The sequence below is a fragment of the Pseudomonas sp. PWP3-1b2 genome (assembly GCF_049896045.1).
GTDB classification, from domain to species: Bacteria; Pseudomonadota; Gammaproteobacteria; order Pseudomonadales; family Pseudomonadaceae; genus Aquipseudomonas; species Aquipseudomonas antarctica_B.
The window spans coordinates 1-56,163 of record NZ_JAFCTN010000017.1 but is presented as its reverse complement, the minus strand read 5'-3'; the positions used below and the strand labels follow the sequence as shown (position 1 = coordinate 56,163).

The following is a 56,163-nucleotide window of genomic DNA, read 5'->3' as shown; positions in this document are numbered from 1 at the left end:
GCTCGTTGACGTCCAGTGGCTTCGGTCGGCCGTGGCCAACGTCGCAGAACGGGCAACGACGGGTGCAGATGTCACCCATGATCATGAAGGTGGCCGTGCCGCCGGAGAAACACTCGCCCAGGTTCGGGCAGGACGCTTCTTCGCACACACTGTGCAGCTTGTGTTTGCGCAGCAAGGCCTTGATACGGTCGACTTCCGGCGAGACCGGGATGCGCACGCGAATCCAGTCAGGCTTTTTCGGCAATTCGGTGGTCGGAATGATCTTCACCGGGATGCGTGCAACCTTCTCGGCGCCGCGCAGCTTGACGCCGGCTTCCACCTTGGCACGCGGGGCCGGGGCCGGACGCTCGGTGACATCCAGCGTCGGGATCATGGTTTGCACTGCATCAGTAGTCATAATCAGTCGATTCCGCCCGTGAGGGTCGTCTGCTCAGCATAGTCGAGGTGTTTGACGAGCTGCGCACGCAGCCGGGCACTTACCTCGGCAAATTTAATCGGTGTGGCGTGGTCGCTCAGTTGGGTCATTGCCAACCCGGCATAACCGCACGGGTTGATCCGCCGAAACGGCGCCAGGTCCATGTCGACGTTCAGGGCCAGGCCATGAAAGGAACAGCCGTGGCGAATGCGCAACCCCAGGGAGGCGATTTTCGCGCCGTCCACGTATACACCGGGTGCATCGGGCTTGGCCGCAGCGGTCACGCCGTAACTGGCCAACAGCTCGATCAGGCAAGCCTCCATGCGGCTGACCAAGTCGCGCACGCCAAAACCCAGCTTGCGCACGTCCAGCAGCAAATACGCCACCAGTTGACCTGGGCCATGGTAAGTCACTTGGCCACCTCGGTCGACCTGCACCACCGGAATATCCCCCGGCAGCAACAGATGCTCAGCCTTGCCGGCCTGGCCCTGGGTGAACACCGGCGGGTGTTCCACCAGCCAGATCTCATCGGGGGCCGAAGTGCCGCGCTCGTTGGTGAAGCGCTGCATGGCGTGCCAGACGGGCTCGTAGGCCATCTGGCCGAGCTCGCGAAAGCCCAGAACCTGGGACATCACAGCACCATGTGCACGAAGCCGGTGGCCCGCAGTTCGCTGTTGATGTCGTAGAGCTGGTCTTGACCGGTCGCAACGATGTGCAACTGGATCGTGGTGTATTTGCCGGTGGCGCTGGAGCGCTCATCCACGCGGTTATCGTTGATCGTCGCGTGTTTGCGCACGATCTCGAGGATCGCATCCTTACGACCTACGCCGGTGTCGCTGATCACCTTGATGGGATAATCGGTCACCGGGAATTCGATTTTTGGCGCCTTTACTTCTTTATCGGTCATGGCGTAACGGCCTCGTAAGCGTAAGCCTTGGCGACGACAAAGCCCCGCGTCGGATCAACGCGGGGCTTTGCAGGTGCACAGTGTCAGTTGAACAAGCCGTAGAAGAATAGACGGATGCTATCCCACACGCGGCGGAAGATACCACCTTCATCGACGGCGTCCAGCGCGATCAGGTCGGCGCTGTGCACCACCTTGTCGTCCAGTTTGACTTCGACTTTACCGATCACATCACCCTTGGCGATTGGAGCAACCAATTGCGGGTTCATGGTCATGCTGGCAGCGAGCTTTTTCAGCTGGCCTTTAGGCATGGTCAGGGTCAGGTCATCCGCCAGGCCGGCTTTGACCTGGGAGGTTGCGCCCTTCCAAACCGGTGCAGTCGCCAGCTCCGTGCCCTTCTGGTAGAAGGTCTGGGTTTCGAAGAAGCGGAAACCATAGGTCAGCAGCTTTTGCGTTTCGGCCGCACGGGCCTGCTCGCTGTTGGTACCGAACACGACGGCGATCAAACGCTGACCATCACGTACAGCAGACGACACCATGCAGTAGCCGGCTTCTTCGGTGTGGCCGGTTTTCAGACCGTCGACGGTCTTGTCGCGCCACAGCAGGAGGTTGCGGTTAGGCTGCTTGATGTTGTTCCAGAAGAATTCCTTCTGGGAGTAGATCGCGTAGTGCACCGGGTCAACGCGAATGATCGCGCGGGCCAGGATCGCCATGTCGTGAGCCGACGAATAGTGCTCAGGGTTCGGCAGACCGGTCGGGTTCATGAAGTGGCTGTTGGTCATGCCCAGGTCGGCCACGGTTTTGTTCATCATGTCGGCGAACGCGTCTTCGCTGCCGGCGATGTGCTCGGCCAGGGCTACGCTGGCGTCGTTACCCGACTGGATGATGATGCCGTGCAACAGGTCACTCACCGTCACCTGCGAACCGACCTTGATGAACATCCGCGAACCGCCGGTACGCCAGGCGTTTTCGCTGACGGTTACCGGATCGTTTTCGCCGATCTGGCCGCGACGGATTTCCAGGGTCGCGATGTACGCCGTCATCAGCTTAGTCAAGCTGGCTGGAGGCAGGCGCTGGTCACCGTTGTTCTCGACCAGCACGTTGCCGCTGGCGGCATCCATGAGGACCCAGGCCTTGGCGGCCAGTTGCGGGGAAGCCGGCACCATTTCAACCGCCCAGGCGGCCGGGGTGATGATCAGCGAAAGAAGCAGGCACGTGCGTTTGGCTAAGGTGGTGATGTTCATCCGTCTCTCGAAATTGCTTATGGAAACTTGCCCTCGCGGGCAAAACTTATTCAGACAGGCCGTTGCCAGACTGTCGCGTGTTCGGTTGCCCGCTCACCCCTTGCCCCTGGGTTTTTATTGTTCAACGAGCCAACAACCAAAGCCCAAGCCCGCACGCGAGCCTGAACCATCAATCCCTTTCTTATTCGGCGGTGACCACGCTGGGTTGCCCCAGGTTGGCCGAACGCACGCTGTTCTGTACTTGCGCCACTTCACCGGGCGAACTGATCGGGCCCATGCGCACGCGGTGCAGCGTTTGCTGGTTACGCACGATGGAGCTGATAAAGACCGGCGCCTTGACCATGCCGCTGAGTTTGGACCTTAACAGTTCTGCCGCATCCGGGTTGGCGAAAGCGCCCACTTGCAGGTATTGCCCGCCCACGGTGGAGGCGCCAGGCGCTGCACGCGGCACCACGACGGTGTCGGGAGCATGCTGCGCCGGTGGCGGTGTCCATTGTTCGATTTTGCCGGCCGACGCGTTCACTTGCGGCTGCTGGGTTTGCGGCTCGTTGAGCATCAACGGCGCAGGTTTGCCACGCTGGGCCCAGTACTGCGCCGGGTCGATGCCTTCCACTTTCACGCGGGCGGTACCGATCTCGGCGTAACCGAGTTTCTTCGCGGCGGCGTAGGACAAGTCGATGATGCGGTCCGAATAGAACGGCCCACGGTCGTTGACCCGCAGAATAACGGTGCGGTTGTTGTCCAGGTTGGTCACACGAACATAGCTGGGCAGCGGCAGGGTCTTGTGCGCGGCACTCATGCCGTACAGGTCATACACTTCGCCGTTGGCGGTGTTCTGGCCATGAAACTTGGTGCCGTACCAGGACGCCGTGCCTGATTGCACGTAGGTCTTGGAATCCTGCAGCGGGAAGTAGTTTTTGCCCAGCACGGTGTACGGGTTGGCCTTGTAAGGGCCGGAGTGCAGGGTTGGCGTGGCGTCCGGGATTTTCGAAACGTCGACGTCCCACCACGGCGCGCCGTCTTTGTGCGCGCGGTTGATGTCCAGGCCCGGCTGGGAACGAACCACGGCGCCGCCGGGCTTCTTCGCCGGAGCGCGGCTGGTGGTCGTGGTGGTGGATGAGCAACTGACAACCAGCAAGGACAACGCGGCAAACGCCACCAGCTTGAGCGGTTTTTTGAACAGCGATACCCGCATTACTTGTTGCCCCGTGCTTGGACCAGCATGTCTGACAGCTGATGCACGGCCATGGCGTACATCACACTGCGGTTATAACGCGTGATTGCGTAAAAATTCTTCAGACCCATCCAGTATTCCGGGCCGTTTTCGCCTTCCAGGCGGAACGCCGTTACCGGCATGTCATCGCGTGGCGCATTCTGACTCGACCACCCCAGCGCCCGCAACTCCCCGACCGTCTTGACGGGCTCGATGCCCTGGGTCAGGCCTTCGTCGGCGCGGTCGCCGGTCACCTGGGCGCGGATCACCACAGGCTCGCCCGCCACCCAGCCATGGCGTTTGAAGTAGCTGGCGACGCTGCCGATGGCGTCGTCCGGGTTGCTCCATATATTGATGTGGCCGTCGCCGTCAAAATCCACCGCATAGGCGCGAAAGCTGCTCGGCATGAACTGCGGCAAGCCCATCGCACCGGCGTAGGAACCTTTAAGGGTCAACGGATCAACCTGCTCTTCGCGGGCCAGCAGCAGGAATTCGCGCAGCTCCTTGCGGAAGAATTCGGCGCGCGGCGGGTAATCGAAACCCAGGGTCGACAAGGCGTCGATCACCCGGTAACTGCCAGTATTGCGCCCGTAAAAGGTTTCAATGCCGATGATCGCGACGATCACCTGGGCCGGCACGCCGTATTCCTGCTCGGCGCGGGCCAGCGCGGCTTCGTGCTGGCGCCAGAAGTCCACACCCCGAGCCACGCGGGCGTCGGTGAGGAACATCGGGCGATATTCCTTCCACTGTTTAACCCGCTCTGCCGGGCGCGAAATGGCGTCGAGAATCGCCTGCTTGCGCTGGGCCTCGCGAAACACGCCCATCAGCTGCTCACCGGCGAAACCATAGTCGCGGGTCATTTCACCGACAAATTCGGCGACCTGAGGCGAGCCATCGTAGTCACCGGCCTGCGCCTCTTGCGTCGCGCCCAGCAGCCCAATCAGGCCCATCAGGGACGCATGCCGAGTCACCCAGCCGCGCATTACTTGCATTGACATCTTCACCTTATTCAAACCTGTGCGATCCACTTGCGATGCGTATGAATCGACATCAAAACCCCAAACGCTGACATCAATGTCACCAGCGAAGTTCCGCCGTAGCTAATGAATGGCAACGGCACCCCAACCACCGGCAGCAGGCCACTGACCATACCGATGTTGACGAAAACGTAAACAAAAAACGTCATGGTCAAGCTGCCGGCAAGCAACTTGCCGAACAGCGTTTGCGCCTGCGCGGTGATCACCAGGCCGCGACCGATCAGCAGCACATAGATCAACAACAGGGCGCAAATGCCCACCAGGCCGAACTCTTCGCCCAATACCGCAATGATGAAGTCGGTGTGGCTCTCGGGCAAAAAGTCCAAATGCGACTGGGTGCCCAGTAACCAACCCTTACCAAATACTCCGCCGGAACCGATCGCCGCCTTGGACTGGATGATGTTCCAGCCGGTGCCCAGCGGGTCGCTTTCGGGGTCGAGGAACGTCAGGATCCGCTGCTTCTGATAGTCGTGCATAAAGAAGAACCACATCGCCACGGCCACCGGGATCGCGGCGGCCAGCACGCTGAGGATCCAGCGCCAGCGCAACCCGCCCATAAACAGCACGAACGCGCCGCCGGCCAGAATCAGCAGCGAAGTACCCAGGTCCGGCTGGCGCACGATCAGGATAAACGGCACGCCAATCAGGATCAGGCTGACTCCCACGTGCTTGAGCTGCGGCGGCAAGGTGCGCTTGGACAGGTACCAGGCAATGGTCGCCGGCATCAGGATCTTGAGGAATTCCGATGGCTGGAAGCGAATCACCCCCGGAATGTTGATCCAGCGCGTCGCGCCCATGGCGTTGTGGCCCATCACGTCCACCACCACCAGCAGCAACACCCCGACCACGTACCCCAGAGGCACCCAGCGCGCCATGAAACGCGGCTCCAGTTGGGCGATCACTACCATCGACAACAGGCCAAGGCCGAACGAAGACGCTTGCTTGATCAGCAAGTCCCAGTTCTTGCCGCTGGCCGAATACAGCACGAACAGGCTGCCGGCGGCGAGGGTCAGCAGCAGGATCAGCAATGGGCCATCAATGTGCATGCGTTGCAGCAGCGTCGCGCGGCGACGCATCACATCCTCGCTTGAGAGGATGCGGTCAAAATTACTCTTCACGGGCCGTAACCTCGGTACTTGAAGGGGGGCCGCCATATTCGGGCTTGAGCCTGCCGTCGTCGGCCAGCAACCAGGCGTCCATGATCTGGCGCACCACAGGCGCCGCGACGCCGGAGCCGGATTCACCGTTTTCAACCATCACCGCCACCACGATTTTCGGGGTGTCCGCCGGGGCGAAGCCGACAAACAAGGCGTGGTCGCGGTGGCGCTCCTGAACTTTGGAGCGGTCATATTTCTCGCCCTGCTTGATCGCCACCACTTGGGCGGTACCGCTCTTGCCGGCAATCCGGTATTGCGCGCCAACCGCCGCCTTGCGCGCGGTGCCTCGGGCGCCGTGCATCACTTGCTGCATGCCGTGGTTGACCTTGGTCCAGTCGGACGGGTCGCGCAGCACGATGTCGGGGATCGGGTTTTCATCCACCGGCTTTTCGCCTTCGATGGTCTTGGCCAGGTGCGGACGGTTCCAGACGCCCTTGTTGGCCACCAGCGCCGTGGCCTGGGCCAGCTGCAGCGGCGTGGCCTGCATGTAGCCCTGGCCGATCCCGAGAATCAGGGTTTCACCCGGGAACCACGCCTGACGACGGGTCGCGCGTTTCCATTCCCGCGATGGCATCAGGCCAGGGGATTCTTCGAACATGTCCAGGGAGACTTTCTGACCGAGGCCGAACTTGCCCATATAGGCCGACAGACGATCAATACCCAGCTTGTGGGCCAGGTCGTAAAAATAGGTGTCGTTGGAGCGCATGATCGCGGTGTCCAAATCGACATAGCCGTCACCGGTGCGGTTCCAGTTACGGTATTTGTGATCGTAGTTGGGCAGCATGTAGTAGCCGGGGTCGTAAACCCTGCTTGATGCGGTGACCACGCCCGAATCCAGGCCGGCAATCGCCACCGCCGGCTTGATGGTAGAGCCCGGCGGATACAAACCACGCAGCACGCGGTTGAACAGCGGCCGATCAATGGAATCACGCAGCTCGGCGTACGCCTTGAAGCTGATGCCGGTCACAAACAGGTTGGGGTCGAAGCTCGGCTGGCTGACCATCGCCAGCACTTCGCCGGTGTTCGGGTCCAGCGCCACCACGGCACCGCGGCGACCGCCCAGCGCCATCTCGGCCGCTTCCTGCAACTTGATGTCCAGGCTCAGGACGATGTCCTTGCCCGGCACCGGGTCGGTGCGCTTGAGCACCCGCAGCACGCGGCCACGGGCGTTGGTCTCGACTTCCTCGTAACCCACCTGGCCGTGCAGCTCGGGCTCGTAAAAACGCTCGATGCCGGTTTTGCCGATATGGTGGGTGCCGCTGTAATTCACCGGATCGAGGCTTTTCAGCTCTTTCTCGTTGATGCGCCCCATGTAGCCGACGGAGTGGGCAAAGTGCGGCCCTTGCGGGTAATGCCGCACCAACTGCGCCACCACTTCCACACCGGGCAGGCGGAACTGGTTCACCGCGATGCGGGCGATTTGCTCTTCGTTCAGCTCAAACAGAATGGGCACCGGCTCGAACGGCCTGCGCCCCTGCTTCATGCGCTTCTCGAAGATCACCCGGTCTTCCGGCGTCAGTTGCAGCACTTCCACGATCACATCGAGGACCTGCTGCCAGTCGCCGGAGCGTTCGCGGGTCATGCTCAGGCTGAAACTGGGCCGGTTATCTGCGACCACCACGCCATTGCGGTCGAAAATCAGCCCACGGGTCGGCGGAATCGGCTGCACATGCACCCGATTGTTTTCCGACAATGTGGAGTGATAGTCGTATTGGATCACCTGCAAAAAATACAGGCGCGCAATCAGCACCGCGATCAACCCCACCACCATAAACGCGCCAAACACGACCCGAGCGCGTACCAGACGTGCGTCTTTCTCGTGGTCCTTGATGCGGATCGGCTGAGTCATCGGGAGGGGCGCAGATTATTTGTGGTAAGGGTGCCCGGACAGAACTGTCCAGGCGCGATACAGCTGTTCACCGATCAGAATCCTTACCAACGGGTGCGGCAGCGTCAGCGCCGACAGCGACCAGCGCTGGTCAGCCCGCGCACAGACTTCCGGCGCCAGCCCTTCGGGGCCGCCCACCATGAAGTTGACCGTACGCGAATCCAGGCGCCAGCGATCCAGCTCCACCGCCAACTGCTCGGTGCTCCAGGGTTTGCCGTGCACTTCCAGGGTGACGATGCGCTCGTTGGGGCCGACCTTGGCCAACATGGCTTCGCCTTCCTGACGGATAAAGCGCGCCACGTCGGCATTCTTGCCCCGGGTGTTGAGCGGTATTTCCACCAGCTCCAGCGACAGCTCAGCGGGCAGACGCTTGGCATATTCGTGCCAGCCTTCTTCCACCCACTTGGGCATGCGTGAACCGACAGCGATCAGACGCAGGCGCACAGCCGTTCCTTATTCCTGGTCTTTGTTGAGCTTGTCGAAGTGCGCGTGGCCCACTTCCGGGTTGTGGTGCTTGCCATCAGCGGCACGGCTCTGCTCGGCGCCTTTCCACAAACGCTCCAGGTCGTAGAACTGACGGGCGTTGGAGGTCATCATGTGAACGATCACGTCGTCCATGTCCAGCAGCACCCAGTCGCTGTCGCCCTTGCCTTCTTCACCCAATGGCTTCACGCCCTGGGCCTTGACGGCTTCGCGGACCTTGTCGAGCATCGCGCCGATCTGGCGGTTCGAGGTACCGGTGGCGATGATCATGAAGTCGGTGATGCTCTGCTTGTCGCGTACGTCCAGCACCTGAATATCCTGGGCCTTAACGTCTTCCAGGGCAGCCACGGCAACTTTCACCAGCTCTTCGCCAGCCAGTTCCGGACCAACGTGGGCTTCTACCGGCAATGGAGCGCTCTTGAAGGTGCCTTTGCGCTTAACTTTGCTTACGTCTTTGTTCGTCATATAAAACTCGTTTTGCTCGTATGTTCGGGCGCTCGCTGCACGAGTGTTCGTGCGTTCAAGCGCGCCTTTTCAGTTCGACGCACGGTAAAGTCCGTGCGCATCGATGTAGGCCAGGACCGCGTCAGGCACCAGGAAACGTACCGACTTACCGCTGGCCAGCAGTTGACGGATCTGGGTGGCGGACACCGCAAGCGGGGTCTGCCAGACGAATGCAATATTCCCGTTTGGCCCGGTCAGGGCCAAGGGGTCACTTACCGACCGCGCGGCCAGCAGGTTGCGCAAGGCATCCGGCGGTTCGCTGTCGGCATCCGGGCGTTGCAAAACCAGGATGTGGCAGTGCTGGAGGAGTTCCTCCCAGCGATGCCAAGAGGGCAGGCCGCAAAAAGCGTCCCAGCCCAAAAGCAGAAACAATTGGTCGTCTGCGGCCATTTCAGCGCGCATCACTTCCAGGGTATCGACAGTGTAGGACGGTTTATCACGTTTGAGTTCGTGGTCGTCCACCACCAACGGCGCGATGCCTTCTACCGCCAGGCGCACCATTTCCAGACGTTGCTGCGCTGACACCTGCGGCGTATCGCGATGGGGCGGCCGCGCGTTAGGCATCACGCGCAGTTCATCCAGCGCGAGGGCATCCGCGACTTCCAGGGCACTGCGCAAATGGCCGATGTGCACTGGGTCGAAAGTACCGCCGAGCAGCCCGATGCGTTTAGCCATCAAGTGCGCACATGACCGTCGCCGAACACCACGTACTTCTCGCTGGTCAGGCCTTCCAGGCCAACCGGGCCGCGTGCATGCAGCTTGTCGGTGGAAATGCCGATCTCAGCCCCCAGGCCATACTCGAAGCCGTCGGCAAAGCGTGTCGAGGCGTTGATCATCACCGAAGCGGAATCCACTTCGTTGAGGAAACGCCGGGCATCACTGAAATGCTCGGAAACAATGGCGTCGGTGTGCTTGGAGCCGTATTTATTGATGTGTTCTATGGCGGCGTCGAGGTTGTCGACGATGCGGATCGACAGGATCGGCGCCGTGTACTCGGTGTACCAGTCTTCTTCAGTGGCTTGGATCACGCCTGCGCCCAGCAGCGCACGGGTGCGCTCGCAACCCCGCAGCTCCACGCCTTTGTCCCGGTAAATGGCAGCCAGCGGCGGCAGCACGCGATCGGCAATGCCGACGTGCACCAGCAGGGTTTCCATGGTGTTGCACGGGGCGTAGCGGTGGGTCTTGGCGTTGTCGGCGATGCGGATCGCCTTGTCGATGTCCGCAGCCACGTCGATGAACACATGGCACACGCCGTCCAGGTGTTTGATCACCGGCACTTTGGCGTCACGGCTGACGCGCTCGATGAGGCTCTTGCCACCGCGCGGCACGATCACGTCGACGAATTCCGGCATGGTGATCAGCGCGCCTACGGCGGCGCGGTCGGTGGTTTCCACCACTTGCACCACTTCAGCGGGCAACTCGGCCACGGCCAGGCCCTGCTGAATGCAGGCAGCGATCGCGCGGTTGGAATTAATGGCTTCGGAGCCGCCACGCAGGATGGTGGCGTTGCCGGACTTGAGGCACAGGCTCGCAGCGTCAATGGTCACGTTCGGACGCGACTCATAAATGATGCCGATCACGCCCAACGGCACGCGCATCTTGCCGACTTGAATGCCGGACGGCAGGTAGCGCATGTCGCGGATTTCACCGATGGGGTCAGGCAGCTTGGCCACCTGACGCAGGCCTTCGATCATGTCGTCGATACGTGCCGGGGTCAGCGCCAGCCGGTCCAGCAGTGCTGGCTCCAGGCCATTGGCACGGCCGTTGGCCAGGTCCAGTTCATTGGCCGTGGCCAGCTCGGAGCGCGAGGCATCCAGAGCATCGGCGGCAGCCAACAGGGCACGGTTCTTCTGCGCGGTGCTCGCACGGGCGATCAATCGCGAGGCCTGACGGGCAGCGCGACCCAGGCGGGTCATGTAGTCAAGAACGGACTCAGTCATGGTCAGGGAGTCTTGGCAGGGAGGAAAGCGGCAGATTATAGCTGTGACGCCGCCCGACTGACAGCGGTGAGGGGCGGATGGTCGAAATGAACTGTAAAAATAGGGGGTTCAGCGGTAATTAAGGTTGGAGTTGTTATTATTCCGTCACATTTAGCCGTATTAACCTTTGATCGCCATGTCCAGTTTTGCCCCAAAGCTCCCCGCCAGCGCCCTGCCCGACTGCTTCTTCGACCGCGATGCGCAACTGCTTGCGCGAGAATTGCTCGGCAAAGTCATCCGTCATCGGGTCGGCGAAACCTGGCTCTCAGCCCGAATTATCGAAACCGAAGCCTATTACGTGGCCGAAAAAGGCAGCCACGCCTCACTCGGCTACACAGAAAAGCGTAAGGCTTTGTTTCTGGATGGCGGGCACATCTACATGTATTACGCCCGTGGCGGTGATTCCCTGAACTTCAGCGCCCAGGGGCCGGGCAATGCGGTGCTGATCAAATCGGCCTACCCATGGGTCGACGAAGTGTCCGGCCCGGCCAGCCTGGCGCAGATGCTGCTGAACAACCCCAACCCCGATGGCAGCCCGCGCGCCGCGCAAAAGCTCTGCGCGGGCCAGACATTGCTGTGCAAGGCACTGGGTTTGAAAGTACCGATGTGGGACGCCAAGCGCTTCGATCAGGAGTTGCTCTACGTCGAAGACGTGGGCCAGGCGCCTTCGTCCATCATCCAGACCACTCGCCTGGGCATCCCCAGCGGGCGCGATGAGCACCTGATGTATCGCTTTGTGGATGCTGGCTATGCGCCTTACTGCACACGGAACCCGCTGCGCAGGGGCCAGGTCGAAGGCCGCGATTACTTTTTGATTGATTGAACACACAGGCCGGTAGCACAGCTCCCACAGTTTGATCTGCAGTGTTTGGGGTTATGGATTACATAGATGGAGTGGATTGTATGAGCCAATGGCTCGATAGCATTACCGGTTGGCTGACCTTGAACCCTGAATGGCTGGCCGTGGCGGTGTTTATCGTCGCGTGCGTGGAATGCCTGGCGATTGCCGGGCTGATCGTGCCCGGCACGGTATTGCTGTTTGCAATCGCCGCGCTGGCCGGCAGTGGCGCACTGTCCCTGAGCGAAACGCTGCTGTTGGGGTTTCTCGGCGGGTTGTTGGGCGACGGGGTTTCCTACTTCCTCGGGCGACATTTCCACCAGAACATCCGGCGTCTGCCCGGCTTGCGCCAGCACCCTGAATGGATGAACGGCGCAGAAACCTACTTCCACAAATACGGCATTGCCAGCCTGCTGGTAGGACGTTTCATCGGGCCGCTGCGGCCCATGCTGCCGATGGTGGCCGGGATGTGCGACATGCCCTTCCCGCGCTTCGCGGCGGTGAGCATTGTCGCAGCGGCGGGTTGGTCGGTGGCGTATTTGCTGCCGGGCTGGGCCACGGGTGCTGCGTTCCGTCTACCCTTGCCGGAAGGCTTCTGGCCGGAAGCGGCCATTGTCACGGCCTGTCTGGCGGTGTTGCTGGGGCTGAGTTTGAACAGCAGCCTGCGCGGCCATCGGCGCGCCACCTTGTGGATCGGTTTTGCCAGCCTGACGCTGTTGATCGCGCTGTTTATCGGCTATCACTCACTGAATAACTTTGACACAGGCCTGAGCGCGCTGGTGCAAGAGCACCGCAGCCCGTGGCTGGATGAAGTGATGGTGCGCGTCACGCAACTGGGCGAATTCAAGAAGATGTTCTTCGCCAGCGCCGTATTCACAGGCTTGCTGCTACTGGCGCGGCAATGGCGGCACGCCGTGTTTGTCGGCGCCACGCTGGCAGGCGCTGCGGTTATCAACACGGGGACCAAGCTGTTTTTCGCCCGTGGCCGCCCGGAAATCCTGACCGACCCACTGACCAGTTTCAGCATGCCCAGCGGCCATGCCTCCGGCGCCTTTGCGTTTTTCCTGGCACTTGCGGTGCTGGCAGGTCGCGGCCAACCCACGCGGTTACGCCTGACCTGGATGCTGATGGGCTGCATCCCCGCCGCGTTTATCGCGCTGTCACGGGTGTACCTTGGCGCCCATTGGCCCACCGACATCCTGGCGGGTACTTTGCTGGCGATGACGGTGTGCGCCTTCAGCCTGACGTTCATCCAGTACCGCAGCCCGCTGCCGGCCATGTCGCAAAAAACCTGGTGGCTGTTGCTACCGGCGCTGGTCGCGGTGTTGAGCTTTATCGCGCTCACCGGAACGCCTCACGCCCTGCTGCGCTATGCCTATTGAGTAAAGAGTTCGCCCTGCAACTCGTCGAGTAACATCTGGATAGCGTCCAGCCGTTGCTGCGGGTCATCGAGTTGCAGCAGGTCGATCTTGTCGGCCTCGGTGAACGGCAGCAGGTAGGCCAACTGGTTGCCCAGGGCTTGCTGACCATCGGCGTGGGTGCCCATGTCCAGCGAGGCAACCATCGGGTGTTCGGCCAAGGCGTGGAGCAAGGCCAGCAAATCGGCGTCCTCTTCTTCCAGCGCCTGGTCGGGCAGTTCTTCCAGCCATTGCACGTCTGCCACCAGCAGTTGGTCTTTCTGCACCTCGGCGTCGCGTACGCGAAAGCGCCGCCCGCCTTCGACACGAATCCCCAACAGGCCGTTGTCTTGCTGTTTAAAGTCGCGAATCAACGCTTCACAGCCGACCAGCGCGTAGCCGTCCGGGGCCATGCCCACTTCCCTGCCGTCGAGGATGCACACCACGCCAAAGCTTTCGCCCTTTTTCATGCAGCGGCTGATCATGTCCAGGTAGCGCGCCTCGAACAGTTGCAAATCGAGGGTGCAGCCAGGGAACAGCACGGTATTGAGCGGGAACAGCGCCAGACTCATAAAGCTTTCCTTAAAAACCGGTTTAAACAATCACCGACACAGCCAGCGGCAAAAACACCGCCGTGGCCACACCCATCAAACTCATGGCCAGCGCTGCAAAGGCGCCGCACTCTTCACTTTCCTGCAAGGCCACCGAGGTGCCGACCGCATGGGCGGTCATGCCCAGGGCCATGCCGCGCGCTTCAGGGCTGTGCACACCGAGGCGCGACAGGTACGCCGGGCCGATCATCGCGCCGACCACACCGGTGATCAGCACAAACACCGCCGCCAGCGCCGCCACGCCGCCGATCTGTTCGGCCACCAGCATGGCAATCGGCGAGGTCACCGACTTGGGCGCCATGGTCATCAGCATCATATGTTCGGCGCCGAACCACCAGCCCAGCAACACACACAGGCCAGTGGCCAATACGCCGCCTACCACCAGCGTAGTAAAAATCGGCCAGAACAATTGGCGAATCCGCCGCAGGTTCAAATACAGCGGCACTGCCAGGGCCACGGTTGCCGGGCCGAGCAAGATGCCCATGATCTCGGTGCTCTTGCGGTACTCGGCGTAGGTCAGGCCGCAGGTGAGCAACACGCCGACCACCAACAGCATGGACACCAGCACCGGCTGCAGGAATATCCAACGGGTTTTCTCGAAGGCCGCCAACACGATTTGATAAGCGCCGAGGGTGATGCCGATGCCGAACAAGGGATGATGAATCACGGCCGTCCACGCGCCCTGCCAGTCGCCGATCATTGATCCTTTTCCTTGCGCTTGACCATCTGCTGCATCAGCACGCCGACAACACCCATCGCAATCACCAGCGACAGCACCAACGCACCGACGATGGCCCAAAAATCAGCGGCGATGTCCCTGGCGTACACCATCACCCCAACGGCTGGCGGCACCAGCAGCAACGGCAAGTAACGCAATAAACTGCTGGCGGCCACATTCAGCGGCTCGCCGACTTCGCCGCGCCAGATCAGGAAACCCAGCATCAGCAGCAAGCCGATGATCGGCCCCGGCAGCACCGGCACCAGCAAATGGTTGATCGCGGTGCCAATCAATTGAAACAGCACCAGCCAAGTCAAACCTCGTAACAACATCCGTTTTCTCCCCCCTCAACGCACGCCCGCATTATAAGCACGCCCGCCCTATGCTCCGGCATTCGCCAAAAGCATGGTGGCTTGACCCGCCCTGGCGCCCATGATGATCTACCCTGGATTCCGCACACCTATAAAAACGATGAATTAAGGAGAGTCGCAATGCCCTATGTACCTGTAGCGCAACTCAAAGATTACGTCGGCAAGGAACTGGGACGTTCCGAATGGCTCACCATCGACCAGGCGCGTATCAACCTGTTCGCGGAGGCTACCGGCGATCATCAGTTCATCCACGTCGACCCGGTCAAGGCTGCGCAAACGCCGTTCGGCAGCACGATTGCCCACGGCTTCCTGTCGCTGTCGCTGATGCCCAAGCTGATGGAAGACATCCTGATCATGCCCGAAGGCCTGAAGATGGCCGTCAACTATGGCCTGGACAGCGTGCGGTTTATCCAGCCGGTGAAGGTTAATTCCAGGGTCCGCCTGAACGTCACCCTCACTGACGTCACCGAGAAAAAACCTGGCCAATGGCTATTTAAGGCCACCGCCACCCTGGAAATCGAAGGTCAGGAAAAACCCGCTTACATCGCCGAGTCGTTGTCACTCTGCTTCGTGTAAGGCCGTGCCTGTGGTGAGGCGAGAAACCTTGCCACAGTGTATGTAAATTTATGTATGAAACCTGCGGCTGCGGCATACTCGGCGCTCAATTATCCGGATCCCGCTATGCGCCCACTCGCTCCCCTTGCCCTTGCCCTGTTGCTCACCGCTTGCGGAGACGGCGAATCGCTGTTGCCGCCCGATGCGCGCCTGCCCGATGGCGGCCGTTACCGGGGTGATGTGGTCAATGGTTTGCTGCAAGGCCAGGGCCGTGTGGACTACCCCAACGGCAGTTGGTACGCCGGCCAGTTCGACAAAGGCCAGTGGCACGGCCAGGGCGAATGGCATGGCAGTAACGGCGAAGTCTACAAGGGCCAGTTCCAGCAAGGCCTGTTCGACGGCCACGGCAGCCTGACCACGGCGGGCAGCAGCTACGTCGGCGGCTTCAAGAATGGTCGACGCAACGGCGAAGGCACCCTCAAAGAGGGGCAAATGACCTATCGCGGCGAATTCAAGGACGACCAGTATTCCGGCCTCGGTCGCCTGGAGCTGGCCGACGGCAGCCAATATCAGGGCCAGTTCGCCCACGGCAAGCCGAATGGCGAAGGCCAGCGCAATGACGACAGCGGCAACCAGTTCAGCGGCCACTTTGTGGACGGCCAACTGGAAGGCAACGGCACCTTCAACAGTGCCGACGGCGACATCTACGTCGGCCAGTTCAAGCAGAACCAGCTCAACGGCAAAGGCCGCTACGAAAACGCCGACGGCGACGTGTGGATCGGCCAGTTCAAGGAAGGCGCGCTCAGCGGCAAGGGTGAGTTGATCGGCATCGACGGCAGCCACTATGTCGGCCAGTTCAGCGACTGGCGCTTCACCGGCGACGGCCGCCTGAACCTCACCGATGGCAGCTTCTATATCGGCGGCTTCGACAGCGACAGCTATCAAGGCAAAGGCACGCTGGTGCTGACCGACGGCACTGTGCAGGCCGGCACGTGGGTCAATGGCATGCGCGTGCGTGACGCGGATGGCAAACTGCTGCCCGACCCGCTGGAAACCGGCATTCTGGCCCAGGGCCACTTGCTCGATGCAGCGCTCGCCGCCGTGCCACCGTCCACCCCCGCCGTCGAGCTGTATTCCCTGGTGCTGGCCGGTGATGGCAAACAAAGCGTGTTCCTGCGCGAAGCCGATTACGTCAGCAACCTGCTCGCCACACGTTTCGGTGCGCGCGGGCAGATCCGCCTGGTCAACCATCGCGACCATATTGCCGACCGCCCGCTGGCCACCCGCGAAAGCCTGCGCCGCGCGGTGCAAACCCTGGCTGAACGCACAGGGCCCGAAGACCTGGTGTTTATCTACATGACCAGCCACGGCACCCACGAACACGAACTGGTGCTCGACCAGCCGCGCATGGAGCTTGCCGACCTGCCGGCCGATGAACTTGCGGCCGTGCTTGCCCCGCTGAAAAACCGCGACAAGGTCATCGTGATTTCCGCCTGCTATTCCGGCGGGTTTATCCCAGCCCTCAAAGATGACCGCACCCTGATCATGACCGCCTCGCGTGCCGACCGCGTGTCGTTCGGGTGCTCCGAAGAAGCGGACTTCACCTACTTCGGTGACGCCCTGTTTGCCCAGGCCTTCAACCAGACCGACGACTTGCAGCAAGCCTTCAAGCTGGCACAAGTGCACGTGGCCGAGCGCGAACAGGCGGACAACTTCGAAGCCTCCGAACCACAGATCTGGGCGCCCAAAGGCGTGATTGCCCATTGGCAACTATTACGTAAACAGCAGGCACGAAAGGCGCTCGAAAGCGTCTCTATGAATAGCAAGGAAGCCAAAGGCAACTAAGCTGTAATGTGTAACAAGGGGGAAACACTATGTACCTGACACCTCAACATATTCTGATCGCCGGCGCCTCTGGCCTCACCGGCGAACACCTGCTCGACCGCCTGCTCAACGAACCTACCGTCACCCGCGTGCTTGCACCCAGCCGCAAGCCGCTGGCGGAGCATCCGCGTTTGGAAAACCCGGTGGGCGACCCGGCGGTGGTCCTGCCTCAACTGAGCGGTCAGGTGGATATCGCCTTCTGCTGCCTGGGCACCACGATTAAAAAGGCGGGCTCGGAAGACGCGTTTCGCGCGGTCGACCTGGACCTGGTCGTCGCCTTCGCCAAGCGTGCGCGGGACCTGGGTGCACGGCACCTGATCGTGATCAGCGCCATTGGCGCCGACCCGAAATCCTCGATCTTCTACAACCGCATCAAAGGCGAAATGGAACAGGCGCTGAAGGCCCAGGACTGGCCGCAGCTGACCATCGCGCGACCTTCGGTGTTGCTGGGGGAACGCCTGGAAACGCGCCTGGCCGAGAAAATCGCCGGGCCACTGTCGCGGTTGATTCCGGGCAAATACCACGGCATTGAAGTCTGCGAACTGGCCCGCGCCATGTGGCGTCTGGCGCTGGAAGAACAGAATGGCGTGCGGGTTGTGGAGTCGGATGAGTTGCGTAAGCTGGGCAAATAAATGGGCAGTGATTGGGTGGGCCTCATCACAGGCAAGCCAGCTCCCACCTTTGGAATGCATTCCCCTGTCGGAGCTGGCTTGCCTGCGATGGGGCCAGTGCAGCCACCATCAACCTAAAGCCCGCCCGTCGCGTTAAACCCAACCCCCAAAACCGTCAACAACGACAGCGGCAATAGCAGCGTGTCGAGCACTGCGCTGGCGGGCAAATCCACGTGGGGATAACTCGGCGCTTCGGCACCGAATCGATCCCTGGCGCAACAGCCGCCATTAATCGCATACAAATCCAGACGCGTACCGGCATACACCACCGGCGCACCGGGCTGCGCGGCGTCCAGCGTGCGCGCCGTGGCACAGCCCGCAAGCTGCAGCGCCATCACCACCAGCAGCGCCTTATTCATCATTGCTCAAATGGTGCTCGCCCCAACGCGGCAACATGTCTTGAGGGATATTCAGCAGATTGAGAATGCGCGCCACTACAAAGTCCACCAGGTCATCGATGGTCTGCGGCTGGTGATAAAACCCAGGCGATGCCGGCAAAATGGTCACGCCCATGTTCGACAACTTAAGCATGTGCTCCAGGTGAATACTCGAGTACGGCGCCTCGCGCGGCACCAGAATCAACTGGCGTCGCTCCTTCAAGGTCACATCCGCCGCCCGCTCGATCAGGTTATTGCAGGCGCCTGTGGCAATCGCCGACAAGGTGCCGGTGGAACACGGCACCACCACCATCGCCGCCGGCGCGCCGGAGCCGGAGGCCACGGGCGACATCCAGTCCTCTTTGCCATACACCTTGATCTGCCCCGCCGCCGCACCGGTGTATTCGGTAAGGAAGGCTTGCATCATCTGCACTTTGGGTGGCAGCGCCACATCCGTCTCGGTGGCCATCACCAGTTGCGCGGCCTTGGAGATCAAAAAATGCACTTCACGGTCTTCGCGCACCAGGCAGTCCAGCAGGCGCAAGCCATACGGCGCACCGGAGGCGCCGGTCATCGCCAGGGTGACGCGTTCCGGGCCGCTCATTTCAATGCCTCGGCCAGTTTGCCATGCAAGCCGCCGAAGCCGCCGTTGCTCATGACCACCACGTGAGTGCCCGGCGTGGCCTTTTGTTTGACGAAATGAATGATGCCCTCGATGGAGTCGCACACGGCTGATGGCACGGTGCACAGCGCCGCAATCGCCGGCAGGTCCCAGCCGAGGGTGGCGGGCGCGTACCACACCACTTGATCGGCATCGTTGACGCTTTCCGGCAAGCCATCACGGTGCGCGCCGAGCTTCATGGAGTTGGAGCGCGGCTCGATAATCGCAATGATCGGCGCATCGCCAACGCGCTTGCGCAGGCCATCCAGCGTGGTGGCAATTGCCGTCGGGTGGTGGGCAAAGTCGTCGTAGATGGTAATCCCATTCACGTCGGCGACTTTTTCCATGCGGCGCTTCACGCTCTTGAACGCACTCAACGCAGCGATCCCCATGGACGGCACCACGCCGACATGCCGCGCGGCCGCCAGGGTCACCAAGGCATTAGCAACGTTGTGCTGACCGGTCATGTCCCACTCGACGACGCCCTGGGCTTCACCTTCAAACAACACTTCAAATCGGGAACCGTCTTCGCTCAGCAGCTTGACCTGCCACTGCCCGCCCTCGCCGGTGGTTTGCACCGGAGTCCAGCAACCCATGTCGATCACGCGCTGCAACGCCGGCTCGGTGGTTGGGTGGATGACCAGGCCTTCACTCGGGATGGTGCGCACCAAGTGATGGAACTGGCGTTCGATGGCCGGCAGATCGGGGAAGATATCCGCGTGATCGAACTCAAGGTTGTTCAGGATCGCCGTGCGTGGGCGGTAGTGAACGAACTTGGAGCGCTTGTCGAAGAAAGCGCTGTCATATTCATCCGCCTCGATCACGAAGAACGGTGTTTCACCCAAGCGGGCCGACACCGAGAAGTTCTGCGGCACACCGCCGATGAGGAAGCCCGGGCTCATGCCCGCGTGTTCCAGCACCCAGGCCAGCATGCTGCTGGTGGTGGTTTTGCCATGGGTGCCAGCCACGGCCAGTACCCAGCGACCTTGCAGCACATGGTCGGCCAGCCACTGCGGGCCGGAAACATACGGCAAACCTTTGTTGAGCACGTACTCGACCGCAGGGTTGCCACGGGACATGGCGTTGCCGATCACCACCAGGTCCGGGACCGGGTCGAATTGCGACGGGTCGTAACCTTGGGTCAACTCAATGCCCTGGGCTTGCAGTTGCGTGCTCATGGGCGGGTAAACATTGGCGTCGGAGCCAGTGACGTGATGGCCCAGCTCCTTGGCCAGAACCGCCATCGAGCCCATGAAAGTGCCGCAAATACCGAGAATATGAATGTGCATGGTTGACCTCGTAAAACATCGAGGCAGGTTAGCGCAGGGAGGGGGAAATCGCACCTTTTATGCGGCCAGTGGCGGTGCGAAGTGCGCCCATGCACTTCGCTCGGCTGCGTCCTTACTGTGACCTGAGCGGTCATCGCCACTCATGCCGCTTTGCTTGACTGTGCCTGCATGTCGCGCACCGCGTTTATCACCGCAGCCAACCGTTTTTCTGTGGCCGTCAATCGATCACGCACGGCGTTTTCGTCCTGGGCATCAACAGGCGCCGGGAGGTAGCGTTGGAAAAACACCCTGAATGTTGACGCACTTTCATCAGTGCGTTCTTCAAGGTCATCCAGTTCAGCCTCCATTTGGTCCAGGCGCTGGAGGATGTCGGTCACGCTGATTTCGGGCGCACCGTCGACGTCTTGCACCGCTACCCCTTCCAGCGCCGCAAGCGCCTTATTCGCCTGCCGGAGTTCCAAATGAAGCGCCTGCGCCCGAGCGGGCAATGCTTGATCAGCCACCCTGTGAGCGGCTTCAGCATTGCTTTGCCGCTCCACTTTGGCTTGGGCCAATGCAGATGGGAGCTGGAACTGACGCGGCACCCCACCCTGCCGGATTTTTTGAAATACCAAGCCAGCACCGACACCCACTGCCGTATCAATAGCCACACTCACCGCAACGCTTGCCGCGCGCTGCCCGACAGGCCTGGCGCTGGGCGTAAACCCTTTCAACGGTGCACCGTAAGGCACCTGGGTTTTTGGATCGAAGGCGTACCACTTGCCGTTTCGCTGCACCGCCCGTGCAGGCAGGGCATCGGTATTTTCACCAAGCGGACGATAAACGCCATTGGCCACTGGCGTTTTTTTTACGCCCTGGGGAATATCAAAACTGCCGCTACGCCCGCGACCATGGCGCAACTTACCAACCAGGGGCAACTTCGTGCGGGACAATGATTTGATACCGCGCTTGCCGAGCGTGAAAACACCCCGCCCGATGTCATAAACCCCACCCAGTGGGTTAGCGGCCTTTACGCCTGCTTTGGTAAACCCCTTAAGAAAACTCAAGGCAGCTCCCAGCCCTTTGGAGCCGGCTTTGATCGCCTGACTCCCGCCTTTTACTGCGGGCACGACCAAGCCAATTACATCAAGCACTGCGTAAAGCAAACCGGCCAGCACATCGCCTTTAGTGAAACTTTTGATGGCGTCGTAAAAAGGAATCAAGCCCAGCATGAACTGCTTGTCGGCCTTGTTTCTCCTCTCATCACGCTCCTGGAGGGTTTCGCCTTTTGCAGTTGCTCTTTGGTCTTGAACAGCTCGACTGTAGTAAGCACCGACGACTGAGCCCAGCTCGTTACTTCTGACCGAAGGCAAACCCGTATGTGGCACAGAGTGTGGCCCCGGCAGTTGCGACGCCAATGACTTCGACGGGTAAACAGAGAACGCGGCAAAGTCAATTTTGTCTTTTTTGGGCCACGGCGTGAGCGGCGTCTGCCACAGGATGGTCACGGTGTCTTCCTGCTCACCAGGGCGCCCGGGCCGCGCCATCGAGAAATACAAGCGAGACGATGGAGACTGCAGCCCTAGTCGGGACGGGTCAGCGTCTTTGATTATTTTTCCTTGAGAGGGCGAATATAAGTAATGACAGGTTTTCCCATCCAACTCGGCTCTGATAAGGATCGCGCCACTGTTTACATAGTTGAACATGGGGTGATCAGTGCGAATGGAACCTCGTGCGTGATTACCGGGCACGCCAAGGCTGAACGTGGTGACCTTGCCATACTCGATCATCTTCCGGTCTTCAGCCGGTAGCTGCGACACTTGATAGTTGAAAAACGTTGCCGAAGCGTTTTTCAATTCATCGACGTAAGCATTGAACCGCTCCTCGAATGTGGCCTTTATATCCGGCAACCTGGAGAAGCCTGCTTGAACAACGGCCGTTGGGAAGTCTTTGTTGGAGGAAGTCCAGGCATGCTTGTGCAAGTCCCCGGACATATAAATGTTCAACAGAGAGTAGGTCCCACGCTTGCGCGACCCCGGTGGGTGATCACCGAGCAGTGTTTTGTCCTCAAAAAAGCGCTCCATTTTATCGCCGTATACCCGCCTTAACTCAGCCAGCGCCAACTCCCTGCGCGTCGGCATTGGCGCCGCCAGCGCTTTTGCTGCGTCCACCAAACCATCAACTTGCGTTTGCAAGGCAGTCACTGCACGGTCAATGGTTTCGGCGCTGTAGGCATCATCACCTCGCGCCTCAACCACACCGTTGGCAATGCCCCAGTCGATCACCGATTGCATCGCGGCGAACTGCGACTGGCTCTGCCCTGCCTCGGTAACAGGGTCCAGGGCGTCGTGTTGCATGATCTGCGCATAGGTTTGCCCGGCCGATGAGCCTGGGGTGTCCAACTCGCGACGCAATACGGCTGCGCTGAACGAGGCCCATTGCTGTGAGCCGTACACCATTGAGGGAGGCAGATCCTTGACTAAAAACTCAGGCGCAGACAGGGCGAGCAATTGATAGGCCGCCACCTTCGCCAACTGAGGGCCAAAACGGTTTTCCAGGTGGTTTTCGAAACGCTTGACGATCTCGGCGGGCGACCGCCCCCAGTTGTCTTGCTGACGCAAGTCATACCCCGCCAAATTATTGCGCTGCCGCCCGCCCGCCGGATCGGCCTCTAAGCCCAAGGCGGTGAGCAGCGCTTCCTGGGTACCTGTTGCCGTGGCTGGGGCATCAATTGCCTCTTGCAACTGCTTACCAAGTGCGCGGGCCTGAGGTGTACTGATCAATGCCTGTAGAAAAGCTTCAGGGGCCTCGCCGGCCTTCGCCCTGACGTGGGCCGGGACAGCACGCTGCAGGTAGTCAAGAAGACTCAGCGCGCGCCCCTTCCCGTCAGGCGTTACCTGGGTTTGGCTGGCTTTCCAGGCATTCACCGTCTGGGTTATTTTCTTTTGATCGCTCTCGCTTAACGGCACGTCTTTGCTCAACAGCCCGCCATAATCCCCCTCAGAAGGTGCGCGCAAAGGCGCCGCAGACAGCGAGCGCTCGAGATTGGCAAGTTCATCCCGCGTGACCGGTACGTTCAAGCCGTGGTCAATGAGCAACTGTTTAAGGCTTAGGGTAACGGGCTGCTGTTGCTGTTCACTCCAACCCTCGGAATGGGGCGCCACGTTTACTTCAACGGCGCCAACATCCAGACTCGCGCCCGGTTTCTCGACCTGCGCTTTCAACACAACGAGCAGGTTGTGCCACGTTTGCGCATTGCCTATCCCGCGCAAAACATCCAAACGCACGTCGTTGTGCGGCAGCGAACCCAGTCCCTGGAAAACTGGGTGGCGGGTTAGTTCTTTGGAACGAGCGATTTGTTGTGCCGGCGTTAAATGCGCCGGCTCGCCGTAAAAGCGTTGCACATCGCCTAACGCAACAGTGCCGTCCTGGAAATAACCCGGAAGGCTCAATATACCGTTGGGAGTGAGGGCTTTGGCGGCGGTCATCAAACTGTCGAACAGGTCTAACCCGCCCGGTATACCTGCCAGCGAAACAGACTCTCTGATCAATGCTCCACGGTAGTTGACTCTGATCTCACCTTTGGCAGGGTCGACCTCAATGGCCGTCACGTCTCCCGACGCCAGCATGCGTTGAAGCACTGGAGAGGCGAAAGCTAACTTCAGCGCCTCAAGCCAACGGCCCAACGTTGAGTCTTGTGGAACCCGTAGCCGCGCGCCCGTAGTCAATTGCTCAGCGTAGGTTTTCGCCAAACGCACATCGCCTGCCGCTCGAGAAACGCTGGAATCATCAAGTCCCGGTGAAGGCGCCGCAGTAGCAGCAGGAACTTCAGGCGTTTCCAATAAAGCGCCATGTAACGAATCAGTAAGTTGCACACTCATACTTAAAATCCTGCACTGTGTTCAGCCAGCCGTGTGCGTGCGCTCATTACATTAAATAATGTGCACAGCGCTGAAATACAAATTCAACAAACAATAAAACCCGGCGCTCGTTGGTTGAACAGAACGCCGGGTTTATGCGGATGGCTTTAAACTACTTTATTAAGTGACCCGCTAAAATCGCCTGGCAGGTTATCGCAAGTCTAATAGAGATCACTACTTAAAGCAGATTCGCCATCTAGTGGCAGTTGTCGGTCACGCCTTCTCTGCTACTGCTTTTTCTGCTTTTGTTCGCGTTTCTTTCACACTAGCCAGCCTTTTTTCAAGCGCATCGACACGCGCCGGGATGCCTTCGGTGCCCGGTGCCGGGTCCTTCTCCGGCAGGTATGCCTTGAAATACACGTGGTACTGATCTGCGGCCTTTGTGGCCTCTTGCTCGAGGTGAGACACCAAATCTTCGAGCCTGTCCAGGCGTTCAAGGGGGAGCTTCGGCCAGTTCCCACCGGGAACCACATCACCCTTTTGCTCTCCATATAACACTTTCAACATGCCATTGTGCGTCTCGAATACGCTGAGTTGGATGTTGTCTATGGAAGTATTAAGAGCCTGCTGTTTTGCCTCTTTGGCCTTTTCCGCTTCAGTCTGCGGCGTCACGGGGCCGGCAGTCGTCGTCGCCGGCGCGGAGGCAACAGGGGCAAGCGGAACTGGCAGATACTTTGCCTTTATAGTCTCCGCCACCACGGTAGTAACTGCAGTTTCTCCCACTTTAATCGGGAGCGTTGCCAACGCACCCGCAGAGTTTGAGACAACACCGTCTATTGCAGTTTTTGCTAACTCGGGTTTCGAAGGAATCAGGCCCTTCTTGATTAACTCATCGGTCTTTACCGCGCTTTCAGCTGAGTCTTGCACAGAGGGTTTCGGTGTAGCGGGAGTTGTCTGGGTGCCCTGAAAGGCGCGAGTCCTTGTGAGCGATTTCTTCATGCCCGCGATCTGCTCATGAGGCTCGTTATTGCCCAACACCGCACTTTCCTTTGACGTTGCTACCTTCCCGTTTTTATCCAGCGGCCTTTTGTATTGGTCGATGAGGTAGCCTTCTTTATTAACCGGCTTCCCATCGAGATCAATAAGCTGTTTTTTTTCGTTGATGATTCGCCCCTGCGGGTCGATCAAGCGATCGTGTGCGTCAACCGGACGGTTGTAACTGTCCACGGGTTTGCCAAGTGTGTTAATCGCATGGCCATTATCATTCACCGGCTGGTTGCGTTCATTGACACGTTGGTTTTTTTCGTTAACGGCGTGACCTTTATCATTAATCAGCTGGCCACGTTCATTAATACGGCGACCTTTATTGTCGATCGCGTGACCGTCGCTATTTACTCGCTGGCCTGCTTTATTGACCGGCCAACCACTGTTATCAACGTCTTGGCCTGGTTTTGCCCTGGGCTTTATAACCTGAGTGGGAGAACTGCCGGGGCTACGACCACCACCACCGTTATGAGCAGGAACCCTGCGAGGCCCCGCCCCCTTAGACCTTTTTTCCCTGATATGCTCATGACTCTCCACAGGACCTTCAGCGACAGGATCCAGTTTAAAGGTAGGCGTTAAGTTTGAGGGAATATTCAGCATCGTCGAAGACCTATTCAAATCACGTTATGGAATAATTGAGACGCCCTCCATGCTCTCAACTAATTACGTGGTTAACACCGCATAACCAGTTCCACTTCGCCACAAACTTCATATCAATTGAAAATAACTAACACCCCCATAGAGCACCACTATTACGAACAATAAACCTTGTAAGCCAAATCCCAAACATTAATTTATTTATCTAATTCGGGCACACAGACTCTGTACTTTCGTAACTTCCGATAGAGCGTATTGCGGCTGAGACCAAGTTGTTCAGCGGTACGCGTCATATGCCAACGCTGCTGTTCAAGAGTATTGAGTAGCGTTTTTCGTTCCGCCTCGTGTAAGGGCGATAATTCACCAGGCGTAGAGGGCGCAAGGTTTGGAGCACGTACGTTCACAGGTAGATCGCCCAAGACAACACACCCGTCTTCAGCCAAAGCCACCAGCGTACGCAACACCATGCGCAGTTGCCGCACGTTGCCCGGCCACGCATACGCAAGCAGTGCTTCTCGGGCTGCCAGCTGTAGGGTAACGGCCTGCCCGGCTGCCTCCTGATCCAGTAGAAAATCCAGCAGCTGCGCTTTGTCAGCGCGTTCGCGAAGTGCCGGTAACGCCACTTCCAAGCCGTTCAGGCGGTAATACAAGTCTTCACGAAAGCTGCCAGCCTCAACGCGCTCGAGCAAATTGCGGTGGGTGGCGCTGATAATTCTGACGTCCACCGCCTGCGGCTCACCGCCAATGGGCACCACCAGCCGATCTTCCAAAACCCGCAGCAAGCGGGTTTGCAACGCGAACGGCATGTCGCCGATTTCATCGAGAAATAACGTGCCGCCGTCGGCCTGTTGCAGCTTGCCGCGCATGCCTTCCTTGAGTGCGCCGGTAAAACTGCCGCCGCGATAGCCGAACAGCTCGCTTTCAATCAGATGTTCGGGGATGGCGGCGCAGTTGAGGGCGACGAAAGGCTTGCCCGCGCGCAGGCTGGCCTGATGCACGGCCTTGGCGAAGGCTTCTTTACCGCAGCCGGTTTCGCCGTTGATCAGCAGCGGCACGTCGCGTTCGAACACTTTGAGCGCCCGGCGAAAATCCGTCTGCAGCGCAGGGTCGCCCAGGCAGATGCCCGGCAGTCTCGGCGCTTCGGGTATGGTCACAGGCGCGGCCACACTGCGCGCCTGCCCGCGCAGCGCCGCGAATAGTTGCCGGCCGTCACGGGTGCGCAATGGCCAACTGGCGGTGGCATTGGCACTGGAGCGACCGAGCAGTTGGTCGAGCGAGCAGTCAAAAAACGCCTCCACCGGCTGCTCCAGCAAACCACCGCGCACTTGCCCCAGCAGGTTCAGCGCGCTCTGGTTGACCGCGCAGATGCGCCCTTCCCCGTCAAACGCCAGCAGCCCTTCGCTGAACAACCCAACAGACTCGGCCTGCAGGTGAAAACGCAGCAGCCAGTGGTGTTCAAAATGGCGCAGGAAGTAACAACTCTCGATCATCTTCGCCGACAGGTTCACCAGCGCCATCGTGTGGAACTGGCTCTGGCGCGACACGGCCTCGCGCGCCGATGACACATCCAGCACTGCCAGCAACTCGCCATGGGGGTCGAACACCGGGCTCGCCGAGCAGGTCAACCCGGTGTGCCGGCCGCGAAAATGTTCATCGCGATGGATGGTCAGCGACTGACGTTCCACCAGGCAGGTGCCGATACCGTTGGTACCCTCGCAGGCTTCGCTCCAGTCGGCGCCCAGCCATAAACCGGCACGCTCGAAAATCTTGCGTTCGGAGGGCGCCGTCACGCAATTGAGGATCACCCCGCGCGCATCCGTCAGCAGCACCGCGTGGCCAGCACCCGAAAGCTGCTGATGCAGGCTGTTCATCTCGGTGCCGGCGATGTGCAGCACTTGCTGCAGGCGTTCGCGGCTTTCCAGCAAGCGGCCGTGTTCAAGCACGGTGGGGGCGATGCTCACAGCAGGGTCGAGGTGATAGTCCTCCAGGCAACGCCGCCAGGAGCGGGCGATGGAGGGGTCGCTGGACGGGTCGCGGCCATGCGCCACAGTCAGGACTTGCCTGGCATGGCGACTGAAATGATCGTTGTGCATTTCTTATTATTCTCCCTGCATGAGAACGGCCAGCATCCCCCGGCATCCCTACCATTGCAACCCTGGGCCGGGCCGTTGTTCATGGGCTGTACCGTTTATGGCACAAACTGTCACTCACGCTGTACCACCCGTGCTACAGCAACGCTTTGCAATACAGCTAACCCCCCCGATTTACCGGCCCCGCACGGCAGTGGCCCGACCTTTGCTCTACGCTTTATCAAGCGCAATATCGCTGTACTCCAATAAACATAAAAGTCAGGAGATACCCACCATGCGTTACGCACACCCCGGTACTGAAGGCGCGATCGTCTCGTTCAAGGCCAAGTACGGCAACTTCATCGGCGGCGAATTCGTTGCACCGGTCGATGGCAACTATTTCACCAACACCTCGCCGGTCAACGGCAAGGCCATCGCCGAATTCCCGCGCTCCACTGCCAAAGATATCGACAAAGCCCTCGACGCCGCCCATGCCGCCGCTGACGCCTGGGGCAAAACCTCGGCCCAGGACCGCTCGCTGGTGCTGCTTAAAATCGCCGACCGCATTGAGCAAAACCTCGAACTGCTGGCCATTACCGAAACCTGGGACAACGGCAAGGCCGTGCGTGAAACCCTCAATGCCGACATCCCGCTGGCTGCCGACCACTTCCGCTACTTCGCCGGCTGCATCCGCGCCCAGGAAGGCAGCAGCGCCGAGATCAACGAACACACGGCGTCCTATCACTTCCATGAGCCGCTGGGCGTGGTCGGTCAGATCATCCCGTGGAACTTCCCGCTGCTGATGGCCGCGTGGAAACTCGCCCCGGCCCTGGCCGCCGGCAACTGCGTGGTGCTCAAGCCTGCCGAGCAAACCCCGCTGGGCATCAACGTGCTGATGGAATTGATCGGCGACCTGCTGCCACCGGGCGTGCTGAACGTGGTGCACGGCTTCGGTAAAGAAGCCGGCGAAGCCCTGGCCACCAGTAAACGCATTGCCAAGATTGCCTTCACTGGCTCTACGCCAGTGGGCTCGCACATCATGAAATGTGCTGCGGAAAACATCATTCCGTCGACTGTTGAGCTGGGCGGCAAGTCGCCGAACATCTTCTTCGCCGACATCATGAAAGCCGAGCCGTCGTTCATCGAGAAAGCCGCAGAAGGCCTGGTGCTGGCGTTCTTCAACCAGGGCGAAGTGTGCACGTGCCCATCGCGTGCGCTGGTGGAAGAGTCGATTTACGACGACTTCATGAAAGTGGTGATGAAAAAGGTCGAGCAGATCAAACGCGGCGACCCGCTGGACACCGACACCATGGTCGGCGCCCAGGCGTCGGAGCAGCAGTTCGACAAGATCCTGTCCTACCTCGAAATTGCCAAAGGCGAAGGCGCGCAACTGCTGACCGGCGGCAAGGTCGAGAAGCTCGAAGGCGATATGGCCGGCGGCTATTACATCCAGCCGACGCTGCTCAAGGGCACCAACGAAATGCGCGTGTTCCAGGAAGAAATCTTCGGGCCGGTGGTGAGCATCACCACCTTCAAGGACGAAGCCGAAGCCCTGGCGATTGCCAACGACACCGAGTTCGGCCTCGGCGCCGGCGTGTGGACCCGCGACATCAACCGCGCCTACCGCATGGGCCGCGCGATCAAGGCGGGCCGCGTGTGGACCAACTGCTACCACCTGTACCCGGCACATGCCGCGTTTGGCGGTTACAAAAAGTCCGGCGTGGGCCGTGAGACGCACAAGATGATGTTGGATCACTACCAGCAGACCAAGAACCTGCTGGTGAGCTACGACATTAATCCGCTGGGCTTTTTCTAACTAAACCCTGCAGCAGGCGACCGGCTCTTAACTTGAAATGCAATCAAGTGTGGGAGCTGGCTTGCCTGCGATAGCGGTGGGTCATTCAACCCATGATGTTGGTCGTGCTGGCCCCATCGCAGGCAAGCCAGCTCCCACAGTAGAACTTCGCAAAGTCGTTGCTACCTCATCCGGCACAAAGAGGCCGAATTAGAACAATAACAATGGACGGTACTTTCCCATGCCTAGCGAACCCACTGGCTCTTCCGTCGACTTCGAAAAAGTCGGCACCGACTACTTCCAACAACGCGAACTTAAAAAAGGCGCCGCCGGCTGGGTGCTGTTGGTCGGCCTCGGCGTCGCCTACGTCATCTCCGGCGACTACGCCGGCTGGAACTTCGGCCTGGCCCAGGGTGGCTGGGGCGGCATGTTCCTCGCCACACTGCTTATGGCCACCATGTACCTGTGCATGTGTTTTTCCCTGGCCGAATTGTCTTCCATGATCCCCACCGCCGGCGGCGGCTACGGCTTTGCCCGCAGCGCGTTCGGGCCTTGGGGGGGCTTTCTCACCGGCACCGCCATCCTCATTGAATACGCCATCGCCCCCGCCGCCATTGCAGTGTTTATCGGCGCGTATTGCGAGTCGTTGTTCGGCATTGGCGGCTGGATGATCTACCTGGCGTTCTACATCATCTTTATCGGCATCCACATCTTTGGCGTCGGCGAAGCCTTGAAGCTGATGTTTGTGATTACCGCCGTCGCCGCGATTGCCTTGGGCGTGTTCCTGGTGGCGATGGTGCCGCACTTCAATGTCGCCAACCTCCTCGATATACCAGTGACCGAAGCCAAGGGCGCCAGCACCTTTCTGCCGTTCGGCTACGTCGGCGTATGGGCGGCAATTCCTTACGCCATCTGGTTTTTCCTCGCCGTGGAAGGCGTGCCCCTGGCCGCTGAAGAAACCAAAAATCCGAAACGCGACCTGCCCCGTGGCCTGATCGGCGCCATTGTGGTGCTGACCAGTTTTGCCCTGCTGATTCTGGTGATCGCGCCGGGCGCCGCGGGCACTTATGCGTTGGTCAAATCCGGCAACCCGCTGGTTGAAGCGCTGGCGTTGGCCTACGGCGGTTCAACGTGGATGGGTGGCTTCGTCAACCTGGTCGGCCTGGCGGGGTTGATCGCGAGCTTTTTCTCGATTATCTACGCCTATTCGCGGCAGATCTTCGCGTTGTCCCGTGCTGGCTACCTGCCGCGCAAACTCTCGCAAACCAATAAAAGCAAGGCGCCGGTGCTGGCATTGATCATCCCCGGCATCATCGGGTTCGGCCTGTCGCTGACCGGCCAGGGCGACTTGCTGATTCTGGTGGCGGTGTTTGGCGCGACCATTTCCTACGTGCTGATGATGGCCGCGCACATCACTTTGCGCGTCCGTCGCCCCAAAATGGACCGCCCGTACCGCACACCGGGGGGCATTTTCACTTCCGGCGTGGCGCTGGTACTGGCCTGCGTGGCCGTGGTGGCGGGCTTTCTGGTGGACCCGCGCGTGGTGATTGGCGCGGCGATCATCTATGGAGTATTAATTGCTTACTTTGCTTTCTACAGCCGGCATCACTTGGTAGCAGGCACGCCGGAAGAAGAATTCGCGGCGATCCAGGCCGCAGAGGCCGCCTTGCACTGAACTGCCTAAACCTCGACGCGGGCGGCTGCTCGCGTCGTCAAGGAGACACTGTATGGCAAGCTTTTCCCACGCGGTGGGTGCACAGACCTACCGCTTCGACAGCCTCAAGGACGTGATGGCCAAGGCCAGCCCCGCGCGTTCCGGGGATTTCCTCGCCGGTGTGGCCGCGCAGAACGACGGTGAGCGCGTGGCCGCGCAGATGGCGTTGGCGAATATTCCCTTGAAGCACTTTCTGGAAGAAGTGCTGATCCCCTACGAAAGCGATGAAGTCACCCGGCTGATCATCGACACCCACGATAAACAGGCGTTTACCGTGGTCAGCCACCTGACTGTCGGCGGCTTGCGTGACTGGCTGCTCAGCGATGCCGCCGATGAACAATCCCTACGCACATTGGCGCCAGGGCTGACACCGGAAATGGCGGCTGCTGTCTCCAAGATCATGCGCGTGCAGGACCTGGTGCTGGTAGCGCAGAAGATCCGCGTGGTCACCCAGTTTCGCGGCACCCTGGGTTTGCGCGGGCGCTTGTCGACCCGCCTGCAACCCAACCACCCGACCGACGAACCGGCGGGCATCGCCGCGAGCATTCTTGACGGCCTGCTCTACGGCAACGGCGACGCCATGATCGGCATCAACCCGGCCACCGACAGCATCGCCTCGATCTGCGCCATGCTGGAAATGCTCGACGCGATCATCCAGCGCTACGAAATTCCCACCCAGGCCTGCGTGCTGACCCACGTCACCACGTCCATCGAAGCCATCAACCGTGGCGTACCGCTGGACCTGGTGTTTCAGTCGATTGCCGGCACCGAAGCCGCCAATGCCAGTTTCGGCATCAGCCTGAGCGTGCTGCAGGAAGGCTACGAGGCGGGTTTGAGCCTCAATCGCGGCACGTTGGGCAAGAACCTGATGTATTTCGAAACCGGCCAGGGCAGCGCCCTTTCGGCCAACGCGCACTTTGGCGTCGACCAGCAAACCTGCGAAACCCGCGCCTACGCCGTGGCCCGGCATTTCAACCCGTTTCTGGTCAACACCGTGGTCGGTTTTATCGGCCCGGAGTACCTGTACAACGGTAAACAGATCATCCGCGCGGGCCTTGAAGACCACTTCTGCGGCAAGTTGCTCGGCGTGCCGATGGGCTGCGACATCTGCTACACCAACCACGCCGAAGCCGACCAGGACGACATGGACACCCTGCTGACCCTGCTCGGCGTGGCCGGGATCAACTTCATCATGGGCATCCCCGGTTCCGACGACATCATGCTCAACTACCAGACCACTTCGTTCCACGACGCCTTGTACGCCCGGCAAACACTGGGTTTAAAACCGGCGCCGGAGTTTGAACAGTGGCTGGCGAAAATGGGCATCTTCACGCAAGCCGACGGCAAAGTGCGCTTTGGTAACAGCCTGCCACCAGCGTTTCGCCAAGCCTTGGCGCAATTGGGATGAAGGAGCCGCCCGTGGAAGTCGATTCCCTTGAAACCCTGCCTGATAACCCGTGGCTGGAACTGCGCCGCCTGACCCCGGCGCGCATTGCCCTGGGCCGCACCGGTACTAGCATTCCCACCAGCGCACAGCTGGATTTTCAATTCGCCCACGCCCAGGCACGCGACGCGGTGCACCTGCCTTTCGACCACGCGGGCCTGAGCAGCCAAATGGCCGAACGCGGCCGCGACACACTGCTGCTGCACAGCGCTGCCGCCGACCGCCATCTGTATCTGCAACGCCCGGACCTGGGGCGGCGCTTGAGTGATGAATCCGCCCAGAGCCTTCGCGACTATGCCGCCGCCAACCCCGGCGGCGTCGACCTGGCCGTGGTGGTCGCCGACGGGCTGTCGGCGCTGGCAGTGCATAAACATACGCTGCCGTTTCTCACACGCATGGAAGAACACATCCAGGCCGAAGGCTGGTCCTTGTCACCCGTGATTCTGGTGGAACAAGGCCGCGTGGCGGTGGCGGATGAAGTCGGCCAGTTGCTCGGCGCCAAAATGGTGGTGATCCTGATCGGCGAACGGCCAGGCCTCAGCTCGCCGGACAGCCTGGGCCTGTATTTCACTTACAACCCCAAAGTCGGCCTCACTGACGCCTATCGCAACTGCATCTCCAACGTGCGCCTTGAGGGCTTGAGCTACGGCATGGCGGCGCATCGCCTGCTTTACTTGATGAAAGAAGCGTGTCGACGGCAGCTGTCGGGGGTCAATCTCAAGGACGAGGCGCAGGTTCAGACGATTGAGTCGGATGATCCTGACCTGATGAAGGGTAATTTCCTGCTCAGCTCACCGGGTGACTGATCGCTGCACGATTGCGCTTTTTCGCGACGTTAGGCAGCATCGAGTCACGGCCGCGCGTGTGGTCACCCCCCTTTGAAAGTTGAGGCCTGGCATGCGGATTACTCAAGCAACCCTGGAACACCTGGACCTGTTGACCCCGCTTTTCGTCAAATACCGTGAGTTTTATGGGGCGTTGCCATTCCCGGATTCATCGCGAGACTTCCTGGAAAAGCGCCTGCGCCGTAAGGAATCGGTGATTTATTTGGCGCTGGCGGATGATGACGACAAGAAATTGCTCGGGTTTTGTCAGCTGTATCCGAGCTTTTCGTCGCTGTCGCTCAAGCGGGTTTGGATACTCAATGACATCTATGTGGCCGAGGATGCGCGTCGGCAATTGGTGGCGGATAACCTGATGCGTACCGCGAAGAAAATGGCCAAGGAAACCCAGGCAGTGCGGTTGCGGGTGTCGACCAGCAGTGACAATGAAGTGGCACAGAAGACGTACGAGTCGATCGGGTTTCGCGAGGACACGGAGTTCAAGAACTACACGCTGCCGATCAGTGAAGACTGATCCCACACCCCAATCACCCTACATTCCCTGTGGGAGCTGGCTTGCCTGCGATAGCGTTGAACCAGCCAGCGCCCACGTCACAGACACTGCGCTATCGCAGGCAAGCCAGCTCCCACATTTGATCAGTGTTGCTTCAATAAACCCGCGACATCCCCCGCTACAAAACCAACACGCTTTTCACCGATCAGTCCGTATAATGCCGACCTTTCAGTCTTGTAAGAAATTCGGCATACACTTGTAGCCTTATTACCCGACACCCCGCACAGGCCTGCTGAGCCGGGCCATTCACACTAGGTGCCATCCATGGATTTCAACCCGCTAGACCTTATCCTGCATCTCGACGTCTACCTCGACATGCTGGTAACCAATTACGGTCCGTGGATCTACGCCATTCTGTTCCTGGTGATTTTTTGCGAAACCGGCCTGGTGGTCATGCCCTTCCTGCCGGGTGATTCGTTGCTGTTTATCGCGGGCGCCATTGCCGCCGGCGGCGGCATGGACCCGGTGTTGCTGGGCGGCCTGTTGATGCTGGCGGCGATTCTCGGCGACAGCACCAACTACGTCATCGGGCGAACCGCCGGGGAACGCTTGTTCAGCAACCCGAACTCGAAAATCTTCCGCCGCGACTACCTGCAAAAGACTCACGACTTCTACGACAAACACGGCGGCAAAACCGTGACCCTGGCGCGCTTCCTGCCGATTTTGCGCACGTTCGCGCCGTTCGTCGCCGGCATCGCCAAAATGCCCTACCCGCGCTTTTTCGGTTTCAGCGTGTTCGGCACCATCATCTGGGTCGGCGGTCTGGTGACCTTGGGTTACTTTTTCGGCAACGTGCCGTTTATTAAGAAGAACCTCTCGTTACTCGTGGTGTTCATCATCCTGCTGTCACTGGTGCCGATGATCATCGGCGTGGTCCGCAGCCGCTTTGGTCGCACGTCCTCCGAAGCCAAGTCGTAACGCCTGCACATGTGGTCCCTCAGCGCCTGGCGTCGCCGGCGCCTGCTGGCCAGGCACCCGATTGCCGATGACACCTGGCAACGGGTGCGCAACCACCTGACCTTCCTCGACGGCATCAGCGCCGAGCAAGACAGGTGGCTGCGTGAAGCCTGCGTCGTCTTCCTCGCCGAAAAACACCTCACCGCCCTGCCCGGCGTCGACCTGCACCAGGAGCAACGCCTGCTGCTCGCCGCCCAGGCGCAACTGCCGCTGATGAACCTCGGCGACCTGGACTGGTATCAGGGTTTTCACGAAATCGTGCTGTACCCCGACGACTTCCTCAGCCCCCAGCGCCATCGCGATGCCAGCGGCGTCGAACACGAATGGGACGGCGAGCACAGCGGCGAAGCCTGGCAACAAGGCCCGGTGATCCTCGCCTGGCCCGGCGTGCTGGCCAGTGGCAATTGGGAAGGCTACAACCTGGTGATCCACGAACTGGCGCACAAGCTCGACATGCTCAATGGCGACGCCAACGGCCTGCCGCCGCTGCACAGCGACATGCGCGTGCAAGACTGGGCCAGCGTCATGCAGAGCGCGTTTGACGACCTCAATCGCCAACTCGACGCCAACCCGGACGCCGACACCGACATAGACCCCTACGCCGCCGAAAACCCGGCCGAATTCTTTGCCGTCACCAGCGAGTATTTTTTCAGTGCCCCGGATTTGCTGGTCAGCACCTACCCACAGGTGTACGCGCAACTGAGCCAGTTTTATCGCCAGGATCCGCTGGCACGCCTCACCCAACTGCAGGCGAGCGACGCGCGGTATCAGACGGAACGCCACGCGCCGTAAGACGTCTGACGCATGGCATCAGCGTCAGAATATGCCTATAATCGCCGCCACTTTTAGGCCAATCCGGCCATGCTTCATGGCCAACTACGGGGGCAACGCCCAATGAGCTACAGCAAGATTCCGGCTGGCAAAGACCTGCCGAACGACATCTACGTCGCCATCGAAATTCCGGCCAACCACGCGCCGATCAAATATGAAATCGACAAAGACAGCGACTGCCTGTTCGTTGACCGTTTCATGGCCACCCCGATGTTCTACCCGGCCAACTACGGTTTCATCCCGAACACCCTGGCCGACGACGGTGACCCCCTCGACGTGCTGGTTGTAACCCCTTACCCGGTTACTCCAGGCTCGGTTATCCGCGCGCGCCCAGTCGGCATCCTGAACATGACCGACGACGGCGGCGGCGATGCCAAAGTTATCGCAGTACCACACGACAAGCTGTCCCAGCTGTACGTGGACGTGAAGGAATATACCGACCTGCCGCCACTGTTGCTGGAGCAGATCAAACACTTCTTCGAGAACTACAAAGACCTCGAAAAAGGTAAATGGGTGAAGATCGACGGTTGGGGCAACGCAGATGCCGCCCGCGCCGAGATCATGAAGTCGGTAGCTGCCTACAAAGGCTGATACCGCGACCATTGCCCCGGCAATTAAAAAAGCCCCGATCATTCGGGGCTTTTTTGTGGGAAAAATTAAACGCCAAGTTCAACGCCTAACACTCAACGTTCAACTAAGTTTTAAATCTGACAAATCAGGCTACAACCCAGCAAACTCCTACACGCGCGATTCAACGCATGGTTTATTTGATGTAGTTTCCCGGCCAGTAAACTCTGCGTTTATGAATACATCAGGTGATCGACTAAAAGCACTACTGCGGGAAGTTCATCTTTCCGCTTCCGACTTCGCCAAGAACCGTGGTGTCACGCCTCAACACGTGAACAACTGGTTCAAACGTGGCGTGCCCATGGGCCGACTCAACGAGATCGCAGAACTGCTGTGCATCTCCAGCCGTTGGCTACGCACCGGCGAAGGCCCCAAACACCCAATGGCCAACTTCCTGCTGGAAGGCCACGACACAAGGAACGTGATCCCCATCCGCGAAGACGCGGGCAAATACCTCACAGGCCCAATCAACCGCCCAGAAAGCACCGACGTGGAAATCCCACTCCACCCTACCTTCACCTCCGTCGAACGCATCCGCGTCACCCTGCACACCCTCAAAACCCTCAACATCAACCCCGACCGTGCGATAGGCGCCTACATGGTCGACAACAGCATGACCGAGATCATCCAGCAAGGCGCCACCCTCGGCATCGACAGCGGCCGCACCCAAATCATCGACGGTGAAATCTACGCCGTCGAACACGACGGCATGCTACGCATCAAATACCTCTACAACCGCCCAGGCGGTGGTTTGCGCATGCGCAGCCACAACACAAGCGAGCACCCCGACGAATACCTCACGCACGAACAACGCTTCGAGCAGAACTTCCAGATCGTGGGCTGGGTGTTCTGGTGGTCCACGCTCAATAACCGAAGACCACCCGTGCCGCTGGATGAGCATTTATTGGGCTGGGAAGGCTCTAAACCGGATCCGGAGGTGGGCAACTGAGGTGAATGCGGTTATCATGCCGCCCACATTTGGCAGGGGGTGGCTTAAGGCTATCCACCCTGCTCGGCGAAGCGGAGGAGTTCCCGCTGATGCCCCTACTATTCAGCCTGACGCAATGTGGGCTGAGCGATTTGAAGGCTGGTGAGGTTTGTCAAAAACAAGCTGAAGCAGTCAGCGAGAAGCCGGCCACAAGCCGGCTTTTTAATGTCTGTAAGAATTGCGCCTCAATTGTCCAACGGCTGTTGGACAATTGATTAATCGAAAGCGGGTCGTCTTAGACGGGCTGCAAACACTCCACCGCCCGATCCGCCACCATCTTCGCCATCTCCACCAAATGCATCACCGCCCTATGCGGCGCGCCCAGCGGTTGGCCGAGCGCTTGCGACGTCGCCACCGCACACTGCAGCAGCTCAGCCACACGCCCCCAGGCGTCTTCGAAACTCAGTTCTTCATTGACGGTAAATGGGTGAGTTGCACCCAACGCGGGCGAATCTGAAACAACGTTATCCATAGCAAAACTCCCTAGCAGTAAGTGAATACCACCGGCTTTTCGCGACTAAACGAGCAGGGGTGGCGGCTGTACGCAGGTTAGTCGACCGGCTGCTAGGCTCCGGCGCACCCGAGGGTGCCCTGCGCACAGCCACCATAAAGTGCAGGTGAGAAGACACCTGTCTTTGGGATGGCGCGTGCGCCTAGCAAGGTCCGGGCGACTAACCCCGATCACTGAATAGTCAGTGACGGACCGCAGCCTAGTCGCGGAATTTCACTGGCGCAAGCCGTTGGGATTCTCTAGGAAACGTCCTGCAAATGAAAGGGATCGGACCTGCTGGCACAAAGAGTTCGACCAAGCTTCAGTTCGTTATCTCGCTTAATTGTCAGCAGACAACCAGTGACAAACACGTGAGTCTTTCAACCCAAAGCCCTTCATTAGTTGAAGCTCGCGAACTGAAGTGATATCACAACAGAATCACCCATCCCATCCTGCGAAGCTTAATTGGGTTACTGGTACAGATGAGCTCGCAAGGATGAAGCCAGCGCAACTCACGCATAGGTCAAGGAGACCGATATGCCGAACATCAAGGACCAAAAGCTCCTCTATCACCTCACTTCGCTTGAAAACTTGGGCAGCATTTTCCAAAACGGTCTAAAGCCGAGGGCGCAACTCAGGGAATTTGAAGACGTCGCTGACGCCGAGATTCTGAGAAAACGACAAGGTCTCGGATTAAATCAGTACGTACCTTTCCACTGGTTTGCCGCTAATCCATTCGATGGTGGTGTCCAGCGCAGATGGCCCGGCACCCAATTTATCGTCATTACGGTTTCTCGAAATGTTGCAATCAGAAAGCAGTGGAAAGTCATTCCTCGTCATCCATTGGCAAATGATGTGATTCAACTGCTCGACTATGCCGAAGGCTTCGACTCGATAAATTGGGATGTCATGAACCTCAGGGACTACCACGATCCACTCTGCAAAAGCATCTGTATGGCGGAGTGCCTATCGCCAGAGGTCGTTCCCCCCTACGATTTTTTCAAGGTTTTTGTTTCTAACACTGAGGTTGAGGCCCTGTGCAGGGCTAAAATGCGCGAGGCTGGCGTTAACGTACAAATCGGGGTGAATCGGGGAATGTTTATTAGATGATTTATAGCAACCTGAATCCAGAAAAGGCTCTAATCTGGCGAATCGTTCATCGCGACAATCTGCCCTGGATTCTGGACAACGGCCTGCACTGCGCAAGCTCCGAGGTGCAGGCACCGCAGTACGTGAACATCGGCAACATTGACTTAATCGACAAGCGCCGCACGCGCTGCGTACCCATCGCACCTGCAGGCGTCTTGTCCGACTACGTGCCCTTCTACTTCACGCCCTTCTCTGTGATGATGAAGAACATTCACTCCGGGTGGAGCGTTCAGCAACGCAACAACGAGGAGATCGTGATTCTCGTCTCCAGCTTGCACCGCGTGGCTGAGCTTGGCTTACCGTTCGTCTTCACAAACGCACATGCGTACCCGGATTGGACAGACTATTACAGCGATCTGGCAAATCTCCACCAGGTCGATTGGTCTATCCTTCAACGACGCGATTTCAAACGCGACCCCGATGACCCTCGAAAGATGGAGCGTTATCAGGCCGAAGCGCTGATTCACCACCACCTACCGATTACAGGACTCCTTGGCATCATGTGTTACACCGATGCAACGAAAAAACGTATTGAGCAGGACGTTGCCGCTAGAGGCCTGACGTTGTCTGTTCATGCGCGTCCAGGATGGTATTTCCAATGATCAGATTCACCCAAGGCAACCTTCTGGAAGCCAACACCGAAGCCCTCGTCAACACGGTGAATACCGTAGGAGTGATGGGCAAAGGTATTGCGCTGATGTTCAAAGAGCGCTTTTCAGAAAACTATCGTTTGTACGCGGCAGCCTGCAAGGCTGGTGAGGTGGAAACCGGTAAAGTTCACGTGACTGCAGTCAACGAATTGGACGGTCCTAAATGGATCGTTAACTTCCCGACCAAACGTCACTGGCGGTCGCCGTCGCAGATGGCATGGATAACCGAAGGTCTTCACGACCTGCGCCGTTTTCTTATTGAAAACCACGTGAAGTCCGTGGCAGTTCCACCGTTAGGTGCGGGTAACGGCGGCCTGAAATGGCCAGACGTTCGCGAACAGATTGTTGATGTCTTGAGCGATCTGGATGTTGACGTGCTGGTGTTTGAGCCTTCCAACCAATACCTGAATGTTGCCAAACGCAGCGGTGTGGAAAAACTCACGCCTGCCCGCGCGCTCATTGCTGAACTGGTTCGACGCTACTGGGTGTTAGGCATGGAATGCAGCCTGCTGGAAATTCAAAAGCTGGCCTGGTTCCTGGAGCGCGCTATTGAGAAGCGGCCAGACCTCAAGAACCCATTGGACCTTAAGTTTGTTGCTCATAAGTACGGACCCTATGCTAATCGCTTAGAGCACCTGCTTAACAATTTGGATGGCAGTTATCTGCATTGCGATAAGCGCATCGGTGATGCGGAAAACAGTGATGTGATCTGGTTCGACCAAGACCGTAAAGCTTTTTTGCAAACCTATCTTAAAACGGAGGCCAAGGAATACTCCGAAGCACTGGAGTGCACTGCCGAATTGATTGACGGCTTTGAGTCGCCGTTTGGTATGGAGCTGCTGGCGACAGTCGATTGGTTGTTGAGCCGGAAAAATGTTTCCCCTAGCGTCCCTGCAGTGCGCGAGGCTCTAAAACATTGGGAGGGGGGAACCGGTGCTGGTGCTCGTAAGAACAAACTGTTCGACGACCAAGCGCTTGAGATTGCACTCAAACGGCTTACACACAGCCACTCCAAGGCTCAGATGGCAACCATCTGAAGCCAGAAATATGCCCGCTGGCGCGGGCATTTAGCCAATCGGTTGAGGCGTGTCTCGCCAGTCCTGACCAAGAGCCAGCGGGCTTGCTCAATCCAATATCAAATGCGGCAAAAACCGGCTCGAATCCTTGGTAATCAAACTATTGTCTTCCCGCACGCCAATCCCCGCCGCCTGATCACCAATCACCCATGACCCAATCAGCGTATAGCTGTCACCAAACTTCGGCAGCGGCGCGAACTCTTGAAGGATAAACGGTGCATCCGTGTAGGGCCCGTCCTCTTTCACGATCAGCCCGTCAGCTGTTTGCAGCTCAATGTTGGCTCCTTCCCGCGAGAAGAATGGCTTGCGCACCCAGCCTTTCGGCACGGCTTTATTCGGGTCGGTATCCAGATGAGCCGCCAGTAGATTCGGATGGCCTTTGTTGAACTCCCACAGCAGCGGCAAAATGCCTTTGTTGGAGATGATGGATTTCCACGCGGGCTCAAAAAACTGCGTATCACTCTCGGCAATCGCAGCACCGAAGGGTTCGTGGAAGATGAACTCCCAGGCGTGCAGTTTGAACAGGTGGGGAATCCAGCGATCTTCGAGGTCGACGAAGCGGCCTTCGGCGGTGAGGCCGATGTCTTCGATGTCGATGTGGCGGGACTCGATGCCGACTTTTTCCGCGACGAGGCGCAGGTAGTCGGTGGTGCCTTTGTCTTCGATCGAGTCTTTCATCGAGGCGAAGTAGAAGGGTTGGTTGAGGTGCAGTTGGGCGAAGGCCTGGTGCAGTTTGGTGTCGATGCTGTTGAACTGGTCGGCGTGTTTGGGCAGCAGGCCGCGTTCGATGCATTGCTCGAGCCAGCCCCACTGAAACGCTGCAGCTTCGTAGAGGCTGGTGGGGGTGTCGTAGTTGAGTTCGAGCAGTTTGGCGGGGCCGGTGCCGTTGTAGGAGAAGTCCATGCGCCCGTAGAGGTGCGGGTGGCCTTCGAGCCAGGAGGTGCGGATCATGTCGTAGAACGGCGCGGGGATGCTCAGGCGCTCAAGCAATTCCTCGCTGTGGACCACGCGGGCGACGAGGTCCATGCACATGTCATGGATCTCGGTGGTCGGGTCTTCGAGGTCTCTCTCGATTTGTTTGAGCGTGAACTGGTAGTACGCGCTTTCGTCCCAGTAGGGTTCGTCGTCGATGGTGTGGAACAGAAAGCCGAGGCTGTCGGCGGTCTGTTTCCAGTCGTGACGTTCTGCGCAGTGGATCTTTTTCATGGCCCGCCTTCCTTAACTGCTCGACCCGCCGCCGCCCCAGCCGCTGCGGGCGCTGGCTTTGCTGCCGAAGCCGCCACGGGAGGTGGCCGAGGACACGGAGCTCGACGTGTTGGAGGAGCGCAGCGTGTTGGAGTAATTGCTGCTGCCGTACCGGGCCTGATTCGAGCGGCCAAAGGTGGCGCCGTTCGAGACGCGCTGGTTGAGCGTTGAGGAGCCGTAATTGCCGCGATCATCGCGGTAGCGGTACACCGGCTCGGAGCGGTAGCTGTTGCGATTGCTGCTGAGCATGTTGCCGATCAGCAGGCCGGTCAGCAGGCTGGAGGTGGAGAAGCCTGAGCCGCCGCTGTTGGCTTGCGCGCCCGACGCTTGAGCGTTGGCCGCGTCGACTTGGGATTGGGTCACCTGGCCTTGAGCGGTCAGTTCGAAACCGCCGAGCTTGGGGATGAATTTGCCGGCGGAGTCTTGCTGGCACCAGTCGGCGACAAAGTCGGCATCGCACTCGGCCTGGCTGTCGTACACCGGGGCGATGCGGCGGTGCTCGGCCATGGCGGTCATGTAGGCGTCCGAGCAGACGTCTACCGGAAGCTTTTCATCGGCGCATTGCTGAACCGACTGGAAGTTGTACTTCTTCTGCAAATCGTAGGTTTTTTCCGTTGGCCCGCAGCCGGAAATCGCCATGGCGACCGACGCTGCCAGCGAGAGCTGGACGTACTTGCTTCGTTTCATCGGGAGCTCCGTACGGGATCAGTTCTGGGAAGGCGTCATGCACGCGGCGTTCAGCATGCCGACGCTGATGGCCACGGCTGCCACGTAAATACCAGCCGCGAGTTCGCCGTTCTTGATGCGCTCGGAAGTGCCTTTGAGCACCAGGCTGGTCACCAGGAACGCCAACAGCTGGACGACGGCGGCAATGACGGCCCACACGACGAAGTCGAGAATGCTGATTGAGTAGGCAATCACGTTGCTGGCCGGAATCGCGAAACCGATGATCGCGCCGCCCAGCGCGACCGCCGCCGACACATTGCCGGCGCGGATCAGTTCAAATTCCTTGTGCGGGGTGATGCGGGTGTAGATGAACTGGAACACGCCGAACAGTACTGCGGCGCCCAGCAGGTAGGTGACAAACCCGAGCACGGCGGCTTTGTTCAGGGAAATGGAGAGAGCTTCTAGCATGGACTTCTTCCTTTTTTAGAGCGCATTCAAGTCGGTTGTGTACAGCGAAATGCCCAGCGATGTGCTCAGGCTGATGGTGCCTTCAGCGTCTTCTTCGACGGAAAACAGCAGAAACTCTCGGCGATCGGTCAGGCCCGTTTCGCGGGCGTACAGCATCGAGCGGTGCTCGACGGTGTAGGAATCTTCGGGGTTGATCACCTGTTCGCTCATCGCCACCAGCTCCGTCTGGCCAAGCTCGCTGCCCCACACGCGGGCGTATTCAACGCCGTTGTGGGTGTAAGTCGGCAGCCCGATCAGGCTTTGTGGGCCGGCCAGTCGACGCAGTTCCGCTTCACTGGTGATAGTGACGTAACTCAGGTAGTTGAACAGAATGACCGACTCGACCTGCCCGGCGATGTCACCCGTGGTGTGCACCTGCAGCCAGTAATCTTCGTCGTTCATGTAATAGCGCGACAGCCAGATGGACTGGCCGAGGTCAACGGTGCCGTTGCTCCAGATTTCCTGGGAGCCGGGGATTACCACCGAGGTTTTATCATCGAGCAACAATTTGAGAGTCGAGTCGAACATCACGCCTTTGCCCGGCGCCAGGCCCAGCGGGCCGGTAACCGGCAAGGTCGGTTTCGGCGCGGCATTCGCGTTCGGGGCTTCAAGCCCCATCAACTGTTTAAGCCATCCCATTGGAAATTTCCTTCAGGCGGGTGGAGGCGATATAGAAGAGTTCGCCGCCTTCAACGCGCGTGGCGCTGGGCGGGTTGATCGACGGTTGCTGGGCACCCTTGGCGCGGTAGCCGATGAGTGTGGCGTTGTGCTGTTCTTTCATCCGCGTGTACAGATCGCCGAAGCTTGCTTCAAAGGCCTCGGGCAATTTCATCAGGTATTGAGTGGCGCCCTGGCCCACGCACAGCAGCTCGTTGATGACCACAGACGAGCCCGGGTCCTGAGAGGCGCGCACCAGCATCTCAATGGCCATGCTGGAGGTGCATTCCAGGCTGGGGGCGTAGGAGCTGGCGAGTGCGGCAATTTCACTTTCATTGAAGTGGGCGACGACATGCCCGACCGGCTTCAATTGATTCACCGCCAGCACGGTGGCCAGCGTCAGGTCGTCAGACGGGGTTCGCACCAGCACGCGCTCGGCACCGGGCACGCCTGCGCGCAGCAGTAACGCGGTGGAGGACAGGCTTTCGCCGCGGATGAACGCGGCTTTGCCCGGCATCGGGTTTTCGTCGAGGGAGCAATCGCAAATGACGATCAGGTTGTCGTTCGAGGTTTCATCCTGGAGCAACAACTCGATGACCCGCTCGCTGGACGCGCCTTCCCAGCCAATGAGCACTGTATGGCCGACCTTGCCGGTGAAATCACCTTTGCCCTTCATGCCTTTTCTCCATGCATCGATAACGCTGGTGGTGGTTTTGCCGATGGCCGCCGTCAGCAGCGCAATGCCCCCGAGCATGACCCAGGTGGCCACGAACACTCGCCCGGCCGATGTCTGCGGCGCGAGGTCGCCATAGCCGACAGTGAGCGTGGTCGTGAGGTAGAAGTAAATAAACGTGGCAGCGGCGGTGAGGTGGTGCTCGCCCAGAAGTATCAGGCCCAGATACGCCGTGCTCAGGTGTACACCCAAGGCGACGACCAGCCCTGCCCAGCCGAAGCGGTGAAAGAGCGAGGAGGCGTACATACGCAGCAAAAGAAATATCGACATCTAGCCCCTGACTCCCTGGGTACCTGAATCCTGAAGACGCCATCGTCTGGAGGCTCGAGTGCGTTCAGCCGGCATTAAACCTGCTGCGCGGCCTGGAGAGAAGTACCTTGGCCGCAATAAATCCGGCGAACGCACCAAACAGGTGACCCTCGAACGAAATACCCTGACGCGGCACAAAGCCAAGGATCAAACCGCCATACAGCACCGCCACCACAGCCGCCGTGATCAGGTTGCTCCAACTGCGGTGAAACCAGGCGCGGGACAGCAGGTAGGCCCATAACCCGAACACCCAGCCGCTGGCACCGATGTGTATGCCGGCAAAACCGAACAGCCAGACCAGCGAGCCACCGAGCAGAATAATAATCGCGCTGACGGTGATGAATCGGTTGAAGCCTTCAATGATGACCAGCGTGCCGAGCACCAGAAAGGCAATCAGGTTCGCGCTCAGGTGCGCAAAAGACGCGTGTAAAAACGGTGAGGTGAGGATGCCAGGCAGCCCTTGCACGGTTCTCGGGATTAGCCCGAACGCCATGAGACTGTAACCGGTCGCGACGTTGAGCAGTTGCAGCGCGAGCATGAACAGGGCCAGGCCTGCGATTGTCTTGAAACCCTTGAGGGCGTCCATCCTGACCTCGACGTTAGATGCCGGTCCGCTAAAGAACTATGGCGAGGGAGCTTGCTCCCTCGCCACAGGTTATCGGTTGCTCGCTCTATTACTCGGCCGACTTTTGCTTCAGGCGTTCCAGAATCGCATTGGCACTGCCTTCGTTCGGCGTGATGCCAGCGTCGCGCAGCTTGCGTTCCAGGTCGGTACCCGTCGAGGCCTCGGCCAGTTCGTCCTGGGCTTGCAGTTCAGCGGCGCGTTGCTGCTGTTTGGCTTGCAGGCGATTCAACGTACCGACGGCCGTTTCCAGCTTGCCGTTGGCACCGCCACTGGCGATGGACGCACTGACCTGCGCCTTTTGTACGCTTTCGCGCGCCTTGGCCATGTCCACTTGCTGGCGCAGGCTTTTAATCCGGCTTTCAGCTTTGGTGATGTCCTTGCGCATGCTTTCAGCGTAACCGCCGAATTCGATGGTCTGCTTTTGCTCGGTGTCACGCTCGTTGGTCAGGGTCGAAATGGCTTCAGCCACTTCCAGGGCCAGGTCTTCGCGGTTGGCCTGAATGGCGGCCATCGCCTTGGACTCCAGGTCCTTGATCTTGGCGTCGTACTCGCCCACGCGATCATTGGCCAGTTTGTGCTTGGCCATGATGCTGACCAGCTCGCGCTTGGCGTTGGCCAGTGCGGTGTCGGCATCGCGAATTTCCTGGTCGAGGATGCGCAGGGCTTGCTGGTCAACGATGGATTCGCCGACTTCGCTGGCACCGCCACGCAGCGCGGTGAACAATTTGCTCCAGATGGACTGAGTCATTGGATACTCCCGAATACTTAATTGAAGAAACGTTCGAAGGCTTCGCTTGCGCGCTGCACGTTGTCGACCAGGGTTTTCACCTCGGTCACGATGTTGGTCAGGCTGGAGTCGGAGCTCAACGCGCCGAACATGTTGTAAACAACCTGCCCGTTCGGCATTGACTCGATACCGATCGACGACAGCGGGAACATTTCCCGGCTGCGCAGCACCGCGTCGTTGAACGCCGTAACGTCGTTGATCGACTCGACGTCCACCAGAACGGTGTCGACGATGATCTGCTCACCCACGACGGCGATGTAAATCGGCAAGCCACCGAAGTCGTTCATTTCCAGCTTGATGCTGGAATCGGAGCCTTGAACCAGAGAAAGCGTAATGTCGTTGGAGACCACGTCGTCCAGGGCTTGAAGCGCACTGAAGAGGCGATCGATATTCCAGTTGGTACCTGCGCTCATGAAATTCTCCGACATGAATGAGCCAGCCAGAATCGGCTGGCGAAGCTGTTTCTCCATCTGCTTGAGCAGGCTTCGGTTTTCAGGAAGCACCCAAGTTTCGTGTTTCACATAACCGGCGGCCGCCAGGCCCGCGCGCATCTGCTTCATGTAAAAGCTAGATGGCTTTTTCGCGGACGGTTTCAAGCGCTCTCCCTGAAGGCTTGCGGAATCGGTATCGGGCCCTTCTGGCGGGCTCGATGGAGAGCTGCTTTTCATGGTACTGACCTCGTTGTGAAAAACTCACGCGTGAGAAAATCTACAGGCTATTTCCGCCAGGCTCAATAGCTCACGCGTGAGATTTTTTGTCTTACTTTTTTCGAATTGTCGCTTTTGAGTTGACGGTATTACCCATTCCAGCCGATTTATCCCCCTGCACCCACCCATTAATCTGTGCCCATGTTGAACGCAACGCCAAACCCACTTAAACGAAAAGGATTCAACCATGAGCACTCCAACCAACAGCCGCCTGAACAAAGATGACGCCATCGTATTGCTGGTCGACCACCAGACCGGCCTGATCTCGCTGGTGCAGGACTTCTCGCCCAACGAATTCAAGAACAACGTGTTGGCCCTGGCTGACCTGGCCAAGTTCTTCAACCTGCCCACCATCCTCACCACCAGTTTTGAGCAAGGCCCCAATGGCCCGCTGGTACCGGAGTTGAAGGAAATATTCCCGGACGCGCCGTACATCGCCCGCCCTGGCCAGATCAATGCGTGGGACAACGAAGACTTCGTCAAGGCGGTCAAGGCCACTGGCCGTAAGCAGATCATCATTGCCGGCGTGGTCACGGATGTGTGCGTAGCGTTCCCGACCTTGTCGGCGCTGGCGGAAGGGTTTGAGGTGTTTGTGGTCACCGATGCCTCGGGCACCTTCAACACCACGGTGCAGCAGGCGGCCTGGAGCCGGATGACGCAAGCCGGTGCGCAACTGATGAACTGGTTTTCGGTGGCGTGTGAGTTGCAGGGCGACTGGCGCAACGACATGGAAGGCCTGGGTAATTTGTTGTCCCAGCGTATTCCGAACTACCGCAACCTGATGAACGGTTACTCGGCACTGACCGCACGGCAGAACTAAGCCGCACCGCTCTACAACAAGCCTGCGCTCAACCGCAGGCTTTTTTGCGTGTGCCTGCCTTAACCGATCAAGGCTTTAAAACGAGCGGTTCCGTTGTGAATTGTTGTGAAGACTTTGCGAATCAACCAATTCCCCGTGCTAAGTTCCAAATCACTCTGAGTCATTGCATTCGCCCACTGCCGCACATCAACTAGCGGCCCGCTCTTGTTATTGACTAATACGTTCCTGACACATGCCCGGGAAGTTGTAGAGCCCTGTTCGTATTAAAAGAATAAAACACGTTTGGCGCGACACTTAACTTAGGAGACTGACCATGGTAGCGAAGGTAGAACCCACCCCAAAGGACACCGCGGGCACTGATAAAACCACCGTCGCCGCCTGGGAAAAGTCGGTTAAACAAGCGTCAACAGCGCCCACACCCAAACCAACGGATGAGCTTGGCAAAGGCCAGAAGCGCCCCGAAGGTGACACCCGTTCAGCAGAGCAGATCATCAAGGACACGCCGCTGCTCGCCCAACTGGGCAACCAAAGCGGGGTCAAGGACAACCTCAAGAAACAAGTCGGTGATTTTGAAAAAGACGCCGATGCGGCGTATCGCGCGTCCAAAGTGCTGGAGCATGTCGAGTATATCGACGAAGACGGCAAACTGACCAAAGGCGAGAACGTCGGCAACAACAGCATCGACGGGTTCACCAAAGACGGCGAAGCCCGGCACGGCACCGAGGCAGGCCGCCTGCAGGACTTTGGCAAATACGGTTATTCAAGCCTGCGCGGCGAGGTGGTGAAGTCGGATTTGGGCGACAAGCAGAAGCGCCCCGACGGTGACACGCGCTCTGCCAAAGAGATCATCGACGCCACACCGCTGTTGAAAAACCTGGGTAACCAGAGCGATGTGAAAGAAAACCTGAAGAAGCAAGTCGGTGATTTCGAAAAGGATGCCGACGCCGCCTACCGCGCCACCCAGGTGCTGGAACACGTGGTCGGCATTGATGAAAACGGCAAGTTGCTGACGGGCTACGCCGCCAGGGACAAAGACAACGACAAGATCGATGGCTTCACCTCCAAGAAAGAAGCTCGCCACGGCACCGAAGCCGGCCGCCTGCAAGACTTTGGCAAGTACGGTTATTCCAGCCTCAAGGGCGACCTGGTGCACGTCAAGGAAAAAACCCACACCGACAAGGCCGCGCCGCCCGACGAGCCGCAAGACGTACAGGCGCTGCGGGACAAGTACAACATTCCCACCTTCGGCGCCGAAGGCCTGATGGACATGGAACTGCCCAACGACAAGACCGTGGGTGGCCAGACCGCCGAGAACTTTGTGCAGGCCATTCGTGACGACATCAAGAGCGGAAAACTCACCGAAGACTCCGATGAAGCGAAGATCGTCAAGTTAATGGATGCCCAGGCCGCACTCGACAGCGGCTACGAACTGTACGGCTACGCGGAAAGTATTAACCTGGGCAGCGGCACTTACCGCGAAACGGATAAGAGCCCGACCAAACTGAATGGCGAAGACGTCAAAGAGATGGTCGACGAGGAAAAACTTGCCAAAGAAATTTCCACGCTCATGGGCAAGGAAGGAATTAAAGACCGTTATGACGCCGAACTAAAGAAGAGTGTCGGCAGTTTGTCGGAAGAACGCTTGAATGAAGTACGCGAACAAGTATTCCCGGCACTTTTCAACGATGGCACCCGTGATGCCAACTTGAACTTCGAAGACTACGTAATCGCCATGAACGACTCGGGCGATCCAAAAAAATCCGAAACAGCCGAGTTGGACGTCGATCGGTATTTCGAGTCGCTGCGTATTCTGGAACCCGACAGCTACACCGCGCGCCGTCAGACCTTCGACCAGAACATGATGACGCACCAACTCAACACCTATATGGAAAACCCCGACAAGGTGTCGCCGGAAAATGCCGAGAGCGGGCTGAAAGCCACGTTTACGATGGTCAAGGGCGGTATCAACGCCGCCCTCGGTGGCCTGGACAAGGGCGACAAAGCGTACGACATGTACAAAAAGATGAAGGATGAGATAGACATCCTCGACGGCCATATCAAAGGCCTGACCCCGGAAGAAAACAAACAGATCGCAGCAGCGGTTCGCCTTGCTGCCGCCAGTGGTGACCCAAAAGCCATCGACAAGGTGGTCGACACCCAATTAAAAGGCCTGGGCGCCAATCGCGAGGCGACTGCCGGTTCCTTGAAGACGGTGCTGCACACCGCCAGCTCCACCGGCGGGCTCAGTGCCATGGCGGGCACCATGAACCTGGTCAGCGGCGCCCTGCAACTGGCCAACGGCGGCGGCAACATGACCGACGACCAGAAAATCGCCGCCGCGAAAGACCTGGTCTCAGGCTTGAGCTTTACCAATGACTTCCTCAAATTCGGTTCGAACATTGTGGAAACCCTGGGAGGCACTAAAGCCTATGACCCTGCGGTGGACACAGACGGCAAAGGCCCGCCCAAAATCAAAGCCACTGAATGGCTTGGCCTGATCGATGAGAACCTGCCGGATATCTGGGGCAAGAAAGCCACTGAAAAATCTGACGCACTGGCCGCATCCATCAGTACCCGCGTCAAGGAGTCTTCCGAAACCCTGAAGAAACTCGACGTGGGCAACCTGACGGCCGATGAGGTCAAGGAGTACGACAGCGCCGCCAAAGCCCTTGGCGAACAGATGGGCGTCAAGGACATTCCGGGCAAAAGTACGCCAGCTTCAAAATCCGAAATCGCCATCGCCTCCGGGCGCTCGTTCCTGCGCTTTATGGGAGGTGCCGGCCTGGACTTGACCGGCGGCGTGATGGACATCGTTTCCGGCGCGCGCAAACTGAAAACCGCCAAGACCGCGCTGGAAAAAACCGACGCGGCCTTCACACTGGGCTCAGGTGCATCCGGTACCGGCATGGCGATCGCCAATACCATCGCGATGTTCGCGCCCAAAGGCGCTCACCTGGCAGGGAAACTGGCCGGTGATGTTGCCGCGACAGTTGTACGTGGGCTTGCCATCGGTGCCCGTGTTGCAGGCCCGGTTTTCGCCGTGGCAGGCGTGATCTTCGGGGTTGCAGCCACGCTGATTGCCGAGGCGGTCGAACATGCCAAGTTGCAAAAACTTACCGATTCCCAAGGCAAGTTCTTCAAAGACCTCGCCGCCGCCGGCGTAACCAAGGAAGACTGGGGCGACAAGCTCGAATACGCCCGTTACGCCACTTATATGTATGGCGGCCGGGACGCGCCAGACGATAAGTCGATGTTCGAGTACCAGTCGGATGAGTGGAAACACTTCAAGGAAACCGAAGAGCGCAATGGCAGCTCCCTGACGCGGCTGGCGCCCCACCTGCACAAAGACAGCGACCCCGAGAGCAAGAACCTGTGGGAGAAATTCCTGGCGGGCGGCACCAGTTCAAGCGGGCCACATGGCAGCGAGCGCCATACCGATGACTGGCGGCCTTGGGGCAGTACGGATATGGATGCGGGAGGCAAGAAAACGGCCTGATTTCATGTAGGCCATTATCCAGCGAACTTGACGCCTGCCCTGAAAAGCAGGCTATCGCTGCTTGCGCACGCCTAGCCCGCCCCGCTAACAGGTCGGCTGTTATCGCGTAACGCGTATTCAGCGCCCCCTTCATTTTTGCTTTTGCACAGCAACAGGCCACTTTCTGATGGCCTGGGTTGATCCTGCGTGGCCAAGTGGACGCTGAGCCGAATAGGACGCACAATCGGCTCACTAAATGAGCCGAATAACCTGTTTATTCGGCTCACACCCTCAGGGAACTCTCCATGGCCCCTCCGTTCTGGATCTGGCAACACGCTGACTGGCCCCATTTCCACTGGCAACCTGAGCGGCTGGCAGCCTTGCTACGCGAGTGCGGGCAAGCCCAAGGCAGGCTGTTGGGTATGCTCGGTAGCGTCGGTCAGGCGGTGACTGCACAGAATGAACTGGATGCGCTGCTGCAAAATGTCCTGACGTCGTCGGCCATTGAGGGTGAGCAGTTGAACGTGGGGTCTGTGCGGTCGTCTCTAGCCCGACGCTTGGGCCTGGCGGCGCTGGATGACGGCCAGGTGAGCCGTCGCAGTGAGGGCCTTGCCGAACTGCTGATGGACGCCACCCAGCAATTCGCAAAGCCATTTACCCTCGCTCGTCTATTGAGTTGGCACCACTTGCTGTTTCCGGAGCCTGAAGCAGGCTTTACCACGCGAGCGCTGAACGTCGGATCGTTAAGGGGCGATGAGCCGATGCAGGTGGTGTCGGGTCGACTTGACCGCCCAACCGTGCATTTCGAAGCGCCACCGCGCCTGGGGCTGGGCAAAGCGCTGGATGAATTCCTGGAATGGTTCGAAGCCAGTCGCGACCAGCCTGAGCTGGACCCGTTTATTCGCGCAGGCGTTGCGCACTTCTGGTTTGTCACCCTGCACCCTTTCGATGATGGCAATGGCCGCCTGACGCGCGCCATCACCGACCTTGCGTTGGCCCAGGGCGACCATCACGCCATCCGCTTTTATGCCCTGTCGGCCGCCATCCTTGAGGATCGCGCCGGCTATTACCATGCATTGGAATCCAGCCAAAAGGCATCACTGGATATCACTGAATGGCTGGAGTGGTTCCTCAGCACCCTGCTGCGCAGCCTTCAGCAGGCAATAGCGCGGATTGACCGGGTGCTGCACAAAACCCGGTTCTGGCAACAGCACCGCAACATCGTTTTGTCCTCTGAGCAAATCAAAGTGCTCAACCGGCTGCTGGACGGTGGCGAAAAGGGCTTTGAACACGGTATCAGTGCCTCGCAGTATCAGGCTGTGGCGAAGGTATCCAAGGCGACCGCAACACGCCATCTGGCGGACCTGCTGGAAAAAAACTGCCTGGTGCGGTTGGCCGGCGCAGGCCGCAGCACGCGGTATCAAATCAATGACAGAGGCGAATGAGCCACCCCCACTTATTTGCCCCAATCCCCCATGTCTGCTAGTGTCGCGCCGGTTTACCGTCTACCGGAATAGCCGCCATGGCCCGCAAAAAAGTTGCACTCGATTTCGAACAATCCCTCGCTGACCTGCAAACATTGGTCGAGCGTCTGGAGAACGGCGAGTTGTCGCTGGAGGACTCGTTGACGGCGTTTGAGCAAGGCATCGGCCTGACCCGCGACTGTCAGAGCGCGTTGGCGCAGGCGGAGCAGAAGGTCCAGGTGCTGCTTGAGCGTGACGGGGAGTTGGCCGAAGAACCTTTCGATGCGGAACAGCCGGAATGATCGACGCGTATCAGGCCAGTAGCCAAGCCCGGGTAAATGCGGCGCTGGAGCCCTTGTTTGTTGCGCCAAGCCCGGAGATGAACCGCCTCTATGCGGCCATGCGCTACAGCGTGATGAATGGCGGCAAGCGCGTGCGCCCGTTGCTGGCGTATGCCGCGTGCGAGGCACTGGGTGCGTCGGCCGAACAGGCCAATGGCGCCGCCTGTGCGGTGGAGCTGATTCACGCCTATTCCCTGGTGCATGACGATTTGCCGGCCATGGACGACGACGACCTGCGTCGCGGCCAGCCCACTACCCATAAAGCGTTTGATGAAGCCTATGCGATTCTGGCCGGCGACGGCCTGCAGAGCCTGGCGTTCAGCGCATTGCTGGACCCGCGTTTAAGCAGCGTCAACGCCGAGACCCGCCTGCGCATGGTCACGACACTCGCCCAGGCCGCAGGCCCGGCCGGCATGGTCGGCGGGCAAGCGATCGACATGGGTTCGGTCAGCCTCAAGCTGGATCAAAAAGCCCTCGAACACATGCATCGCCACAAGACCGGCGCGCTGATTGAAGCGGCCGTGGAACTCGGCGCCTTGGCCAGTGGCCGCGCCGACGCCTCGCAGTTGGCCGCCTTGCAGGCCTACTCTCGCGCCGTCGGCCTGGCGTTTCAGGTGCAAGACGACATTCTCGACGTAGAAAGTGACACCGCCACCCTGGGCAAACGCCAGGGCGCCGACATCGCACGCGACAAACCGACTTACCCTGCGCTGCTCGGGCTGGACGCCGCCAAGGCCTACGCCCTGGAATTGCGCGATCAAGCGCTGCACGCCCTGCGACCTTTCGACGCAGCGGCCGAGCCACTGCGTGACCTGGCGCGGTATATCGTCGACCGCCGCCACTGATAACGGCGGCCATTGCAGCCGCAAATCGGCCAAGTTCGGCGCTCCGCGTGGGCAGTTTGCGATGCTTGAGGTAAACTGCCGCCTCTTCTTATACCTATAACGATTCGCCTGATGCCCACGACGTTTCAAGAGATTCCCCGCAAGCGCCCGTCTACGCCCCTGCTCGACCGTGCTGCCACGCCGGACGGCCTGCGTCGACTGGGTGAAGCCGAGCTGGAAACCCTGGCCGATGAGTTGCGCCTGGAATTGCTCTACACGGTCGGCCAGACCGGTGGGCATTTCGGTGCCGGCCTGGGCGTCATCGAGCTGACTATCGCCCTGCATTACGTGTTCGACACCCCGGACGACCGGCTGGTGTGGGACGTGGGCCATCAGGCGTATCCGCATAAAATCCTCACCGGCCGCCGCGAGCGCATGAGCACCCTGCGCCAGAAGGACGGCGTTGCCGCCTTCCCGCGTCGCGCCGAGAGCGAGTACGACACCTTTGGCGTCGGCCATTCCAGTACCTCCATCAGTGCAGCGCTGGGCATGGCCATTGCCGCCCGCCTGCAAGGCAGCGATCGCAAGGCGATTGCGGTGATTGGTGATGGCGCGCTGACCGCCGGCATGGCCTTCGAAGCGCTGAACCACGCGCCGGAAGTGGACGCCAACATGTTGGTGATCCTTAACGACAATGACATGTCGATTTCGCGCAACGTGGGCGGGCTGTCGAATTACCTGGCCAAAATCCTTTCCAGCCGTACGTATGCCAGCATGCGCGAAGGCAGCAAGAAGGTGCTTTCGCGTCTGCCCGGCGCGTGGGAAATTGCTCGACGTACCGAAGAATATGCCAAAGGCATGCTGGTGCCCGGCACCCTGTTCGAAGAGCTGGGCTGGAACTACATCGGCCCGATCGACGGCCATGACCTGCCCACCCTGATCGCTACGCTGCGCAACATGCGTGACCTCAAGGGCCCGCAATTCCTGCACATCGTCACCAAGAAAGGCAAAGGCTTCGCCCCGGCAGAAGTCGACCCGATTGGTTACCACGCCATCACCAAGCTCGAACCCCTGGACGCTCCGGCCGCCGCGCCGAAGAAAGCCAGCGGGCCGAAGTATTCCGGCGTGTTTGGCGAATGGCTGTGCGACATGGCCGCCGCCGACTCACGCCTGGTGGGCATTACCCCGGCGATGAAGGAAGGCTCCGACCTGGTGGCGTTCAGCGAGCGTTTCCCGTTGCGCTACTTCGACGTGGCGATTGCCGAGCAACACGCGGTGACGTTTGCCGCCGGCATGGCCTGCGAAGGCGCCAAGCCGGTGGTGGCGATCTATTCCACCTTTCTGCAACGCGGTTACGACCAGTTGGTGCATGACGTCGCGGTGCAGAACCTCGACGTGCTGTTCGCCATCGACCGCGCCGGTCTGGTCGGCGAAGACGGCCCGACCCACGCCGGCAGTTTTGACTTGTCTTACCTGCGCTGCATCCCCGGCATGCTGGTAATGACGCCGAGCGACGAAAACGAACTGCGCAAAATGCTCAGCACCGGCCACCTCTACAACGGCCCGGCCGCCGTGCGCTACCCGCGTGGCAACGGCCCGAATGCGCTGATCGAGAAGGACCTTGAGCCTATCGAGATTGGCAAGGGCATCGTGCGTCGCCAGGGCAGCAACGTTGCGTTTCTGGTATTCGGCGTGCAACTGGCCGAAGCCCTCAAAGTCGCCGAGAAGATCGACGCCACCGTGGTCGACATGCGCTTCGTCAAACCGCTGGATGAAGCGTTGGTGCGCGACATCGCCGGCAGCCATGAGCTGCTGGTGACCGTCGAAGAAAACGCCATCATGGGCGGTGCCGGCGCGGCAGTCAGTGAGTTCCTGGCGCGGGAGAATATCCTCAAGTCGGTGCTGCATTTGGGCTTGCCGGATATGTATGTCGAACACGCCAAGCCCGCGCAAATGCTGGCTGAGTGTGGGCTGGATGAGGCCGGGATCGAGGCATCGGTGCGCGAGCGACTGGCGCTGCTGGGCCTGTAACCCAATCTCCCGGTAGAAACTGGATCAACCTGTGGGAGCTGGCTTGCCTGCGATAGCATCACCTCGGTGTTACTGAAACACCGAGGTGGCTGCATCGCAGGCAAGCCAGCTC

The 56,163-nt window shown here is 59.4% G+C and carries 53 protein-coding genes (1 of these 53 only partly in view); 23 read left to right on the top strand and 30 right to left on the bottom strand.

Features of this window, described 5'->3' with window-relative positions:
• The 12 genes from lipA to ACP7A2_RS13350 form a co-directional block, all read right to left on the bottom strand.
• Window positions 1–373 carry the 5' portion of a lipoyl synthase gene (lipA, locus tag ACP7A2_RS13405; protein ID WP_375065436.1) on the bottom strand. The gene continues 629 nt to the left of window position 1, outside the view, so 373 of the gene's 1,002 nt are visible here — the first part of the coding sequence; it begins with the start codon at window positions 371–373; its stop codon lies beyond the left edge, outside the window.
• Between the two features lie 26 nt (window positions 374–399).
• Window positions 400–1,047 (bottom strand): lipoyl(octanoyl) transferase LipB, encoded by a 648-nt coding sequence (gene lipB / locus ACP7A2_RS13400; RefSeq protein WP_017136055.1) that lies wholly within the window; start codon window positions 1,045–1,047, stop codon window positions 400–402.
• A complete protein-coding gene (locus ACP7A2_RS13395) occupies window positions 1,047–1,322 on the bottom strand; it encodes a DUF493 domain-containing protein (protein WP_426134571.1) in 276 nt (91 codons plus the stop codon). The genes lipB and ACP7A2_RS13395 overlap by 1 nt, the downstream gene beginning before the upstream one ends.
• 83 nt (window positions 1,323–1,405) lie before the next feature.
• The gene (locus ACP7A2_RS13390; protein WP_426134570.1) at window positions 1,406–2,563 is read right to left on the bottom strand and encodes a D-alanyl-D-alanine carboxypeptidase family protein; all 1,158 of its coding nucleotides are present in this window, start codon (window positions 2,561–2,563) and stop codon (window positions 1,406–1,408) included.
• A 181-nt stretch (window positions 2,564–2,744) separates the two neighbouring features.
• Window positions 2,745–3,758 carry a septal ring lytic transglycosylase RlpA family protein gene (locus ACP7A2_RS13385; RefSeq protein ID WP_426134569.1) on the bottom strand — a complete coding sequence of 338 codons (1,014 nt, stop codon included), beginning with the start codon at window positions 3,756–3,758 and terminating at the stop codon, window positions 2,745–2,747.
• Window positions 3,758–4,768 carry a lytic murein transglycosylase B gene (mltB, locus tag ACP7A2_RS13380; RefSeq protein ID WP_426134609.1) on the bottom strand — a complete coding sequence of 337 codons (1,011 nt, stop codon included), beginning with the start codon at window positions 4,766–4,768 and terminating at the stop codon, window positions 3,758–3,760. The genes ACP7A2_RS13385 and mltB overlap by 1 nt, the downstream gene beginning before the upstream one ends.
• 17 nt (window positions 4,769–4,785) lie before the next feature.
• Entirely contained in the window at window positions 4,786–5,889 is a 1,104-nt protein-coding gene (gene rodA, locus ACP7A2_RS13375) for a rod shape-determining protein RodA (protein WP_065911239.1), read from the bottom strand.
• Between the two features lie 31 nt (window positions 5,890–5,920).
• Complete coding sequence (gene mrdA, locus ACP7A2_RS13370) at window positions 5,921–7,819, bottom strand: penicillin-binding protein 2 (protein ID WP_348058562.1); 1,899 nt, start codon at window positions 7,817–7,819, stop codon at window positions 5,921–5,923.
• A gap of 15 nt (window positions 7,820–7,834) precedes the next feature.
• On the bottom strand, window positions 7,835–8,302 hold the full coding sequence (rlmH, locus tag ACP7A2_RS13365) for a 23S rRNA (pseudouridine(1915)-N(3))-methyltransferase RlmH (RefSeq protein WP_003176297.1): 468 nt from the start codon (window positions 8,300–8,302) through the stop codon (window positions 7,835–7,837).
• 9 nt (window positions 8,303–8,311) lie between these two features.
• The gene (gene rsfS, locus ACP7A2_RS13360; RefSeq protein WP_058412893.1) at window positions 8,312–8,806 is read right to left on the bottom strand and encodes a ribosome silencing factor; all 495 of its coding nucleotides are present in this window, start codon (window positions 8,804–8,806) and stop codon (window positions 8,312–8,314) included.
• Window positions 8,807–8,875: 69 nt separating this feature from the next.
• On the bottom strand, window positions 8,876–9,520 hold the full coding sequence (nadD, locus tag ACP7A2_RS13355; RefSeq protein WP_078739280.1) for a nicotinate-nucleotide adenylyltransferase: 645 nt from the start codon (window positions 9,518–9,520) through the stop codon (window positions 8,876–8,878).
• On the bottom strand, window positions 9,520–10,785 hold the full coding sequence (locus tag ACP7A2_RS13350; RefSeq protein WP_426134568.1) for a glutamate-5-semialdehyde dehydrogenase: 1,266 nt from the start codon (window positions 10,783–10,785) through the stop codon (window positions 9,520–9,522). Before ACP7A2_RS13350 ends, nadD begins: the two co-directional genes overlap by 1 nt.
• 175 nt (window positions 10,786–10,960) lie before the next feature.
• Here ACP7A2_RS13350 and ACP7A2_RS13345 point away from each other — a divergent pair, with 175 nt between their 5' ends.
• Window positions 10,961–11,647 (top strand): DNA-3-methyladenine glycosylase, encoded by a 687-nt coding sequence (locus ACP7A2_RS13345; RefSeq protein ID WP_426134567.1) that lies wholly within the window; start codon window positions 10,961–10,963, stop codon window positions 11,645–11,647.
• An 80-nt stretch (window positions 11,648–11,727) separates the two neighbouring features.
• Window positions 11,728–13,044 (top strand): bifunctional DedA family/phosphatase PAP2 family protein, encoded by a 1,317-nt coding sequence (locus ACP7A2_RS13340; protein ID WP_426134566.1) that lies wholly within the window; start codon window positions 11,728–11,730, stop codon window positions 13,042–13,044.
• Here ACP7A2_RS13340 and ACP7A2_RS13335 read toward each other — a convergent pair.
• Genes ACP7A2_RS13335 through ACP7A2_RS13325 form a run of 3 tightly spaced genes read right to left on the bottom strand, consistent with a single transcriptional unit; the run spans window position 13,038 to window position 14,720 of the window.
• The gene (locus ACP7A2_RS13335; protein WP_426134565.1) at window positions 13,038–13,631 is read right to left on the bottom strand and encodes an LON peptidase substrate-binding domain-containing protein; all 594 of its coding nucleotides are present in this window, start codon (window positions 13,629–13,631) and stop codon (window positions 13,038–13,040) included. The two genes, ACP7A2_RS13340 and ACP7A2_RS13335, sit on opposite strands and share 7 nt — an antisense overlap.
• 22 nt (window positions 13,632–13,653) lie before the next feature.
• Complete coding sequence (locus ACP7A2_RS13330; protein WP_426134564.1) at window positions 13,654–14,370, bottom strand: LrgB family protein; 717 nt, start codon at window positions 14,368–14,370, stop codon at window positions 13,654–13,656.
• Entirely contained in the window at window positions 14,367–14,720 is a 354-nt protein-coding gene (locus ACP7A2_RS13325; RefSeq protein ID WP_375065084.1) for a CidA/LrgA family protein, read from the bottom strand. The genes ACP7A2_RS13330 and ACP7A2_RS13325 overlap by 4 nt, the downstream gene beginning before the upstream one ends.
• Window positions 14,721–14,879: 159 nt before the next feature.
• Here ACP7A2_RS13325 and ACP7A2_RS13320 point away from each other — a divergent pair, with 159 nt between their 5' ends.
• The 3 genes from ACP7A2_RS13320 (at window position 14,880) to ACP7A2_RS13310 (ending at window position 17,830) form a co-directional block, all read left to right on the top strand.
• Window positions 14,880–15,335: a MaoC family dehydratase gene (locus ACP7A2_RS13320; RefSeq protein ID WP_348058578.1), complete on the top strand. Its 456-nt coding sequence runs from the start codon at window positions 14,880–14,882 to the stop codon at window positions 15,333–15,335.
• 105 nt (window positions 15,336–15,440) lie between these two features.
• On the top strand, window positions 15,441–17,159 hold the full coding sequence (locus tag ACP7A2_RS13315; RefSeq protein ID WP_348058579.1) for a C13 family peptidase: 1,719 nt from the start codon (window positions 15,441–15,443) through the stop codon (window positions 17,157–17,159).
• Between the two features lie 29 nt (window positions 17,160–17,188).
• Entirely contained in the window at window positions 17,189–17,830 is a 642-nt protein-coding gene (locus ACP7A2_RS13310; RefSeq protein ID WP_426134563.1) for an oxidoreductase, read from the top strand.
• A gap of 113 nt (window positions 17,831–17,943) precedes the next feature.
• On the opposite strand, the gene ACP7A2_RS13305 is transcribed toward ACP7A2_RS13310, so the two are convergent.
• The 6 genes from ACP7A2_RS13305 to ACP7A2_RS13280 all read right to left on the bottom strand — a co-directional run bounded on the left by ACP7A2_RS13305 (window position 17,944) and on the right by ACP7A2_RS13280 (window position 27,769).
• On the bottom strand, window positions 17,944–18,228 hold the full coding sequence (locus tag ACP7A2_RS13305) for a YceK/YidQ family lipoprotein (RefSeq protein ID WP_348058582.1): 285 nt from the start codon (window positions 18,226–18,228) through the stop codon (window positions 17,944–17,946).
• A complete protein-coding gene (ubiX, locus tag ACP7A2_RS13300) occupies window positions 18,221–18,850 on the bottom strand; it encodes a flavin prenyltransferase UbiX (protein WP_076952653.1) in 630 nt (209 codons plus the stop codon). Before ubiX ends, ACP7A2_RS13305 begins: the two co-directional genes overlap by 8 nt.
• A complete protein-coding gene (gene mpl / locus ACP7A2_RS13295) occupies window positions 18,847–20,196 on the bottom strand; it encodes a UDP-N-acetylmuramate:L-alanyl-gamma-D-glutamyl-meso-diaminopimelate ligase (RefSeq protein ID WP_426134562.1) in 1,350 nt (449 codons plus the stop codon). Before mpl ends, ubiX begins: the two co-directional genes overlap by 4 nt.
• 140 nt (window positions 20,197–20,336) lie before the next feature.
• A complete protein-coding gene (locus ACP7A2_RS13290; protein WP_426134561.1) occupies window positions 20,337–24,056 on the bottom strand; it encodes a hypothetical protein in 3,720 nt (1,239 codons plus the stop codon).
• Between the two features lie 252 nt (window positions 24,057–24,308).
• Entirely contained in the window at window positions 24,309–25,679 is a 1,371-nt protein-coding gene (locus tag ACP7A2_RS13285; RefSeq protein ID WP_426134560.1) for a hypothetical protein, read from the bottom strand.
• 194 nt (window positions 25,680–25,873) lie between these two features.
• Window positions 25,874–27,769 (bottom strand): sigma-54-dependent Fis family transcriptional regulator, encoded by a 1,896-nt coding sequence (locus ACP7A2_RS13280; protein ID WP_426134559.1) that lies wholly within the window; start codon window positions 27,767–27,769, stop codon window positions 25,874–25,876.
• A 271-nt stretch (window positions 27,770–28,040) separates the two neighbouring features.
• Here ACP7A2_RS13280 and exaC point away from each other — a divergent pair, with 271 nt between their 5' ends.
• The 9 genes from exaC to ACP7A2_RS13235 all read left to right on the top strand — a co-directional run bounded on the left by exaC (window position 28,041) and on the right by ACP7A2_RS13235 (window position 37,457).
• The gene (gene exaC / locus ACP7A2_RS13275) at window positions 28,041–29,561 is read left to right on the top strand and encodes an acetaldehyde dehydrogenase ExaC (protein ID WP_426134558.1); all 1,521 of its coding nucleotides are present in this window, start codon (window positions 28,041–28,043) and stop codon (window positions 29,559–29,561) included.
• Window positions 29,562–29,781: 220 nt separating this feature from the next.
• Entirely contained in the window at window positions 29,782–31,215 is a 1,434-nt protein-coding gene (gene eat, locus ACP7A2_RS13270; RefSeq protein ID WP_426134557.1) for an ethanolamine permease, read from the top strand.
• A gap of 52 nt (window positions 31,216–31,267) precedes the next feature.
• Window positions 31,268–32,662 (top strand): ethanolamine ammonia-lyase subunit EutB, encoded by a 1,395-nt coding sequence (locus ACP7A2_RS13265; RefSeq protein ID WP_426134556.1) that lies wholly within the window; start codon window positions 31,268–31,270, stop codon window positions 32,660–32,662.
• Complete coding sequence (gene eutC / locus ACP7A2_RS13260) at window positions 32,659–33,504, top strand: ethanolamine ammonia-lyase subunit EutC (RefSeq protein ID WP_426134555.1); 846 nt, start codon at window positions 32,659–32,661, stop codon at window positions 33,502–33,504. Before ACP7A2_RS13265 ends, eutC begins: the two co-directional genes overlap by 4 nt.
• A gap of 91 nt (window positions 33,505–33,595) precedes the next feature.
• Window positions 33,596–34,054, top strand: coding sequence for a GNAT family N-acetyltransferase (locus ACP7A2_RS13255; protein WP_375065062.1), 459 nt, complete (start codon window positions 33,596–33,598; stop codon window positions 34,052–34,054).
• Between the two features lie 303 nt (window positions 34,055–34,357).
• Window positions 34,358–35,011, top strand: coding sequence for a DedA family protein (locus ACP7A2_RS13250; protein WP_348062420.1), 654 nt, complete (start codon window positions 34,358–34,360; stop codon window positions 35,009–35,011).
• 9 nt (window positions 35,012–35,020) lie between these two features.
• A complete protein-coding gene (locus tag ACP7A2_RS13245) occupies window positions 35,021–35,842 on the top strand; it encodes a zinc-dependent peptidase (protein WP_426134554.1) in 822 nt (273 codons plus the stop codon).
• 102 nt (window positions 35,843–35,944) lie between these two features.
• Entirely contained in the window at window positions 35,945–36,472 is a 528-nt protein-coding gene (gene ppa / locus ACP7A2_RS13240) for an inorganic diphosphatase (protein WP_003176323.1), read from the top strand.
• Between the two features lie 211 nt (window positions 36,473–36,683).
• A complete protein-coding gene (locus tag ACP7A2_RS13235; RefSeq protein WP_426134553.1) occupies window positions 36,684–37,457 on the top strand; it encodes a LexA family transcriptional regulator in 774 nt (257 codons plus the stop codon).
• A 274-nt stretch (window positions 37,458–37,731) separates the two neighbouring features.
• On the opposite strand, the gene ACP7A2_RS13230 is transcribed toward ACP7A2_RS13235, so the two are convergent.
• Window positions 37,732–37,968 carry a hypothetical protein gene (locus ACP7A2_RS13230; RefSeq protein WP_426134552.1) on the bottom strand — a complete coding sequence of 79 codons (237 nt, stop codon included), beginning with the start codon at window positions 37,966–37,968 and terminating at the stop codon, window positions 37,732–37,734.
• Between the two features lie 555 nt (window positions 37,969–38,523).
• Here ACP7A2_RS13230 and ACP7A2_RS13225 point away from each other — a divergent pair.
• The 3 genes from ACP7A2_RS13225 to darG are packed head-to-tail and all read left to right on the top strand — an operon-like array spanning window position 38,524 to window position 40,822.
• Window positions 38,524–39,096 (top strand): DarT ssDNA thymidine ADP-ribosyltransferase family protein, encoded by a 573-nt coding sequence (locus ACP7A2_RS13225; RefSeq protein WP_426134551.1) that lies wholly within the window; start codon window positions 38,524–38,526, stop codon window positions 39,094–39,096.
• Entirely contained in the window at window positions 39,093–39,737 is a 645-nt protein-coding gene (gene darT / locus ACP7A2_RS13220) for a type II toxin-antitoxin system toxin DNA ADP-ribosyl transferase DarT (RefSeq protein WP_426134550.1), read from the top strand. The genes ACP7A2_RS13225 and darT overlap by 4 nt, the downstream gene beginning before the upstream one ends.
• Window positions 39,734–40,822 (top strand): type II toxin-antitoxin system antitoxin DNA ADP-ribosyl glycohydrolase DarG, encoded by a 1,089-nt coding sequence (gene darG / locus ACP7A2_RS13215; protein WP_426134549.1) that lies wholly within the window; start codon window positions 39,734–39,736, stop codon window positions 40,820–40,822. Before darT ends, darG begins: the two co-directional genes overlap by 4 nt.
• 87 nt (window positions 40,823–40,909) lie before the next feature.
• Here darG and ACP7A2_RS13210 read toward each other — a convergent pair whose 3' ends face one another.
• From ACP7A2_RS13210 to ACP7A2_RS13175, 8 genes are all read right to left on the bottom strand, one after another.
• Entirely contained in the window at window positions 40,910–42,067 is a 1,158-nt protein-coding gene (locus ACP7A2_RS13210; RefSeq protein ID WP_426134548.1) for a glutathionylspermidine synthase family protein, read from the bottom strand.
• Between the two features lie 12 nt (window positions 42,068–42,079).
• Window positions 42,080–42,793, bottom strand: a complete 714-nt coding sequence (locus ACP7A2_RS13205) for a DUF1190 domain-containing protein (RefSeq protein ID WP_348056204.1) — start codon at window positions 42,791–42,793, stop codon at window positions 42,080–42,082.
• A gap of 18 nt (window positions 42,794–42,811) precedes the next feature.
• A complete protein-coding gene (locus ACP7A2_RS13200; RefSeq protein ID WP_348056202.1) occupies window positions 42,812–43,240 on the bottom strand; it encodes a DUF350 domain-containing protein in 429 nt (142 codons plus the stop codon).
• Window positions 43,241–43,255: 15 nt separating this feature from the next.
• Window positions 43,256–43,918 (bottom strand): DUF2491 family protein, encoded by a 663-nt coding sequence (locus ACP7A2_RS13195; protein ID WP_426134547.1) that lies wholly within the window; start codon window positions 43,916–43,918, stop codon window positions 43,256–43,258.
• Complete coding sequence (locus ACP7A2_RS13190) at window positions 43,905–44,939, bottom strand: ion channel (protein WP_426134546.1); 1,035 nt, start codon at window positions 44,937–44,939, stop codon at window positions 43,905–43,907. Before ACP7A2_RS13190 ends, ACP7A2_RS13195 begins: the two co-directional genes overlap by 14 nt.
• Before the next feature lie 64 nt (window positions 44,940–45,003).
• Window positions 45,004–45,564 (bottom strand): rhomboid family intramembrane serine protease, encoded by a 561-nt coding sequence (locus ACP7A2_RS13185; RefSeq protein ID WP_426134545.1) that lies wholly within the window; start codon window positions 45,562–45,564, stop codon window positions 45,004–45,006.
• Window positions 45,565–45,652: 88 nt separating this feature from the next.
• Entirely contained in the window at window positions 45,653–46,351 is a 699-nt protein-coding gene (locus ACP7A2_RS13180; protein WP_375065036.1) for a PspA/IM30 family protein, read from the bottom strand.
• Window positions 46,352–46,368: 17 nt separating this feature from the next.
• Entirely contained in the window at window positions 46,369–47,058 is a 690-nt protein-coding gene (locus tag ACP7A2_RS13175) for a YjfI family protein (protein ID WP_426134544.1), read from the bottom strand.
• A gap of 226 nt (window positions 47,059–47,284) precedes the next feature.
• Here ACP7A2_RS13175 and ycaC point away from each other — a divergent pair, with 226 nt between their 5' ends.
• The 6 genes from ycaC to dxs all read left to right on the top strand — a co-directional run bounded on the left by ycaC (window position 47,285) and on the right by dxs (window position 56,051).
• Window positions 47,285–47,917 carry an isochorismate family cysteine hydrolase YcaC gene (gene ycaC / locus ACP7A2_RS13170; RefSeq protein WP_348056190.1) on the top strand — a complete coding sequence of 211 codons (633 nt, stop codon included), beginning with the start codon at window positions 47,285–47,287 and terminating at the stop codon, window positions 47,915–47,917.
• 313 nt (window positions 47,918–48,230) lie between these two features.
• The gene (locus tag ACP7A2_RS13165) at window positions 48,231–51,413 is read left to right on the top strand and encodes a hypothetical protein (RefSeq protein WP_426134543.1); all 3,183 of its coding nucleotides are present in this window, start codon (window positions 48,231–48,233) and stop codon (window positions 51,411–51,413) included.
• Window positions 51,414–51,697: 284 nt separating this feature from the next.
• Entirely contained in the window at window positions 51,698–52,837 is a 1,140-nt protein-coding gene (locus ACP7A2_RS13160; protein WP_426134542.1) for a Fic family protein, read from the top strand.
• Window positions 52,838–52,914: 77 nt separating this feature from the next.
• Window positions 52,915–53,157 carry an exodeoxyribonuclease VII small subunit gene (locus ACP7A2_RS13155; protein ID WP_003176346.1) on the top strand — a complete coding sequence of 81 codons (243 nt, stop codon included), beginning with the start codon at window positions 52,915–52,917 and terminating at the stop codon, window positions 53,155–53,157.
• Complete coding sequence (gene ispA / locus ACP7A2_RS13150; RefSeq protein ID WP_426134541.1) at window positions 53,154–54,041, top strand: (2E,6E)-farnesyl diphosphate synthase; 888 nt, start codon at window positions 53,154–53,156, stop codon at window positions 54,039–54,041. The genes ACP7A2_RS13155 and ispA overlap by 4 nt, the downstream gene beginning before the upstream one ends.
• A gap of 111 nt (window positions 54,042–54,152) precedes the next feature.
• Window positions 54,153–56,051 carry a 1-deoxy-D-xylulose-5-phosphate synthase gene (dxs, locus tag ACP7A2_RS13145; protein WP_426134540.1) on the top strand — a complete coding sequence of 633 codons (1,899 nt, stop codon included), beginning with the start codon at window positions 54,153–54,155 and terminating at the stop codon, window positions 56,049–56,051.
• Window positions 56,052–56,163 lie beyond the last annotated feature (112 nt).

Bases quoted from the DNA above. Each gene is read 5' to 3' on its own strand.
- ACP7A2_RS13390 (WP_426134570.1), bottom strand. From the start codon at position 2,563: ATGAACATCACCACCTTAGCCAAACGCACGTGCCTGCTTCTTTCGCTG.
- ACP7A2_RS13320 (WP_348058578.1), top strand. From the start codon at position 14,880: ATGCCCTATGTACCTGTAGCGCAACTCAAAGATTACGTCGGCAAGGAA.
- mrdA (WP_348058562.1), bottom strand. From the start codon at position 7,819: ATGACTCAGCCGATCCGCATCAAGGACCACGAGAAAGACGCACGTCTG.
- ACP7A2_RS13315 (WP_348058579.1), top strand. From the start codon at position 15,441: ATGCGCCCACTCGCTCCCCTTGCCCTTGCCCTGTTGCTCACCGCTTGC.
- ACP7A2_RS13345 (WP_426134567.1), top strand. From the start codon at position 10,961: ATGTCCAGTTTTGCCCCAAAGCTCCCCGCCAGCGCCCTGCCCGACTGC.
- ACP7A2_RS13305 (WP_348058582.1), bottom strand. From the start codon at position 18,228: ATGAATAAGGCGCTGCTGGTGGTGATGGCGCTGCAGCTTGCGGGCTGT.
- ACP7A2_RS13195 (WP_426134547.1), bottom strand. From the start codon at position 43,918: ATGGGATGGCTTAAACAGTTGATGGGGCTTGAAGCCCCGAACGCGAAT.
- ubiX (WP_076952653.1), bottom strand. From the start codon at position 18,850: ATGAGCGGCCCGGAACGCGTCACCCTGGCGATGACCGGCGCCTCCGGT.
- ACP7A2_RS13155 (WP_003176346.1), top strand. From the start codon at position 52,915: ATGGCCCGCAAAAAAGTTGCACTCGATTTCGAACAATCCCTCGCTGAC.
- ACP7A2_RS13235 (WP_426134553.1), top strand. From the start codon at position 36,684: ATGAATACATCAGGTGATCGACTAAAAGCACTACTGCGGGAAGTTCAT.
- lipB (WP_017136055.1), bottom strand. From the start codon at position 1,047: ATGTCCCAGGTTCTGGGCTTTCGCGAGCTCGGCCAGATGGCCTACGAG.
- mpl (WP_426134562.1), bottom strand. From the start codon at position 20,196: ATGCACATTCATATTCTCGGTATTTGCGGCACTTTCATGGGCTCGATG.
- ACP7A2_RS13250 (WP_348062420.1), top strand. From the start codon at position 34,358: ATGGATTTCAACCCGCTAGACCTTATCCTGCATCTCGACGTCTACCTC.
- ACP7A2_RS13245 (WP_426134554.1), top strand. From the start codon at position 35,021: ATGTGGTCCCTCAGCGCCTGGCGTCGCCGGCGCCTGCTGGCCAGGCAC.
- ACP7A2_RS13230 (WP_426134552.1), bottom strand. From the start codon at position 37,968: ATGGATAACGTTGTTTCAGATTCGCCCGCGTTGGGTGCAACTCACCCA.
- rsfS (WP_058412893.1), bottom strand. From the start codon at position 8,806: ATGACGAACAAAGACGTAAGCAAAGTTAAGCGCAAAGGCACCTTCAAG.
- ACP7A2_RS13395 (WP_426134571.1), bottom strand. From the start codon at position 1,322: ATGACCGATAAAGAAGTAAAGGCGCCAAAAATCGAATTCCCGGTGACC.
- ycaC (WP_348056190.1), top strand. From the start codon at position 47,285: ATGAGCACTCCAACCAACAGCCGCCTGAACAAAGATGACGCCATCGTA.
- ACP7A2_RS13285 (WP_426134560.1), bottom strand. From the start codon at position 25,679: ATGCTGAATATTCCCTCAAACTTAACGCCTACCTTTAAACTGGATCCT.
- ACP7A2_RS13165 (WP_426134543.1), top strand. From the start codon at position 48,231: ATGGTAGCGAAGGTAGAACCCACCCCAAAGGACACCGCGGGCACTGAT.
- ACP7A2_RS13205 (WP_348056204.1), bottom strand. From the start codon at position 42,793: ATGAAACGAAGCAAGTACGTCCAGCTCTCGCTGGCAGCGTCGGTCGCC.
- ispA (WP_426134541.1), top strand. From the start codon at position 53,154: ATGATCGACGCGTATCAGGCCAGTAGCCAAGCCCGGGTAAATGCGGCG.
- darG (WP_426134549.1), top strand. From the start codon at position 39,734: ATGATCAGATTCACCCAAGGCAACCTTCTGGAAGCCAACACCGAAGCC.
- ACP7A2_RS13265 (WP_426134556.1), top strand. From the start codon at position 31,268: ATGGCAAGCTTTTCCCACGCGGTGGGTGCACAGACCTACCGCTTCGAC.
- ACP7A2_RS13210 (WP_426134548.1), bottom strand. From the start codon at position 42,067: ATGAAAAAGATCCACTGCGCAGAACGTCACGACTGGAAACAGACCGCC.
- dxs (WP_426134540.1), top strand. From the start codon at position 54,153: ATGCCCACGACGTTTCAAGAGATTCCCCGCAAGCGCCCGTCTACGCCC.
- ACP7A2_RS13225 (WP_426134551.1), top strand. From the start codon at position 38,524: ATGCCGAACATCAAGGACCAAAAGCTCCTCTATCACCTCACTTCGCTT.
- ACP7A2_RS13200 (WP_348056202.1), bottom strand. From the start codon at position 43,240: ATGCTAGAAGCTCTCTCCATTTCCCTGAACAAAGCCGCCGTGCTCGGG.
- ACP7A2_RS13310 (WP_426134563.1), top strand. From the start codon at position 17,189: ATGTACCTGACACCTCAACATATTCTGATCGCCGGCGCCTCTGGCCTC.
- ACP7A2_RS13290 (WP_426134561.1), bottom strand. From the start codon at position 24,056: ATGAGTGTGCAACTTACTGATTCGTTACATGGCGCTTTATTGGAAACG.
- exaC (WP_426134558.1), top strand. From the start codon at position 28,041: ATGCGTTACGCACACCCCGGTACTGAAGGCGCGATCGTCTCGTTCAAG.
- nadD (WP_078739280.1), bottom strand. From the start codon at position 9,520: ATGGCTAAACGCATCGGGCTGCTCGGCGGTACTTTCGACCCAGTGCAC.
- ppa (WP_003176323.1), top strand. From the start codon at position 35,945: ATGAGCTACAGCAAGATTCCGGCTGGCAAAGACCTGCCGAACGACATC.
- eat (WP_426134557.1), top strand. From the start codon at position 29,782: ATGCCTAGCGAACCCACTGGCTCTTCCGTCGACTTCGAAAAAGTCGGC.
- ACP7A2_RS13325 (WP_375065084.1), bottom strand. From the start codon at position 14,720: ATGTTGTTACGAGGTTTGACTTGGCTGGTGCTGTTTCAATTGATTGGC.
- ACP7A2_RS13330 (WP_426134564.1), bottom strand. From the start codon at position 14,370: ATGATCGGCGACTGGCAGGGCGCGTGGACGGCCGTGATTCATCATCCC.
- mltB (WP_426134609.1), bottom strand. From the start codon at position 4,768: ATGCAAGTAATGCGCGGCTGGGTGACTCGGCATGCGTCCCTGATGGGC.
- rodA (WP_065911239.1), bottom strand. From the start codon at position 5,889: ATGCGTCGCCGCGCGACGCTGCTGCAACGCATGCACATTGATGGCCCA.
- ACP7A2_RS13180 (WP_375065036.1), bottom strand. From the start codon at position 46,351: ATGACTCAGTCCATCTGGAGCAAATTGTTCACCGCGCTGCGTGGCGGT.
- ACP7A2_RS13255 (WP_375065062.1), top strand. From the start codon at position 33,596: ATGCGGATTACTCAAGCAACCCTGGAACACCTGGACCTGTTGACCCCG.
- darT (WP_426134550.1), top strand. From the start codon at position 39,093: ATGATTTATAGCAACCTGAATCCAGAAAAGGCTCTAATCTGGCGAATC.
- ACP7A2_RS13350 (WP_426134568.1), bottom strand. From the start codon at position 10,785: ATGACTGAGTCCGTTCTTGACTACATGACCCGCCTGGGTCGCGCTGCC.
- ACP7A2_RS13335 (WP_426134565.1), bottom strand. From the start codon at position 13,631: ATGAGTCTGGCGCTGTTCCCGCTCAATACCGTGCTGTTCCCTGGCTGC.
- ACP7A2_RS13160 (WP_426134542.1), top strand. From the start codon at position 51,698: ATGGCCCCTCCGTTCTGGATCTGGCAACACGCTGACTGGCCCCATTTC.
- ACP7A2_RS13340 (WP_426134566.1), top strand. From the start codon at position 11,728: ATGAGCCAATGGCTCGATAGCATTACCGGTTGGCTGACCTTGAACCCT.
- ACP7A2_RS13185 (WP_426134545.1), bottom strand. From the start codon at position 45,564: ATGGACGCCCTCAAGGGTTTCAAGACAATCGCAGGCCTGGCCCTGTTC.
- ACP7A2_RS13190 (WP_426134546.1), bottom strand. From the start codon at position 44,939: ATGTCGATATTTCTTTTGCTGCGTATGTACGCCTCCTCGCTCTTTCAC.
- ACP7A2_RS13280 (WP_426134559.1), bottom strand. From the start codon at position 27,769: ATGCACAACGATCATTTCAGTCGCCATGCCAGGCAAGTCCTGACTGTG.
- eutC (WP_426134555.1), top strand. From the start codon at position 32,659: ATGAAGGAGCCGCCCGTGGAAGTCGATTCCCTTGAAACCCTGCCTGAT.
- ACP7A2_RS13175 (WP_426134544.1), bottom strand. From the start codon at position 47,058: ATGAAAAGCAGCTCTCCATCGAGCCCGCCAGAAGGGCCCGATACCGAT.
- ACP7A2_RS13385 (WP_426134569.1), bottom strand. From the start codon at position 3,758: ATGCGGGTATCGCTGTTCAAAAAACCGCTCAAGCTGGTGGCGTTTGCC.